At 60.2% G+C, this 57671-nt stretch carries 51 protein-coding genes, 1 pseudogene and 1 riboswitch (2 of these 53 only partly in view); of the genes and pseudogenes, 32 read left to right on the top strand and 20 right to left on the bottom strand.

Features of this window, described 5'->3' with window-relative positions:
• On the bottom strand, nucleotides 1-76 hold the start of the coding sequence (locus tag K6N12_RS00530; protein WP_222148561.1) for a spermidine synthase. 605 nt of this gene lie to the left of the window's left edge; the window shows 76 of its 681 coding nt (coding positions 1-76); it begins with the start codon at nucleotides 74-76; its stop codon lies beyond the left edge, outside the window.
• 243 nt (nucleotides 77-319) lie between these two features.
• On the opposite strand from K6N12_RS00530, the gene K6N12_RS00525 reads away from it, so the two are divergent.
• Nucleotides 320-757 carry a VOC family protein gene (locus tag K6N12_RS00525; RefSeq protein WP_012555158.1) on the top strand — a complete coding sequence of 146 codons (438 nt, stop codon included), beginning with the start codon at nucleotides 320-322 and terminating at the stop codon, nucleotides 755-757.
• 6 nt (nucleotides 758-763) lie between these two features.
• Here the strand turns inward: K6N12_RS00525 and K6N12_RS00520 are convergent, their stop codons facing one another.
• The 10 genes from K6N12_RS00520 to thiM form a co-directional block, all read right to left on the bottom strand.
• On the bottom strand, nucleotides 764-1663 hold the full coding sequence (locus K6N12_RS00520; protein WP_222148560.1) for an ABC transporter ATP-binding protein: 900 nt from the start codon (nucleotides 1661-1663) through the stop codon (nucleotides 764-766).
• Nucleotides 1660-2463, bottom strand: coding sequence for an ABC transporter ATP-binding protein (locus K6N12_RS00515; protein WP_222148559.1), 804 nt, complete (start codon nucleotides 2461-2463; stop codon nucleotides 1660-1662). The genes K6N12_RS00520 and K6N12_RS00515 overlap by 4 nt, the downstream gene beginning before the upstream one ends.
• A complete protein-coding gene (locus K6N12_RS00510) occupies nucleotides 2460-3338 on the bottom strand; it encodes an ABC transporter permease (protein WP_222148558.1) in 879 nt (292 codons plus the stop codon). Before K6N12_RS00510 ends, K6N12_RS00515 begins: the two co-directional genes overlap by 4 nt.
• A gap of 1 nt (nucleotide 3339) precedes the next feature.
• Nucleotides 3340-4317, bottom strand: coding sequence for an ABC transporter permease (locus K6N12_RS00505; RefSeq protein ID WP_222148557.1), 978 nt, complete (start codon nucleotides 4315-4317; stop codon nucleotides 3340-3342).
• 107 nt (nucleotides 4318-4424) lie between these two features.
• Nucleotides 4425-6068, bottom strand: coding sequence for an ABC transporter substrate-binding protein (locus K6N12_RS00500; RefSeq protein ID WP_183778112.1), 1644 nt, complete (start codon nucleotides 6066-6068; stop codon nucleotides 4425-4427).
• A gap of 42 nt (nucleotides 6069-6110) precedes the next feature.
• Nucleotides 6111-7133, bottom strand: a complete 1023-nt coding sequence (locus tag K6N12_RS00495) for a glycoside hydrolase family 3 N-terminal domain-containing protein (protein WP_222148556.1) — start codon at nucleotides 7131-7133, stop codon at nucleotides 6111-6113.
• Between the two features lie 24 nt (nucleotides 7134-7157).
• Nucleotides 7158-7637 carry a GNAT family N-acetyltransferase gene (locus tag K6N12_RS00490; protein WP_097628986.1) on the bottom strand — a complete coding sequence of 160 codons (480 nt, stop codon included), beginning with the start codon at nucleotides 7635-7637 and terminating at the stop codon, nucleotides 7158-7160.
• 216 nt (nucleotides 7638-7853) lie between these two features.
• Nucleotides 7854-8687, bottom strand: coding sequence for a bifunctional hydroxymethylpyrimidine kinase/phosphomethylpyrimidine kinase (gene thiD / locus K6N12_RS00485; protein WP_097628987.1), 834 nt, complete (start codon nucleotides 8685-8687; stop codon nucleotides 7854-7856).
• The gene (gene thiE, locus K6N12_RS00480; RefSeq protein ID WP_222148555.1) at nucleotides 8684-9319 is read right to left on the bottom strand and encodes a thiamine phosphate synthase; all 636 of its coding nucleotides are present in this window, start codon (nucleotides 9317-9319) and stop codon (nucleotides 8684-8686) included. Before thiE ends, thiD begins: the two co-directional genes overlap by 4 nt.
• Nucleotides 9316-10119: a hydroxyethylthiazole kinase gene (gene thiM / locus K6N12_RS00475; protein WP_222148554.1), complete on the bottom strand. Its 804-nt coding sequence runs from the start codon at nucleotides 10117-10119 to the stop codon at nucleotides 9316-9318. The genes thiE and thiM overlap by 4 nt, the downstream gene beginning before the upstream one ends.
• A gap of 50 nt (nucleotides 10120-10169) precedes the next feature.
• Nucleotides 10170-10266, bottom strand: a riboswitch (TPP riboswitch).
• A gap of 704 nt (nucleotides 10267-10970) precedes the next feature.
• Between thiM and K6N12_RS00470 the strand changes: the two genes are divergently transcribed.
• From K6N12_RS00470 to K6N12_RS00420, 11 genes are all read left to right on the top strand, one after another.
• Complete coding sequence (locus K6N12_RS00470) at nucleotides 10971-11585, top strand: invasion associated locus B family protein (protein ID WP_097628990.1); 615 nt, start codon at nucleotides 10971-10973, stop codon at nucleotides 11583-11585.
• Nucleotides 11586-11598: 13 nt separating this feature from the next.
• On the top strand, nucleotides 11599-13320 hold the full coding sequence (locus K6N12_RS00465) for a ShlB/FhaC/HecB family hemolysin secretion/activation protein (RefSeq protein WP_222148553.1): 1722 nt from the start codon (nucleotides 11599-11601) through the stop codon (nucleotides 13318-13320).
• 13 nt (nucleotides 13321-13333) lie between these two features.
• The gene (locus K6N12_RS00460) at nucleotides 13334-13801 is read left to right on the top strand and encodes a hypothetical protein (RefSeq protein ID WP_097628992.1); all 468 of its coding nucleotides are present in this window, start codon (nucleotides 13334-13336) and stop codon (nucleotides 13799-13801) included.
• Between the two features lie 44 nt (nucleotides 13802-13845).
• Nucleotides 13846-14400: a hypothetical protein gene (locus K6N12_RS00455; protein ID WP_097628993.1), complete on the top strand. Its 555-nt coding sequence runs from the start codon at nucleotides 13846-13848 to the stop codon at nucleotides 14398-14400.
• A 91-nt stretch (nucleotides 14401-14491) separates the two neighbouring features.
• Nucleotides 14492-22264: a hemagglutinin repeat-containing protein gene (locus K6N12_RS00450; RefSeq protein WP_222148552.1), complete on the top strand. Its 7773-nt coding sequence runs from the start codon at nucleotides 14492-14494 to the stop codon at nucleotides 22262-22264.
• A 171-nt stretch (nucleotides 22265-22435) separates the two neighbouring features.
• Nucleotides 22436-22939 carry a MafI2 family immunity protein gene (locus K6N12_RS00445; RefSeq protein ID WP_183778128.1) on the top strand — a complete coding sequence of 168 codons (504 nt, stop codon included), beginning with the start codon at nucleotides 22436-22438 and terminating at the stop codon, nucleotides 22937-22939.
• Between the two features lie 421 nt (nucleotides 22940-23360).
• Nucleotides 23361-23990 carry a hypothetical protein gene (locus tag K6N12_RS00440; RefSeq protein ID WP_097628996.1) on the top strand — a complete coding sequence of 210 codons (630 nt, stop codon included), beginning with the start codon at nucleotides 23361-23363 and terminating at the stop codon, nucleotides 23988-23990.
• 280 nt (nucleotides 23991-24270) lie between these two features.
• On the top strand, nucleotides 24271-24648 hold the full coding sequence (locus K6N12_RS00435; RefSeq protein WP_222148551.1) for a hypothetical protein: 378 nt from the start codon (nucleotides 24271-24273) through the stop codon (nucleotides 24646-24648).
• Between the two features lie 108 nt (nucleotides 24649-24756).
• The gene (locus K6N12_RS00430; RefSeq protein ID WP_246645352.1) at nucleotides 24757-25695 is read left to right on the top strand and encodes a hypothetical protein; all 939 of its coding nucleotides are present in this window, start codon (nucleotides 24757-24759) and stop codon (nucleotides 25693-25695) included.
• A 167-nt stretch (nucleotides 25696-25862) separates the two neighbouring features.
• Nucleotides 25863-26114 (top strand): MafI family immunity protein, encoded by a 252-nt coding sequence (locus K6N12_RS00425; protein ID WP_097628998.1) that lies wholly within the window; start codon nucleotides 25863-25865, stop codon nucleotides 26112-26114.
• Nucleotides 26115-26136: 22 nt separating this feature from the next.
• Entirely contained in the window at nucleotides 26137-26451 is a 315-nt protein-coding gene (locus K6N12_RS00420; RefSeq protein ID WP_097588476.1) for a MafI2 family immunity protein, read from the top strand.
• 68 nt (nucleotides 26452-26519) lie between these two features.
• Here the strand turns inward: K6N12_RS00420 and K6N12_RS00415 are convergent, their stop codons facing one another.
• Both K6N12_RS00415 and K6N12_RS00410 read right to left on the bottom strand, forming a co-directional pair.
• The gene (locus K6N12_RS00415; RefSeq protein WP_097629000.1) at nucleotides 26520-27104 is read right to left on the bottom strand and encodes a DUF1349 domain-containing protein; all 585 of its coding nucleotides are present in this window, start codon (nucleotides 27102-27104) and stop codon (nucleotides 26520-26522) included.
• On the bottom strand, nucleotides 27101-27265 hold the full coding sequence (locus tag K6N12_RS00410; RefSeq protein ID WP_165503882.1) for a hypothetical protein: 165 nt from the start codon (nucleotides 27263-27265) through the stop codon (nucleotides 27101-27103). Before K6N12_RS00410 ends, K6N12_RS00415 begins: the two co-directional genes overlap by 4 nt.
• 66 nt (nucleotides 27266-27331) lie before the next feature.
• Between K6N12_RS00410 and K6N12_RS00405 the strand changes: the two genes are divergently transcribed.
• The 7 genes from K6N12_RS00405 (at nucleotide 27332) to K6N12_RS00375 (ending at nucleotide 35335) form a co-directional block, all read left to right on the top strand.
• Complete coding sequence (locus tag K6N12_RS00405; protein ID WP_097629001.1) at nucleotides 27332-28858, top strand: ABC transporter substrate-binding protein; 1527 nt, start codon at nucleotides 27332-27334, stop codon at nucleotides 28856-28858.
• Between the two features lie 81 nt (nucleotides 28859-28939).
• The gene (locus K6N12_RS00400; RefSeq protein WP_165503881.1) at nucleotides 28940-29881 is read left to right on the top strand and encodes an ABC transporter permease; all 942 of its coding nucleotides are present in this window, start codon (nucleotides 28940-28942) and stop codon (nucleotides 29879-29881) included.
• Nucleotides 29881-30750 carry an ABC transporter permease gene (locus tag K6N12_RS00395; RefSeq protein ID WP_097629002.1) on the top strand — a complete coding sequence of 290 codons (870 nt, stop codon included), beginning with the start codon at nucleotides 29881-29883 and terminating at the stop codon, nucleotides 30748-30750. Before K6N12_RS00400 ends, K6N12_RS00395 begins: the two co-directional genes overlap by 1 nt.
• Before the next feature lie 48 nt (nucleotides 30751-30798).
• A complete protein-coding gene (locus K6N12_RS00390) occupies nucleotides 30799-31311 on the top strand; it encodes a RidA family protein (RefSeq protein WP_041672209.1) in 513 nt (170 codons plus the stop codon).
• A 69-nt stretch (nucleotides 31312-31380) separates the two neighbouring features.
• Nucleotides 31381-32577 carry an aminotransferase class V-fold PLP-dependent enzyme gene (locus K6N12_RS00385; protein ID WP_097629003.1) on the top strand — a complete coding sequence of 399 codons (1197 nt, stop codon included), beginning with the start codon at nucleotides 31381-31383 and terminating at the stop codon, nucleotides 32575-32577.
• A gap of 21 nt (nucleotides 32578-32598) precedes the next feature.
• Nucleotides 32599-34434: an ABC transporter ATP-binding protein gene (locus K6N12_RS00380; protein ID WP_183778140.1), complete on the top strand. Its 1836-nt coding sequence runs from the start codon at nucleotides 32599-32601 to the stop codon at nucleotides 34432-34434.
• Between the two features lie 79 nt (nucleotides 34435-34513).
• Entirely contained in the window at nucleotides 34514-35335 is an 822-nt protein-coding gene (locus K6N12_RS00375) for a bifunctional allantoicase/(S)-ureidoglycine aminohydrolase (RefSeq protein ID WP_097629005.1), read from the top strand.
• Between the two features lie 193 nt (nucleotides 35336-35528).
• Here the strand turns inward: K6N12_RS00375 and K6N12_RS00370 are convergent, their stop codons facing one another.
• From K6N12_RS00370 to K6N12_RS00360, 3 genes are all read right to left on the bottom strand, one after another.
• Complete coding sequence (locus tag K6N12_RS00370; protein WP_097629070.1) at nucleotides 35529-35819, bottom strand: ribbon-helix-helix protein, CopG family; 291 nt, start codon at nucleotides 35817-35819, stop codon at nucleotides 35529-35531.
• A 149-nt stretch (nucleotides 35820-35968) separates the two neighbouring features.
• Nucleotides 35969-36289, bottom strand: a complete 321-nt coding sequence (locus K6N12_RS00365) for a hypothetical protein (protein ID WP_097629006.1) — start codon at nucleotides 36287-36289, stop codon at nucleotides 35969-35971.
• A 1217-nt stretch (nucleotides 36290-37506) separates the two neighbouring features.
• Nucleotides 37507-37887 carry a hypothetical protein gene (locus K6N12_RS00360; RefSeq protein ID WP_246645351.1) on the bottom strand — a complete coding sequence of 127 codons (381 nt, stop codon included), beginning with the start codon at nucleotides 37885-37887 and terminating at the stop codon, nucleotides 37507-37509.
• A gap of 598 nt (nucleotides 37888-38485) precedes the next feature.
• On the opposite strand from K6N12_RS00360, the gene K6N12_RS00355 reads away from it, so the two are divergent.
• From K6N12_RS00355 to aspA, 5 genes and pseudogenes are all read left to right on the top strand, one after another.
• The gene (locus tag K6N12_RS00355; protein ID WP_183854529.1) at nucleotides 38486-39196 is read left to right on the top strand and encodes a FadR/GntR family transcriptional regulator; all 711 of its coding nucleotides are present in this window, start codon (nucleotides 38486-38488) and stop codon (nucleotides 39194-39196) included.
• A 60-nt stretch (nucleotides 39197-39256) separates the two neighbouring features.
• Nucleotides 39257-39964 (top strand): FadR/GntR family transcriptional regulator, encoded by a 708-nt coding sequence (locus K6N12_RS00350; protein ID WP_222134786.1) that lies wholly within the window; start codon nucleotides 39257-39259, stop codon nucleotides 39962-39964.
• 223 nt (nucleotides 39965-40187) lie between these two features.
• Nucleotides 40188-41657 carry an amino acid permease gene (locus K6N12_RS00345; RefSeq protein WP_222134787.1) on the top strand — a complete coding sequence of 490 codons (1470 nt, stop codon included), beginning with the start codon at nucleotides 40188-40190 and terminating at the stop codon, nucleotides 41655-41657.
• A gap of 59 nt (nucleotides 41658-41716) precedes the next feature.
• Nucleotides 41717-42830: pseudogene (locus K6N12_RS00340) on the top strand (asparaginase).
• A 99-nt stretch (nucleotides 42831-42929) separates the two neighbouring features.
• Nucleotides 42930-44357 carry an aspartate ammonia-lyase gene (gene aspA / locus K6N12_RS00335; protein WP_222148550.1) on the top strand — a complete coding sequence of 476 codons (1428 nt, stop codon included), beginning with the start codon at nucleotides 42930-42932 and terminating at the stop codon, nucleotides 44355-44357.
• 46 nt (nucleotides 44358-44403) lie between these two features.
• Here aspA and K6N12_RS00330 read toward each other — a convergent pair whose 3' ends face one another.
• Nucleotides 44404-45333, bottom strand: a complete 930-nt coding sequence (locus tag K6N12_RS00330; RefSeq protein WP_222148549.1) for a TauD/TfdA dioxygenase family protein — start codon at nucleotides 45331-45333, stop codon at nucleotides 44404-44406.
• Between the two features lie 299 nt (nucleotides 45334-45632).
• On the opposite strand from K6N12_RS00330, the gene K6N12_RS00325 reads away from it, so the two are divergent.
• Complete coding sequence (locus K6N12_RS00325) at nucleotides 45633-46040, top strand: carboxymuconolactone decarboxylase family protein (protein ID WP_222148548.1); 408 nt, start codon at nucleotides 45633-45635, stop codon at nucleotides 46038-46040.
• Nucleotides 46041-46190: 150 nt separating this feature from the next.
• On the opposite strand, the gene K6N12_RS00320 is transcribed toward K6N12_RS00325, so the two are convergent.
• The 3 genes from K6N12_RS00320 to K6N12_RS00310 form a co-directional block, all read right to left on the bottom strand.
• Nucleotides 46191-46490 (bottom strand): hypothetical protein, encoded by a 300-nt coding sequence (locus K6N12_RS00320; RefSeq protein ID WP_239620617.1) that lies wholly within the window; start codon nucleotides 46488-46490, stop codon nucleotides 46191-46193.
• 234 nt (nucleotides 46491-46724) lie between these two features.
• Nucleotides 46725-47117, bottom strand: coding sequence for an MFS transporter (locus K6N12_RS00315; protein ID WP_222148547.1), 393 nt, complete (start codon nucleotides 47115-47117; stop codon nucleotides 46725-46727).
• A 447-nt stretch (nucleotides 47118-47564) separates the two neighbouring features.
• Entirely contained in the window at nucleotides 47565-48608 is a 1044-nt protein-coding gene (locus K6N12_RS00310; RefSeq protein ID WP_210202856.1) for a LacI family DNA-binding transcriptional regulator, read from the bottom strand.
• Nucleotides 48609-48921: 313 nt separating this feature from the next.
• On the opposite strand from K6N12_RS00310, the gene K6N12_RS00305 reads away from it, so the two are divergent.
• From K6N12_RS00305 to K6N12_RS00275, 7 genes are all read left to right on the top strand, one after another.
• A complete protein-coding gene (locus K6N12_RS00305) occupies nucleotides 48922-49887 on the top strand; it encodes a substrate-binding domain-containing protein (protein ID WP_222148546.1) in 966 nt (321 codons plus the stop codon).
• A gap of 97 nt (nucleotides 49888-49984) precedes the next feature.
• A complete protein-coding gene (locus K6N12_RS00300; RefSeq protein ID WP_097629015.1) occupies nucleotides 49985-51037 on the top strand; it encodes an ABC transporter permease in 1053 nt (350 codons plus the stop codon).
• A 10-nt stretch (nucleotides 51038-51047) separates the two neighbouring features.
• Entirely contained in the window at nucleotides 51048-51872 is an 825-nt protein-coding gene (locus K6N12_RS00295; RefSeq protein WP_097629016.1) for an ATP-binding cassette domain-containing protein, read from the top strand.
• A gap of 93 nt (nucleotides 51873-51965) precedes the next feature.
• Nucleotides 51966-52967 (top strand): Gfo/Idh/MocA family oxidoreductase, encoded by a 1002-nt coding sequence (locus tag K6N12_RS00290; protein WP_222134792.1) that lies wholly within the window; start codon nucleotides 51966-51968, stop codon nucleotides 52965-52967.
• On the top strand, nucleotides 52964-53923 hold the full coding sequence (locus tag K6N12_RS00285; protein ID WP_131710827.1) for a sugar phosphate isomerase/epimerase family protein: 960 nt from the start codon (nucleotides 52964-52966) through the stop codon (nucleotides 53921-53923). The genes K6N12_RS00290 and K6N12_RS00285 overlap by 4 nt, the downstream gene beginning before the upstream one ends.
• A gap of 417 nt (nucleotides 53924-54340) precedes the next feature.
• Entirely contained in the window at nucleotides 54341-55162 is an 822-nt protein-coding gene (locus tag K6N12_RS00280) for a DUF1206 domain-containing protein (RefSeq protein WP_183778154.1), read from the top strand.
• Between the two features lie 199 nt (nucleotides 55163-55361).
• Nucleotides 55362-57671 carry the 5' portion of a bifunctional diguanylate cyclase/phosphodiesterase gene (locus K6N12_RS00275; RefSeq protein ID WP_222148545.1) on the top strand. 15 nt of this gene lie beyond the right edge of the window, so 2310 of the gene's 2325 nt are visible here — the first part of the coding sequence; it begins with the start codon at nucleotides 55362-55364; the stop codon falls past the right edge of the window.

Raw genomic sequence — 57671 nt, 5'->3', positions numbered from 1 at the left:
TGCCGCGCTGCTTCAGCCTGAGTTCGCCGCCTTCGCCGGGAATGGTCGCGGAATCGAGCTGGATCCAGGGCAGCATGACGGTTTCGCCTCATTTGAAAGAACCGTCCCCTAGCATAGGGTGATGAGCGGGGCCAGTCAGCAGGCCTCGGGACCGTTTGAAGGCGGGGCGGTGGCTAGAGGCGGTCCATGATTCAAGCTTCCGATGCCAAGAGCAGCGAATTATGCTCGGATGGTTGTCGGCGCTGGGAATCCTCACACGTCCTTTGTTGCACGAGGCGACGCCTCGGAGATTGCAACGACACTTTTGGAGATTGGAAACATGGCGCTCAAGCGGATGGACAATGTAGGCATCGTCGTCGAAGACCTCGCAGTGGCGATTGATTTCTTTGGCGAACTCGGCCTCGAGCTCGAAGGACGGGCCATGATCGAAGGAGAATGGGCGGGGCGGATCACTGGACTGGGCGATCAGCGTGTCGAGATCGCCATGATGCGCACACCTGATGGCCACAGCCGGCTCGAGCTCTCCCGCTTCCTGATGCCTGATGTCGTCGCAGATCACCGCAACGCTCCGGTCAACGCGCTTGGCTATCTCCGCGTCATGTTCACCGTTGAGGACATCGACGACACGCTTGAAAGGCTTCGCGCGCGTGGCGCGCAGCTCGTCGGCGAAGTCGTCCAGTATGGAGACACATATCGGCTCTGCTACATAAGAGGCCCCGAAGGGCTTCTCCTCGGACTCGCCCAGGAACTCAGCTGAGGCGCCTCAGATCATCCGTATGAAATGCTGCGGCTCCGCTTCGACGATCTCGTCCTGCGGCGCAGCGGAACGGCGGCGGATGTCCTCCACCTCCTCGGGCCTGAGGCGTGCCTTCGGGTCCTCGAAGCGGACGTCCGGATCGGGCACGGCGGAGAGCAGCAGCCTTGTATAGGGATGCAGCGGATTGTCGATCACTCTTGCGGTGCTGCCCCATTCGACGATCTGGCCGGCATACATTACGGCGATATCTTCTGCGACATAGCGGGCGGTGGCGATGTCATGGGTGATATAGAGCAGGCCGAGATTCATCTCCTGCTTCATCTCGTTCAGCAGATTCAATACGCCGAGGCGGACCGAGACGTCGAGCATGGAGGTCGGCTCGTCCGCGACGATCACCTCCGGCTGGACCGCAAGCGCGCGGGCGATGTTAACGCGCTGGCGCTGGCCGCCGGAGAGTTCATGCGGATATTTTGGCGCGACGAGATCGGGATCGAGCCTGACGCGCGTCAGCAGTTCGCGGACCGCGACGTCGATCTCGCTTCCTTTGATCTCCGGGCGATGCAGCTTCAGCGGCCGCCGGAGATGAAAGGCGATGGTATGGGCGGGGTTGAGCGAGGCGAAGGGGTCCTGGAAGATCATCTGCACCGAGCGGCGGTAGCGGCCGATTTCGGCGGAGTTCGCCGCCTCGACCGGCCGGCCCTTATAGAGGATGCGGCCCGATGTCGGCAGATATTCGCGCATCGCCATGCGGGCGCAGGTCGTCTTGCCGCTGCCGGATTCGCCGACGAGTGCCAGCGCCCGGCCGGCGTGCAGCGAAAAGGAAATGGCGCGCGCCGCATGCACGGCCGCCGAACCATGGCCGAACCTCTTGGCGACGGTGTCGAGCGCGAGGATGGCGTCGCTCATAGCAGCACTCCTCCGTGAAGCGAGGGGAAGGAGGCCCAGAGCCTTTTCGTATAGTCGTGCTGCGGCGTCCGGTAGATCGCCACGGCCGCGTTCTGCTCCACCAGCCTGCCTGACAGCATGATGCCGATGCGGTCGCAGAATTGCACCATCAGCCCGAGATCATGAGTGATGAACAACACCGAGAAACCGAAGCGGCGGCGCAGCTCGTTGATGCGCTGCAGGATTTCGCGCTGGACGACCACGTCGAGCGCCGTCGTCGGCTCGTCCATGACGACCAGCTTCGGATCGAGCGCCATGCAGATGGCGATGACGATGCGCTGGCGCATGCCGCCGGAAAACTGGTGCGGGTAGTCGCGCATGCGATCCGGCGCGATATCGACGAGCCTCAGCATTTCGGCGGTGCGCTCGCGGGCCGCAGCACGGCTCATGCCCTTGTGGGTGCGCAGCATGTCGTAGAATTGCGTCTCGATGCGCAGCACCGGGTTCAGCGAGTTCATGGCGCTCTGGAAGACCATGGCGACCTCGCGCCAGCGGAAGGCGGCAAGCGCCTGCTGGTCGAGATCGAGCACATCGCGGCCGTCGAGCAGGATGCGGCTTTCCTTGCGGATCAGCGCCGGCGGCTTGTGCAGGCGGCTGATGGCGAAGGCGATGGTGCTCTTGCCGCAGCCGGATTCGCCGGCGAGCCCGAAAACCTCGCCGGGTGCGACGTCGAAATTGACGTCGTCGACGGCGCGGAAATCTTTCTGCTCGCCGATATAATCGATGGTGAGATTTCTCACCGACAGCAGCGGCTGCGTCACAGGCGGCCCTCCCCGGAACGGACCAGCAGCGACCAGCGCTTCAGGTGATTGCCGGTGCGCAGCCGCGGATTGGCAATCTCGTCGACGGCGAAATTCAGCAGCGACATGCCGATGCCGAGGAAGGCGAGCGCGAAGCAGGGGGTGAGGATATCCCACCAGGCGCCGACCGAAAGGGCAGAGGCCTTCTGCGCATTGTAGAGCATGGTGCCCCAGGAGATCGCTCTGGGGTCGCCGAGGCCGAGAAACTCGAGCGTCGCCTCGGTGATGATCGCGAAGATGACGCTGCCGATGAAATTGATGCCGACGATCGATATCACGTTGGGAAAGATCTCGAATGTCATGATCCGCCATTGCGGCTCGCCCATCATCTCGGCGGATTTGACGAAATCCTTGTGTTTGACGGAGAGCGTTTCGGCGCGGGTGACGCGGGCGCCCCAGGCCCAGGACGTGGCCCCCAGGATCAGCGCAATGACCACGGGGCTTGCCTGGCCGATGAAGGCGGCGAGTACGAGCAGCAGCGGCAGATTGGGAACGACCAGAACCATATTGGTGAAAAAGCTGATGATCTCGTCGGTCTTGCCGCCGCGATAGCCGGAGATGATGCCGAGCGCGGTGCCGACGAGGGTGATCAGCAGCCCGGCGCCGAAGCCGACGGCGAGCGATGTGCGGGCGCCGTAGATCAGCCGGGCAAAGACATCCTGGCCGATGCGGGTGGTGCCGAGAATATGGTCGAGCGACGGCGGCCGGTGCGGCCGCCCGGTGCGGGCGGCGGGATCGTATTGCGTCAGCAGCGGTGCTGCGATCGCGACGATGACGATGACGGCGATGATGACGAGGCCGGTGAGCGCCTTGCGGTTTCGCAGCAGGCTCTTCATCTCACGCTCCCTTCAGCCGCGGGTCGAGCAGGATATAACTGACGTCGACGATGAAATTGGCGATCAGCATGGTCGCCGTCATGATGAGGAGCTGGCCCTGGATGACGGGGTAATCGCGGGCGAGGATCGCCTGGTAGAGAATATTGCCAAGGCCGGGATAGTTATAGACGACCTCGGTCACCAGCGAGCCACCGAGAATGGTGCCGATGGCGATGGCAAGGCTGGAGATGGTCGGCAGCAGGGCGTTGCGCGCCGCATACCAGAGCATCACATGCCGGTCGGAAAGGCCCTTGGCGCGGGCCATGACGATATAGTCCTCGCCGAGCAGGTTGATCATGTTGTTGCGCATGGTCACGGTGAAGCCGCCGATCAGCACGGTGCAGAGCGTGACCATCGGCAGGACGCCGTGATAGGCGACGCTGCCGAGATATTGCAGGCTGAAGGCCGGATCGAGCGATGGATCGGCGGCATAGCCGTTCGGGAACCAGCCGAGTGTGAAGCCGAAGATGAAGAGCACGATCAGCGAGGTGACGACGGCCGGCACCGATGTCGCGAAAATCGCGCCGACGGAGACGACAACATCGAACCTGCTGCCGCGGCGCCAGGCGGCGGCGATGCCGAGGAGGGTGCCGAGCGCAAAGCTGATGATCGTCGCTGTGCCCATCAGGCTGACGGTCCAGATAAGGGCATGACCGAGCACCGAGGTGACCGGTAGCGGGAAATATTTGATCGAGCGGCCGAGATCGCCGGTGAAGATGCTGCCGAGATAGGTGAGATATTGCTGCCAGAGCGGCCCGTCGACGAAGCCAAAGGTGAGCTTCAGCGCCTGCAGGCTTTCCGGCGGCAATTCGGTGCCGGCGCTCGAGAACATGATCTGCACGGGATCGCCCGGCATCAGGCGCGGCAGGAAGAAATTGATCGTCGCTGCGGCGATGAAGGCTGCCATGTAGAAGACGAGGCGGCGAAGCAGAAAAGCCATGAGAACTCCGTCGTGACGGGAGCGGCGCTTCTGGATGAGCGTGATGTCATCCGAAAACCGCTTACACTTTTCGGCATCATGCTCTGACGCCGCTCCCGGGAGGTGTCTTACTTGACCGGCTCGAGCGCGAGCAGGTTCAGGAGGCGTGCCGGATTGGTCCGTGAGATCGACGGATTGACGAAGGGATTTTCCTTGGTCGACCAGCCGGTGAAACGCTTGGTGTTGTACTGATACCAGTTCGGATTGTTGAACACCGGAATCATCGGCATGTTCTCGGCGACGATACGCTGCGCCTTGTTCATCGCGTCCTTCTGCTTGGCAAGATCCGCGGTCTGGGTGAACTCGGTGACGAGCTTTTCGACCTCGGGATTGAACCAGCGCTGCGCGGTGAAGCGGGTCTTGCCCTTGTCCGAAGCGCTGAAGGCGCGCTTATAGGGATAATAGGGCGAGGCCGAGGCCGGCAGGCTGTTGATCGCCGCATCGAAGGTGCCGTTGATAAGGTTGCCGGTCCAGACGGCTTCTTCAGGCGTTTCGATCCTGGCGTCGATGCCGACCGCCTGCATGCCTTCGACGGCGAGATTGACGGTGTCGATCCAGTCGGTCCAGGCGCTGGGCACGATGATCGAGAAAGAGATCTTGCTGCCGTCGGGATTGTCGCGGAAACCATCGCCGTCCTTGTCCTTATAGCCCGCTTCGTCGAGCAGGGCCTTGGCGGCGTCAGCATCATAGGTGGCGAATTTGCCGAAATCAGCCTTGACGGAGGGGTCCGCCCAGCTCTTGTAAAGTTCGCCCATCAGGCCGGGATCTTCGTTCAGCGTCGGATAGCCGTAGCCGGCGACGTCGATCATCGTCTTGCGGTCGAGCGCCATCGAGACGGCCCGGCGGAATTTCAGGTCGTTGAAGGCCTTCTTGTTGTTCTCGTTTGCCGTTTCCAGGTTGAACAGGAAGGCGACCATGCTGCTCGGCGAATACCAATAGTGGAAATGGGCCGGATCCTTGGAAACATAGACATTGTCGATATCGGGAATGAAGGAGACGCCCCAGTCGAGCGTGCCGTCGGCCGTTGCCGTCAGCATCTGGTTGTTGTCGGCAAGCTGCGGAAAGCGCAGGCAATCGACCTTCAGATGGGCGTTGTCCCAATAGTTCGGGTTGCGGCACTGGTCGTAGGTCTGGCCGGTGAAGCGCGGAACCTCGGTCAGTGGGCCGCTGCCGACCGGGTTCTCGTTGGCGAAAGTGACCGGGTCGGCAACATCCTTCCAGACATGTTCCGGAACGATCGGCAGCTGTGAAATCTGCTCGGCGGCAAGCGAGCTCGGATTGGCGAGCGTGAAGCGCACCGTCTGATCGTCGACGGCTTTGACATCGGTGATGAAGCTCCAGATGCTGACGAAGTCGAGCGCCGGGAATTTCTTCAGATAATCATAGGTGAACTTGACGTCGGCTGCGGTCAGCGGTTTCCCATCAGACCATTTCAGGTTCGGGCGCAGCTTGAAATCGATGCTTTTCAGATCGTCGGAGAGCTTGAAGCTTTCGGCCAGGCGATAGACCGGCTTGTTGCTGTCGAAGCGGTTGAAGATAACCAGCGGCTCATAGATGAAATCGAGCGTCGACTGGCGCGACGAGGTCTGGTTGAACGGGTTGAAGTTGCGCACCCAGGTCGTCGCCGGTTCGATATTCGCCGTCAGGACCGTTTGCGCCATGGCGGAGCCCGAAAGCAGCGTCAGGGCGGCGGCAAGAAGATATTTTTTCATGTCTTATTCCCCTTTTTTATGCGGTGAGAGATGGCGCGCCGGTCAGGAAACCAGCGCGCTTGCAAACATGTCTTCGACTTCAGCATGGGCTGCGCGGACATCGATCTTGAGATTGCCGAGGCGGGCCTTGCCGGCGGCAATCCGCTTGAGAGCTGCGTCCGTCAGCGGCCGGGCCGCCCTGGCGGCGGCTTCGCTTTCCCTGACGTCGCCATGGCTGTGGAGGGCGATGTCGAAGCCGGCGTCGAGCACCTGTTTGACGCGTTCCGGCAGGGTGCCGGAGAGCGATTCCATGAAGATGCAGTCGGAAATCAGCACGCCGTCATACCCCATGTCGTTGCGGATGAGGTCGTGCATGACCGGCGAGATGGAGGCCGGCAATTCCTTGTCGTAGGCCGAGTAGACGACGTGGGCAACCATGGCCCAGGGCGTATCCTTCAGCGCCACGAAGGGCTTGAAATCCGTCGCAGCGAGCGTCTCGCGGCTGGCATCGACCACCGGGCGTTCCTTGTGGGAATCAAGCGTTGCGCGGCCATGGCCGGGAATGTGCTTCATCACCGGCATGTTGCCGGTCTCGAGCAGGCCGTCGATCACCTCGCGGCCGAGGGCGGCGATGACATCAGGATCGGGGCCGAAAGAGCGGGCGCCGATGACAGCGCTCGTCGTCTCGAAGACGAGGTCGAGCACGGGCGAGCATCCGCTGGAAAGGCCAAGTTCCGTCATCATCGCCCCCATGGCCTGGGAGGAAAGGCGCAATGCTTTTTTGGCGAGCGCGAAATCGCGGCGCGCAAGTTCGGCGAACTGGCCGAAGCTGCGGAACAGCGGCCAGGGGCCGGCATCGAGATGCTGCACGCGGCCGCCTTCTTGGTCGGTGAAAACAGGCGCATCGTCGCGGCCGACGGCTTCGCGAAAGCGTTCGATCAGCCGCTTCGTCTGCTCCGGCTCGCGCTGATTTCGCCGGCCAACGAAGAGGCCCATCGGATTGGTCTCACGAAACAGGGCGAATTCATCATCCGAAAGGACTGGATTGGGAAGGCCGACGAAAAGGGCGAGCGGGGTCGAGGACAATTCTGTAACTCCGGGATCAGATGGTCAGGTCGGCGTGCGTCTCAGCATGCCTTCGTAAATGCCCTTGTCGGGGGCGGGGATGATGATGGCGCCTGCGGTCTTCGCGTAAAAATCGACGGGGCCGGCATCGCCGATGAAGGCATAGGCATGGCCAAGCGTCTTCATGGTCTGCAGGCAGGCGGAAAACAGGGCGAGGCCGATACCCTTGCCGCGGGCTTGCGGGTCGACGCCGGTCGGGCCGAAGAAGCCGCGCGCCGTCGTGTCGTAGCAGGCAAAGCCGAGCAGCTTGCCGCCGTCGACGGCGATCAGGCAGCCAACCGGCTGGCGGGAGAAGGCGACGGAGACTTCGCTCGCCCAGTTTTCGCTGAACTGCTGGCGAACCCAGTCGACGACGAGATGCAGTTCCGGGGGGAGGGCCGGTCGGATGGAGACACCGACAAGATCGGCTTTCCGATTCAGATCGGCAAGCTTTGTGGAGTATAGACTCACAAGCAGGTCTGGCACCGGTCATTCCTCCTCGTATTCCGTTATTGCGGAATATATCCCCTTTTAATGTCATAGACTTGGCTATCTGGCTGAGCTTGTCAACTGCGTTTTTCAAATGGCGCGATGCTGCTCGCCATGATGCTCTCGATCAAAAGCAAGCTGGCTGCCGAACGCAAAAACGGCCCGGGGAGCCCGAGCCGTTTCGATTGAAAGGGGTGCGTCGATGATGGATGCTTATCCCGTCACTTTCCAAAGCGCATGAAAATGCTGCACCGGCCCGTGGCCGGAGCCGACGGTGAGGCTTCCGGCGGCGGCGACCGCGCCGGCGAGGTAATCCTTGGCGATGGCGACCGCCTCCGGCACCGAGGCGCCCTTGGCAAGCTCGGCCGCCAACGCGCTCGACAGCGTGCAGCCAGTGCCGTGGGTGTTCTTGGTCGGCACCCGCCGGGCTTCGAACCAGTGCAGGCCGTCGGCTGTGGCAAGCACGTCGGGGCTGTCGTCGCTGTCGAGATGGCCGCCCTTGACCAGCACGGCGGCCGGACCGAGCGCCCGCAGGCCTTCGGCCTGCGCCGCCATCTCGGCCCGGTTCGTCGCGACCGGCTGGTGCAGCAGGGCGGCGGCTTCAGGCAGGTTCGGGGTCAGCAGTGTGGCGAGCGGCAGCAACCGGCGGTTCAGCACGTCGACGGCTTCGGGCGCAAGCAGGGCGGCCCCGCCCTTGGCGATCATCACGGGATCGATGACGATGGGAATGCCGCGGCGGTCGGCCGGTGCTGCGGCCACAGCTGCGTCGAGTGCGGCGGCGACGGCCTCGGCGATGCCGGCATTGGCGATCATGCCGATCTTGACGGCATCGACGCGCACATCGGCAAAGACGGCATTGATCTGATCGGCGACGAATGGAGGCGGCACCAGATGCACGCCGCTGACGCCTTGCGTGTTCTGCGCCGTCAGCGCCGTCAGCACCGCCATGCCGTAGACGCCCCGGGCGGAAAAGGCCTTGAGGTCGGCCTGGATGCCGGCGCCGCCGGAGGGATCGGAGCCGGCGATGGAGAGGACGTTGCGGATCATGCGCGGGCCTTTCGAATTTCTGCGGCGATGCGGTGTGTGGCGGCTTCCGGATCCGGCGCGCCGCAAATGGCGGAGACGACGGCAAGCCCGCTTGCGCCTGCGGCAAAGACTTCGGCCACATGCTCCGCCTTGAGCCCGCCGATGGCAACCGAGGGCACCGGCGAGACCGCCACCAGTTTGGCAAGACCGTCAAAACCGATCGGCTGCTTGTGGTCGGCCTTGGTCGGCGTCGCAAACACCGGCCCGACGCCGGTATAGTCGACGAGATCGGGATCGACGGCAGCAGCAAGCGCCGCGGTTTCGACCGACAGGCCGAGGATCATGTCGGGACCGATCATCGCCCGCGCTGTCGCCGCATCCATATCCTCCTGGCCGATATGCAACCCGTCGGCGCCGATGGCGATCGCCGCCTCGACATCGTCGTTGACGACGAGGCGGGCGCCGGTGCCATCAAGCGCCTGTTTCAAGGCGCGTCCGGTCTCGATCATTCCGGCCGTGCCGGCATGTTTGTCGCGCAGCTGCACCATCGTCGCGCCGCCGGCAACGGCACGGCGCGCGGTCTCGACCATGCCGATCCCCGCGCAGAGGTCGGGATCGAGAACGAGATAGAGCGAAAGATCGAAGGTCTTCATACAGCCGATATCCTTGCCCTGGCATCGAGCGTTTCGGCGTCGAGGGCGTGCAGCGCATCGAGAAAGCGCCAGGCGAAGGAACCGGGACCGGCCGCGCCGAGTGCTGCCTCCTCGCCGGCGATGGCGAAGGTTGAAAGGGCTGCGACCGTCGCCCCGAACATATCCTCGGGCACGGTGGCGGCAAAGGCGCCGACGAGGCAGGTGAGCGAGCAGCCAAGCGCGGTGACCTGCGGCATCAAGGCCGATCCGCCTGTGATGCGCACCGCCCGCTCGCCGTCGGTGACGAAATCGACAGCGCCGGTGACAGCGACGACCGCCTGCTGGCGCTCGGCCAGCCATCGCGCCGAACCTTCGGCCTGCTCGACCGGATCGCGGCTGTCGACACCCTGGCCGCGGCTCTCGCCGCCGGCAAGCGCGATGATCTCGGAAGCATTGCCGCGGATGATCGTCGGCTTGAGCGCCAGCAGAGCAGCGACCGCGTCGCGGCGAAAGGCAGTGGCATAATGGGCGACCGGATCAAGCACCCAGGGTTTGCCGGCCGAGGTCGCCGCCTTCGCCGCCGCCTGCATGCCGTCGATCCATTGCGTCGACAGCGTGCCGATATTGACGGTCAGCGCGCTGGCGAGGCCGGCGAACTCACCGGCTTCCTCAGCCGCATGCACCATGGCCGGCGAGGCGCCGGCGGCCAGGAGAACATTGGCGGCGACGTTCATCGCGACATAATTGGTGATGCACTGAACGAGCGGCGGCTTTTCGCGCATCGCCTTCAGCATGGCTCCTGGTGTGCTCCTGGTCTGCATGTGGCCCCTTTCAGGCGGGGGCGGGCACGGGGTAAATCGTGCGGGCTAAGCCGCGACCCCGAGCGACTCCCTCCGCCGGCATTATCCGGTTCAGGTTCGAAGGGTGCTTCTCAGCCCGTCTGTCGACGAACGCCCCTGTCTCTCATCGCGCTCTTTTTCGCAGAGAACGGGGCGGATGTCATCTCGAAAATGACAGTGCTGCGACGGCGCGGCGCGTGAAGTCCGCTGCGGGCACGCTATCATCCTCGACGGCGAGGCCCGGGCTTTACGGGGGCCGAGAGCTTGCCGCCGATTCGGGTCTTGATCAGGTTTTCCCGAATACGGCCCGCGGATTCCGTCCCAGGCTGCATTGGCCGCCGCCTTTTCACCATTCGGTTGTCCTTTCCCTTCCGAGAAGAACAGTCGCAGCAACCCGCGGGTGTGACGAATTTCTGAAATACATCTCAGTATTCGTGGGCGGCATCGGGGATAAAGCCGGCGCCTTGGAACGTCTTTTCTTCAAAATGAGTACGGCTCATCTTTCGCAGATTTTTCTGGATGTCCGCCGATGCGGAATTATTCATCCTATCCGATTATACGCCTGATTTTCAATAAAAACGAGCAGGTGACCAGCTTCGCGTAAGTTGCGCATCGTCTCATGTCCCTCGCCAAGCGGTTTTATTCGAATTTCGGAATCTGTTGGCGATTTCGTTGCGAATGGGGTCTCGGGCAAACTGAGCGTAATCTCCCAGAACGCGAAATAAATACCTAACGCAAACTTTACCGTGCTGACACGTTAAGGTTGACCAAATTGCGGATTGTAGCGATATGACTTCCAACCCAAATAAAATCTTCCTGAAGTTGCATTTTAAATGAAGAAATTTTTGAAAAGCGGCATGAAGAGGGTCCTTTGGACGATCGCCCCCATTCTGATATCGATCGCCTGCGCGAGCCCATCCTTTTCGCAATCTCCTGATGGTCAAGAACCGGAACAGGCGCCGGCGCAACCTGCGCCGGCGATAAAATCGCAAAAATTCGACGACTGGTATTATCGCTGCACGGGTTCGGCAGGCACCGAGGCCTGCGAAGTCGCACAGGTGGCGCAAGTCACCAAGGACGGCAAACCCGTCAATATCCTGACGCTGGCGATATCCGCGCCGCCGGCGCCTGCCGCGCCTTCCGACAAAGGCAAGGGCAAGGCGCGGCTGATGCTGACCGCCCTTCTGCCGCTCAATGTTTTCCTGCCCTCGGGCCTGTCGATCAAGGCCGACGGCAAGCCCGTCGCCAAGCTCGATTACCGCAATTGCAACCAGACCGGATGCTGGGCGCAGCTGGCGCTGGATACCAAGATGACTGCGGCGCTGAAGAAGGGCGCGGCGGCCGAGGGGCTGGTGCGGCTGATGAACGGCCAGGACGTCAATATCCGCTTCTCGCTGAAGGGGCTGAAGCCGGCCCTCGACGAGCTTCAGTCCGTCGCCGCGAAGTAGCCGAATTTCACCGATGACCATAGAAATTCGATACTTTCTGATTGCCGGCGCCGCCCTCGCAGTGGTGATCGCCCCCGCTTACGCGCAAACGCCTGCCGATGATTTCAACCGCCGCCAGGAAGAGCAGTCGCAGACCCAGCGGCTGGATGCCCTGCGGCGCGCCACACCAGGCGGCGGCACGGATGCGGAAAACGGCGCTTTGCCCGCCGCACCGGGCAACGGCGCCTGTTTCGACATCACGCGGGTCGAGATCGATGGGGCGAGCCTGCTGTCGGCCCAGGAGATCGGTAAGGTGACGGCGCCTTACGGCAATCGCTGCGTCGGCCTCGCCGAGATCAATGCGGTCCTGAGGGATGTCACGCATCTCTATATCGATCATGGCTATGTGACCTCGCGCGCCTATGTGCCGCAGCAGGATATCCGCACGACCAGGATCCTCCGTCTGCTGGTCGTCGAAGGCACGCTCTCCGACATCTATCTCAATGGCCGGAAAGTGGCCGGCAATGCTTCGCTGGCGACCGCCTTTCCCGGCCTGATCGGCCGCGTCGTCAATATCCGCGATATCGAGCAGGGGCTCGACCAGATGAACCGGCTGCAGGCCAACGACGCCAAATCGGCGATGCTACCCGGCCCGAAGGACGGAACCTCGATCCTCAACATCGAAAACCGTCCGGGCCGGCCCTGGCACGTCTCCTTCGGCAACAACAATATGGGGCAGGAGAGCACCGGCTTTTCCCGCAGCTCGGCATCGCTCGGCTACGATGACCTGCTCGGCATCAATGACCAGTGGAATTTCTCCTACGAGCACAGCGGCCCGAGCTATCCGTGGGAGAATGACGGAAATGGCTACGGCAACAGCTATTCCGGCAGCGTCAGCGTGCCCTACGGCTACTCCACCCTGTCGCTGAACGGCTCCTGGTACCAATATGAAAGTGCGGTCGAGGGAAACTTCAGCACGCTCGAAACCTCCGGCAATTCGGGGCAGGCCGGTCTCGGCATCGATCGCGTTATCTCTCGCGACAAGGATTCGATCACAACCGTCCGCAGCGGCCTGACCTACAAGCAGACCAACAACTTCCTGCTCGGCAATCTGATCGAGGTCGGCAGCCGCCGCTATACGGTCGGTGATATCGGCATTTCCCATTCCCGCCGCATGTTCGGCGGCATCTGGATGTTCGACGCCAGCCTCGACAAGGGGCTCCGTCTCTTCGATGCGGTGGACCCCGGCGATCCCGGCGCCGGCAACGCCGATCCGCGATTTTCGAAATTCAACGCCACCGTCAGCGTGACACAGCCGTTCCAGGCGGCCGGCCGGCAGTTCGAATTCACCTCGCTGCTCAGCGGTCAATATTCCCCGGACAATCTGCTCGGTGCCGAACAGATCTCTCTCGGCGGCTACGGCAATGTCCGCGGCACGCGCGAAGGCGTGCTCTTCGGCAACAACGGCATGTTCAGCCACAACGAGATCGTCTGGAGAACGAAGTCCAACGAAAGCGGCGGCGCGGCCGCCAAGGCATTCGGCGAACTGCGCCCCTATCTCGGCTTCGACTACGGCCATGTCTATGCGCAGAAACGCTTCGACATATCAGGCGGCAACCTCGCCGGCTGGACGGCCGGCATCCGCACCGTCGGCGGCAATATCAGCGCCGACCTCGGCTATTCCGACATTGTTGCAAGCAGCCTCGACGATGTCGACGGCGGGCTCTTTTATTTCAGCGCATCCGCTCATTGGTAACGAAAGCAGGACAATGACCACCCGCAGTATTTCGACGAACAAGCCCGCCAAAACCCTTTCAAGATCGACGGCGCTGATCCTTGCTCTTTCCATGTCGCTTGCCGGCTGCGCCGGGCGGGAGGCCCGTCCGGTCGCTTCGACCAACCCGTCCGACAGCGCCTTCGATTGCGCCGGCATCGCGCGTGAATTCGAGGCCAACGAGCGGCAGATCTCCTCGACGGTGAAGGAGCGCACCGATGCGCAGGGGAAGAACATCGTGCTTGGAGCGACCGGTGTGCTGCTGTTTCTGCCCGCGCTGTTTTTCATGGACCCGAAATCGCCTGAGAAGGTCGAGATCGATGCCTTGCGCAACAGGAACAATGTCCTGGCCAGCATCGCCAAATCGAAAGGCTGCCCGGCGCCGAAGTCTCAGCTGACCGAACTCTACAAGCATCTCGACAGCAAACCAAAGCCGGCCTCGTCGTCCAACAGCCGGAACTGAGCCCGCAGACGAACTGAACTCGTGAATGAACCCTGGAGTTGCTTATGCGTATCGTGCGTTTTCTAACCCTTCTCCTTTTGGCGGCGACCCTGGCGTCCTGCGTCACCACCAGGACAGATCCTCGGCTGATTGCCGCCCTGCAGCGGACGTCCGTGCGCGAGATCCGGATCGAGCTGGCTCCCGACGTCAAGACATTCGGTTTTGGCGACAAGCCCGACCAGCAGGTCTCCGACGCGGTTCGCACCCTCCAAGCCACGATGTCGAAGGAACTGATCGGCGTGCCGGGTGGCCCTAACAGGGGCAGGCTGGTCGTGACGCTGCATGTGTTCGACGTCACCACAAAGCAGGCCCGCATAATCGGTGGTCACGACAGCATGATCGACGGAACCGTTCGGCTGGAGGATGCCAAGACCGGGCAACTGATCGCCCAAGCGCAAAACATCCATGGCGAAGACCTCTCCATGCGCGGAAGCGGTTACGGCGTGATCATCGCAGTCGCGGTCAATGCTGCGACCACGTCCGGCGCGCCTGATGTCATGGCACAGCGCCTCTCCAAGTCCTTCACCCGCAATGTGAAGACCTGGCTCACCCAGAAATAACGAGACGAGGCGAGGCGCTGCCGGGGAAGGCAGCGCCGGCCGTGATTGATGTCGAGACAAAAACCAGTTGTGCGTTTGGAAAGACGAAACGATGCGTGAAAAAACCGGTCTTGGTTCGAATGGCAAGGGTCTTGGCTGCCGGCTCGGCAGGCTTGCCCATCGCTCGCTTGCGATGGTGCTCAGCGCGCTGCTGGTCCTCCAGCCGATGCTGGCCAACGCCCAGTCGGTCTCGGCCAGCACCACGGCGCCGACCGCCAACCAGCCGGGCGTCGGCACGGCGCCGAACGGCGTGCCGCTCATCGACATCGTCACGCCGAACAGCAAGGGCCTGTCGCATAACAAATACGACGATTTCAACGTCGGCACGCCGGGCCTCATCCTCAACAACTTCAAGGGCGAGGTCGGCAACTCCAATCTCGGCGGTGTCACGCCGGGCAACCCCAATCTCAACAGCTCCGGTCCGGCATCGGTCATCCTCAACGAGGTGATCAGCAGCAACCGCTCGGCATTGAACGGTGCGATCGAGGTGTTCGGCGGGAAAGCCGACGTCATCATCGCCAACCCGAACGGCATCACCTGCGACGGCTGCGGCTTCATCAACACGCCGCATGCGACGTTGACGACAGGCGCGCCTGATATCGGCGGCGACGGCAGGCTCAACGGCTTTACCGTCAAGGGCGGCGACGTCACCATCGGACCGAATGGTGGCAATTTCGCCGCCGGGCTTGGCGCGGTCGACCTCTTCGATATCGTCTCGCGCTCCGTGCACGTCAACGGCGCGGTCTACGGCAAAGACCTTCGCGTCACGGCTGGCCGTAATCAATTCGATTATGCTACCGGCGACGCCACGCCGCTTGCGGCGACATCAGGCACACCGGAATATGCGATCGACGGTTCGGCGCTCGGCGCCATGCAGGCCGACCGCATCAAGATCGTCGTCACCGAAAAGGGCGCCGGCGTGCGCATGCGCGGCGACATGGCCGCCAATGCCGGCGAGCTGTCTCTGTCTGCCGACGGCAAGATCTCGCTCGGCAACGTCTCTGGCCAGCAGGGCGTTTCGATCTCCTCGAAGGCGAAGGTGACGGCTTCCAAGGTCACGTCGAAGGCAAAGGTCGCCGTTCAAGCGGATCAGGGCATCACCCTCGATACGGTCGCCGCCGATGACGATATCCTGCTGTCGAGCGGCAGCGGGTTGTTGAGTGTCGGCGGCGAGGTCAACAGCGCCGCCAGCGTGCTGATGTCGTCTTCGGGCGGCATTGCTGCCGGCAGCGTCATGGCTGGGCAGATCCTTACCCTGTCCGCCACCTCGGGCGACATCCAGATTGCCGGTGCGGCAAAGAGCGGCGATGCACTGTCGATCACCGCGACATCAGGCTCGATCGCCGCGGCCTCGCTTGTCAGCGGCAACAATCTCACGCTTTCCGCCGGCGCCGACATCGCCGTATCGGGCGATGTCCTGGCTGAGGGCGACGTCACGGCTTCGGGTCGTTCGATCGCAGCCGCGACGATCGCCTCCGGCGTCGATCTCGCCGCCACCGCCCAATCCGCCAATGCCGCACTGGTGCTACAGCCGGCGGGCGACATAAGCCTTGCCGCCACGAATGGTTCGATCACCGTTTCCAACGCGCTGCTGAGCAGCGGCGATCTTTCGGCCAATGCCAGCCAGAATCTCGCCTATACCAAGCTGCAGAGCCTCGGCAGTGCCGATCTCTTCGCTGCCGGCCAGATCAGCTACGGCAATCCCACCAGCGCCAAGGGAAACCTGACGCTCACCACCACCACTATCGATCTCTCCAATGGCGGCGCAGGCAACATCGCTGCGGGCGGCACGCTGACGCTCAACGCCGATAGCGCCAATCTCAGCAATAACAGCATCACTCTCGGGGGGCTCACTCTCAATCTATCAGATGCTGCCGATCTCAGCGGCACCAGGATCAATGCCGTTACCAATGCCGGCGGTTCGGGCGACATCGACATCAACGCTTCCAGCCTCTCGACAACGGTCGGCACGGCGCTGCTCGCCGCCAACAACCTGACTCTGACGCTGCCGTCGCTGACCAATGCCGGGCAATTGGCTGCCGGCCACGATTTAACATTCAACATTTCCGACGATTTCACCAACAGCGCCACGGGCCTTGCCTATGCCGGTCACGACGCGGGCCTGTTCATCGGCGGGGTGCTCACGAACAATCAAGGCGCCATCCTCGCCGGCAATGATCTTGAGATTGCCGGGACGACATCGGGAGTAAGAAACACTGAAGTCACCAATATTTCCGGTCTGATCCAGGCTGGAAACGACATGTCCATCCTTACCAGCAATCTGACAAACGAGCGGGCTACTGCGCCGCAATGGACGACCGGGGTGCTGGTTTCGTCAGGCGTCGTCAGCGGCTTTACGCTCAATCCCGTCGCTGCCGGACTGCCTTTCGGCTACCTCGAGACCGCAGATCAGAACATGTACCAGCTCTATGCCGGCGTGGATCCGGGGCTGTGGCAGGATTATCAGCCTCTGCTCTGGTCGAAGGCGACGCTTGCCGACGGCACGACCTATCGTGCATGGACATGGATCTCGGCCGATGGACCCGAAAAGGTCGAGCCGATCATCGAATGGATCAGGGCCCGCGTGCCAAGGGACGCGAACGGTAATCCCGTTGTCGATCCCAACAATCCGTCGCGCTATTTCATCGTCGACGAGGTCAATTTCAGCGGCTCGGATGAAAGCACCACCTATAGCTGGGATTGGTCGTCCCACCTCAGCCAGTCGGTTTACGAAGACCGGTTGGTCGGCACGCTCAGCCCGGAAGCGACGATCCGCGCGAGCCGCAACCTTACTGTCGACGCCACGAATCTCACCAATGCCTACAGCTCGATCGAGGCCGGCGGCGACGCGACGCTGAAGGGCTCGACGCTGACCAATACCGGCGTCAGCCTTTTCCGCACGACGACGACGACCTGCCATGCCCAGGGTGCCTGCACCGCCTATAATGCCAACGGCACTGCCAATCCCTCGAAGAACATCGCCAACGGCTCGACCATCGTCAGCTCCGTCGAGGCGATCGGCGGCGTATCGGCCAACATCAAGGCCGGCGGTGCACTCTCCGTCGATTTCGGCAGCGTCAGCAACACATCGGCGGCCGGCTCGATGGCCGGCGGCGCCAGCGTCACGGCGGCAGGCAATCCCGGCGATCCGCTGTCGGCGCTCTCCGGCCTCACCGCCGGCGGTGCGCTGTTCAACGTCAATTCGGGACTCGGCGGTGCCGCCCTTGCGCCTCCCGCCAACCCGAAATCCGGCGGCTTCGGCGGCAAGATAGCCAACCAGACGTTCCTGTTCGAAACCCGCGCAGCCTACCTCGATGTCGGCACCTTCTATGGCTCCGGCTATTTCATGGACAAAATCGGCTATCAGCCGGAGACGACGGTTCCCTTCCTCGGAGATGCCTATTTCGAGAACCAACTGATCGACACGCAGTTGCGGCAGCTCGTCGGCGAAGGGCTCGGCAGAAGCACGTTCATCGCCGGCAACAGCGCCATCGAGCAGATGAAGACGCTGCTCGACAACGGTGCCACCTATGCCAAGGATCATGGCCTGGCCGTCGGCCAAGGCCTCACGCCTGAGCAGGCGGCGGCGCTGGCCGAGTCGATCGTCCTCTACCAATGGCAGACCGTCAACGGCGTCCAGGTGCTGGCTCCGGTCGTTTATGTTGCCGCCGCTGACCGACAGAAGCTTTCCGGCGGCGGCGCGGCCATGGCGGGCGGCTCGGTCAATATGAATGTCGGCAATCTCGACAATTCCGGCCTGATCGCGTCGGCTGGCGGCCTTACCGTCTCCGGCAGCTCCATCCAGGGCAGCGGCACGTTCCTGTCGCGCGGCGATACGGCGCTCAATGCCACCAACGGCATCACGCTCGCCGCCCAGACGATGACGATCGGCGGCCAGAACGTCGTCAATACCAATGCAGGCGTGACGGCAAGCGGCGCTCTGCAGCTTGCCGGCGGCAGCGGCGATCTGGCGCTGACGGGCGTCAAGGTCAATGCCACAGGCAACGCTTCGCTCACCGGTAAAAACGTAACGCTGGATGCGGCCAAGGTCGACAATAGTGGTCAACAAAATGCCACCGGCACTCAGATCGCCAGTGGTGGGGCCTTGACGATCAAGGCCACCGACAATGTCAACGTCATCGGCAGCTCCGCCAAGGCGGGCACGACGCTCGACGTGACTGCCGACAAGGGTTCGGTGGCCGTGGTGTCGACCGATGTCGCCCGCGACAATCAATCCGGCTACACCAAGACCCTCTCCACCGACCAGCAGCAATCGCAGCTATCCGCCGGCACCAATGCGACGATCAAGGCCGGCGACGACATCCTGCTCTCCGGTTCCTCCGTCAAGGCTGGCGGCAATGTCGCGCTCTCCGCAGGCGACGATATCAACATCACGGCCGCGCAGGAGCGCTCCGAGTCCTCCTTCGGTAAGAAGTCCGCCTCGTCGATCACCCATGTCGGCTCAGAGATATCGGCGGGCGGCGACCTCTCGGTGACGGCAGGCAGCGGCAGCGGCGATCACGACCTCAACATCGTCGGCAGCAAGCTCGCCGCCGACGGCAAGGTCGCTCTCAAGGCCGATGGTGACGTAACGATCGCCGAAGCCACCGACACCGCGACCCTCGACACCAAGCTCAGCATCAAGGGCGGTTTCCTCGGCAGCAGCGAGAAGACGACTACGCATCAGGAAACGACGACGGCCGTCGGTTCCGCCATCACAGGCGGTGGCGGCGTCGACATTGAATCCGGCAAGGACACGGTCATCTCGGCCTCGAAGATCGAAGCCGGCAATGAGGCCGGCGCCGCGAACCTGAACATCACCACCAAGGGCGACCTCATCATCGCCTCCGGCAAGGACACCAGCGCCAAGGATGACAAGGGCTCGCGCAGCGGCTTCCTGTCCAAAGGCTCATCCAGCTACAAGAGTTACGACGAAACGACGGTCGCTTCCGAACTCGGGGCATCCGGTAATATCAATCTGGATGCCGGCGGCGCTGCGGTGATCGCTGGCTCACAAGCGTATGCGGATGGTTCGATTTCCGTCAAGGGCGACAGCGTCTCGGTCATCGGTGCGGCCGAGCAGCATGAGCTTGAGATCACGCGCAAGAAGTCCGGCTTCGGGGTCGGCGGCGGTGGAGGCTTCATTTCGATCTACGGCAGCCAGCAGAACAGCGGCAAGCAGGCCTCCGAGCTCAACGTGGCATCGGTGCTTTCTGCCGGAACGGATGTCGCACTCAAGTCGCGCGATACCGACATCAACATCCTCGGCTCGCAGATCTATGCCGACCAGAACATCACCCTCGATGCTGCCCGCGACGTCAACATAACGCCGGGCGCCGAAAGCGCCTCGTCCGAGGAAAAGGAAAAACGCTCCGGCTTTGGCATTTCCTTCGGCTCGAGCAGCGGCGGCTTTTCCGTTGGTATCGGCCTGTCGTCGGTTTCTGACGCGACGAAGCAAGGCTCGCAGACCAACGCGATGGCCACGCTTTCCGCCGGCAACGACCTGACGATCACCGCCGGCCGCGACGCCAACCTGCAGGCCGCCAACGTCTCGGCCGAGGGCGATGTTGGGATCACTGCTGAACGCGACGTCAATCTGTTCTCGGCGCAAGATCAGACAAACTACGAACACCTGCATGAAGAGTTCTTCGCGGGTATCAGCCTGTCGGTCTCAACCTCCCTGGTGAGCGCGGCTGACAGCGTGAGCGTTGCGGCGCAGAAGCTTGCAAATATCTCTGATGGGTATTCCGCAGCTAACGCCGCCTTTGCCTCGCTCAAGGCCTATGATGCGCTCGACAAAATTGCAAAGGGTGGCAACGTCGGGTCGGCGTCGCTCACGGTAGGCTTCACTTATCAGAAGGAAAAGGAGGCGGCGCAAACCTCTGTTCCGGTCCTGACAGACATACGCGGAGGGCGGTCTGTAACGATCGAGGCAGTCTCCGGGGATCTCACGAGTCATGGAGCACAAATCGCTGCAGGTTACGATGCTGACGGCAATGTCGTCATCTCTGATAATGACAACGCGGGTGATATTACGCTGAAGGCCGGCAAGGATATCATCCTCGAAAGCGCACAGGCGACTGATAGCTCGTCGACGAGCAGCGCGTCAGGGGGCGCAAGCTTCGGCGTTTCCGCCGGCATCGGCATCAATGGTGTCAGCGGGGGACTGACGGGTGGCGCCGACGCATCGGTTGGCAAGTCCAACGCCAATGGAACCACTCAGGTCAATACTCACGTCAACGGCACTGGTGACATCATCCTTGAATCAGGAAACGATGCCCGTCTCGCGGGCGCGGTGGTTTCCGGTGACACGGTAACTGCCAATGTTGGCGGCGATCTAACCATCCTCTCCGTTCCCGACACCGGGGCAAGCTCCAACCACTCTGCCTCCGGTGGCTTCAGCTTGGGCGGAGGCCAACTCCTTTCCGGCGTGCAGATCGGCGGCGGCAGCGGCTCCGGCGAAACGAACTGGATCACCGAGCAGTCTGGCCTCGTTTCCACTGGCGCGATGGACGTCACGGTCGCCGGCAATACCCATCTGGGTGCCGGCAAGATCGTCTCCGAATCCGGCGACCTCATCCTCGATACCGGCACGCTGACCTATGACAACTTCGATGGCCGGATGAACTATGAAGGCTTCAGTGTCGACGTCGGCATCGATCTTTCCAGTGGCAAGGACGAGAACGGCAATTCCACCACCAACCACACGCTGGAGGGCTCCTACCAACTTGACGATACTCGCCAGACGGTTCGCGCCACGGTCGGCTCAGGTGACATTGTAATTCGCGATCAGGAACAGCAGGAAGCGCTCGAACATGACGGTACATCCTCGCGTCCTCTTGATGAACTCAACCGCGATCCCGACAAAGCTTACGAGATCACAAAAGATAAGCATGTGGATCTCGATTTTTATATGTCCAGCAACAGCTTGCAGGCCGTCGGGAACGGGATCAAGGAGGCGATCGAGCCAGGTGGCTTCATCGACAAGTACCTCCTGGACAAGGAACTGACTCCGGAAGAAGTTGCAAACATCAAGTCAGGCCTGGATGCGCTGGCGAATGGAGGATCTCTCGGAGGCTGCACCCAGCAACAGGGATTCAATCTGTTCGACCTGATTGTGACCCCGGCATATGCGGGCGATTTTTCCACAGATTGCACTATTCGTCAGCGGGACGGTCAACTCATTCATCTTGGCATCAAGTCTTATCAGGACTGCCAGGATGCCATCTACGCTTATCTGAATACGATGGACGCTGAAAAGCGTTCGGATATTCTCAGAAATGCCGGCTTTGCCTTCGTCGTCGACCACCCCCTCGACGTGGAAACCTGGGTGAAGGGCGACTGGCTCCTTGATGCGATCAAAAAACTCGATGGTGACGACCCGGATGGCGCGAATGCCGAGGCTTATGCCGAGGGCCAGAATGCGGCCGCACTGGTCGGCGAACAGCTAATCGGCGAGCGCTCGAAGATCTGGCAGGACACCTCGATTTCCTGGAGCGTCAGGATCGATCGGTTGGAGGCCACAGGGCTTGACATCAATGCGATCATTGCAACCGCGATGCTGGGTGGCGCTGCAGGAAAAGGACCCGTTTACAAGACCAACAGTGAGGCAAAAATTGCGGCTACTGCACTCGGATTTGTAAAGATTAACGACACAACACATGGCGGGCAGCCCGTGTTTAAAAAAGGGAACCTATATATTACACGAGACTTGGATGGCCATAACGGGGGCGCTTGGAAGATGGCAACGTCTATCAAGAATCTCGGCAGCAAAGCCACCCGACTTGGGACTTACGACACGAATCTAAACCGCATAGGTGATTGAAATGATCTCAAACGGCGTCGACGCTCAAAACTGGACGGAGAGAGGAAAAACTATTCGCGATTTAATAAAAGAGCTGCAGTCTTTCGAGGATCCAGAACTACTCGCGGAAATATCTATTGACGGAGGCAAAACCACCCGCCCCATCAGTTTCGTTGGGAAGGAAAATGGGAAATGTCTAATTGTCTATACGAAATGATCGAGCAGCCTACCCTTCTTGTCGCGACGTCGTGCGACTTCGTCCGGATGAACCCTTTTGGCAAGGTCATCGGCAGTTATTTTGATCCGGTTGCCGGTGAGAGAAACCGACGACAAAAGGAATCATTTCTATGGCTGCAAGAGAGTGCAAATTGTACCGTCGAGGCCACGACCCTGTCAGAAAAAACTGAATTACGCGTCCGGGTTTTGCTGGCTGTACAGCAGTCACTTCTAGGAAGCGTTAGCCCTAATTTACGAGCGGTAACGTGCTCTTGGAGCAGTTCAGATATTCAAGTACGCGCGATATTTGACTTGGCTGTAAGTGAAATCGACAAGGAAAACATGGGCGAGGTTGAGACAGAGATCATGTCTCATTTTCCTGACCAGGAGGTGGCTGTAAGCTGCACAAGGGTGGATGCCCCTGCAATAATTGGTGCCGATCAAAACGAGGTATTTGTCTTTAAGCGGCGCGAAGGTTAGGGGCACCACGCCCGAACAGGCGGCCGCGCTTGCGAGCCGATCGGAACTTAAAGATGAGGCCAAAACCGTTTTGCCGCGTGCGTTGTCTTACATCGCCACCGTGCTCCGTTTCCTCGGGGTCCAGAAACGTCCGTCTCATCAGCGTCGACAGCTTGGCGTTCGGAGAACAGGCCGCGAAAGACTCGATCGGGGCCGTCCGCGCTGGCGATCGGAGCGCATGCGAGCGGCTGGCGCCCCGAACGGCAGGGTCTGGTAGCCGCTCTTCATCTCGATTGCTTAGGACCAATCGTTGATGGTTCAGTTCACATCGTGACTTTTGTAATGGAGCAAAGCTTACCGAAACATGGGCGCAGCGACTTATGTGATGCGCCCACGCAGGAGAGGTCGTCTGTTTAAGGAATCGAAGCTGTGCATGAGAAGAATGAGCGATACCCTTCGGTTGCTACTGATGTCAGTCAATCTCGCGGGATATGGAGCATCAGATCGCTTCCTCGGTTTTTTTGAAAGAGACACCCGATATGAGCCGGGCATGGAAGAATCTGCGGTCGATTTCTTCATGCGATATTTCAGAAACGATCTGGAATATTTTTTGATTGCATCCTCGGTACACGCAAACTCCGACGAAGTTGGGCATTACGGCGATGCTGCGGATGACCAGCGAGACGCCAATTTAATAGAGGGCCTTGTGGGGGCTGGGCTTATCAAAGAATTTGGTTTTAAAGAACGATTTGGGTGTGATCCTAGTTCGCAGGAATATACTGAATCGGTCGAAAGGGAATGGGCGAATATTGCCCTGATGAAAGCGCATGATTTCCCTATCGAAAGTGTGAGATCTTTACTTGTCGCAAAGATGATTGCGTATGGACTGTACGGTCATTGCTTCATGATCTCACGCGATTGGAATCTGGCTTTTTATCCACACGATGATTTTGGTTTTGGCGTGATAGGCTTAACCGACAACGTAAATGTACAACTCGCGCACGATTTTTTGGCGCAGGCGGATCAATTGCCGGGCATGCATTCAATCATCAGGACGCCGCCCAGCAATTGAGCCGAGCTCTGAAAGTAAAAGAAGGCGGTCTCCAATGTGGCAGCACCAATGGTTGGTTCCTCTGCAAGGGCGAGAAGACGACCTGGACGGTGGTGAACAGGACGTTTTCTACGTTTATTGAGAGGTGTATCTCGAGATACTGCTGGCGCCCTCTCCGACCCAACCGAAAAGTATATTCAAATCCTCCGGATAAGCGCTGAGTTTCGCAGTGCCGGGGGCCGCCGATAAGCTTCCATCGGACAAGAAGCAAACTATGGATCGAGAATATGCAAGGACAATCGTGGACTACCTCTATGATGAAGGAGATAGGGATATAATATTCTTCGGGTTCATCATCGGTGTCGTTAGCTTCGACAGCGAGGATGCCCCATACGAAAAATCTGAAGCCGACAGATTTAACCACGCACTCCGGCTGGCAAATTTCCTGATTTCTGATGGAGATTTTAATCCTGGAAAATCCATCCGCCAGGAAAACGGTAACTTTAGAAAAACCTTATACGAAGGTGGATTTGAGGAGTTTCGTCAAGATTTAGAGATTTTATTTGATGGAGGTGGCATCGACAATATCGATCTCGTTGCCGGTCCTTGGTTGGTCAAAAACAACATTGGTAAGTCGGCGTCATCCGTCCCGGACCGCATTTCTCAATTATTTGGGTGACGCAACCATGGATAAGCCTTTGACCTTGCCCCGTTTAATTGAAGTAAGCTCTGGCCCGTTGTGAGGTGTGGATCGGGAAAAACACCTCAAGCTTGGGAAGCAGTCTAGTTGACCATCAAAGAATGCAACCCCGCCTCAGACGAAGGTGTTCAGAGGAACAAACCGGCCGCAACGCGGCTATATGCGATCCTTGCGCGGGGAGCGAGAACGGGTGTTATATTCCGTCGCGGCCCGAGCAAACATGTGCAGCTAATTCGTTGGGACCTGCGCAACGATATTTTTGAACATGGGCAATGGTTCAAGGGACGCATCTACGAACGACGCTGCGATCTTTCCCCGTCCGGCCGACTGCTGGTGTATTTCGCAGCGACAAATCGCGCGCCCTACGGAAGCTGGACAGCAATATCAAAGCCGCCATTCTTTACGGCGTTGGCCCTTTGGCCGAAAGGGGATGCCTGGGGCGGCGGCGGCATTTTCGAGGATGAGGAAACACTGCTTTTGAATCATTCCCCCGAGTGGGAGGCCAGCTTCAAACTCGCCGATGGATTTCGGCTAAAGCCGGGAATGCATGTCAAGCCGTGCGGGAACCGGCCAGGCCGCGGTGAGGACGAACCCATCAATGGCCTCCTGCGCGAGCGCGATGGTTGGCGAGTGGTAGAGATCGGTGAAGAGCCGTACTGCGGTTTGAATGCGCCTGCGATTTTTCGCTTTAGCCAGCCGCACGTTGAGGAAAAGGTCGGTTCTAACGGTCGGCGCCTCCAAATGATACTCCACGCGATCGGTCGCAGGCAAAAGGCGTGGTACGGCCTCGATTATCGTGTGATTGATCGCGACGGAACCCTGCTCATCGATCTGCCTGAGAGCGATTGGGCCGATTGGGACGGCGGCGACCTTGTGTTCGCCCGGGGTGGTTGCATCTACCGATTGTCGAAAAGCCAATTCCGATATTATGCCGACAAGCGCGAAGATGCCTTTCAGCGCCTGTATGATTTCAGCGACGCACGCTTTACCGCTGTAGCTCCCACGCGCGCTGCACTCCAATATTGATGGAGCAGGCGGTTCAAAAAAAGCCGAGATACTCGTTACCGGATGAAAGTTGAGTGGGTGGACAGCCGGTAAACGGTTTGTGTTTCGTGCAATGCCGAATTCCTCATGGATAGGTGAGTTGCTCGGATTATTTCATAGATTTAGCGCTCAAGCCCCGTGAGGTGCGTATGGAAGTTGAGAAACAGCTGATCAAGCTCATAGGTGATTTCACCGGACGCCTGCCCGAGGAATATATCGGCGAATACATATCCCTTGCGAAGCACAATGAGTGCGCAGTCGCATTGGAAAATCTATGCACGCAATTGTACGAGCATGACGTGGTGCCGGCTCCAGGGGAACTGATCACCATTCGGGAGCTAGCCGAGGAAATGAACCTGGAGGAGGATACATGGCACTTCCTCAGGCATTCGAATTCGTGAGCTCAGTGCAAGGGCGACAACAGTGAACAAACTTCCAAACTGGCTTGTCCTCAATATCTGGCGAAATCTACTGGGAGAGATTTACCCAGCGATTAGGGCCATCGCCGTCGAATTCGATGAAAAGGCTCTTCTCATAAGATATTACCTTGAGCGTGAGCCGACCGAGTTTGATATCGAAAGCGCGGAAGTATTATCCACAAACGTTTTCGCCTCTGCCGGACCGGAACTGATCGAACGTATCGATACGGAATGTTCCTACGCAACGCGGCTTTTCAAAGATTTGGACGCATTGTCTGGGTTTGTATATTGCCGTCGAGAATACGACATGCCCGAGTGAGGATGGCTGTGTCTCCTGTTCCAGGTGGTGCAGTCGGCATGAGGCGCTTGAATGCGTCACAGCGTTCCTCAACTCAAATCATGCAGATCCGTCGTAATCGCCGGCCCGATCGAAAATTCCGAAAACCGCACCGTCAATCCACTCCGCTCCGGCGTACAGGCGGTGGGCCCGACCTGGTATCTGTCGGCGATTGGGAAGGGCGCTAGCCGCAAGAGCGGCCAGAAGCTCCCGTCGTGCGAAGCCTGGATGCGCAGGGCGCCGGCCGCCAGGGTGACGCGGATGTGGAAGTCCTCGAGTTCCTTGAAGGGTTGCGACACCGACCAGTCGGACCTGCCGTCGGTTACGACGGTGCTGAGGAAGGCTTCGCCGTCGGTGAATTCGACGCCGGTCTTGACCCAGCGGTTCTCGTCGAGGCGCACCATCAGGCCGGCCTGGTCGTAGAGGGTGCGGAATTCGCCTTGTATGCGGATCTGGGCGGTAAAGCTCTCGGCCGTAGGGAAGGCGAGGAAGTGGCCGCTGTCGCGGGTGAAGCCGTAATAGGTCTCCCGCCAGAAATCGGTCTTCTCGCCTGTTGTCAGCGTCAGGCCGGTTGCGTCGGCCTGCCAGCTTTCCGGTTCGTTCAGCCATTTTCCGTCGTTGAAATCGATGCTCATTCCATCCTCGCTTTATTGAAGCCGTGGCGCTGCCGATTCTTCACGCCCGCATCATGCGCGAGCTTCGCGCAGGCGGCCAGCCGCACATGCGGTTCGGCGCTGTTTGCCGCTGCGACGCTCGTCTCACGACATAATCCACGGCTTCCGCTTGACACGATCATTTCATCTCTTATTCTGTTACAAAAACATGAATTACATAATTGTGGAACTTAACTGGGAGCTCTCATATGAAACCGCTTGTCGCATTCCTGCTCGGCACTGCGCTCGTCGCCCTGCCTTCGACCCTGCTTGCTGAGGAGAAGGGCGGCGTCATCAATGTCGCGACGATCGGCGAGCCGCCGACGCTCGATCCGATGTCGTCGACGGCCGATCTCGTCGGCATCGTTACGCAGCATATTTTCGAAACGCTCTATACGTTCGACAAGAGCTGGAACGTCACGCCGCTGCTGGCGGAAAGTCTGCCCGAGATCAGCGCCGACGGCAAAACCTATACGATCAAGCTCAGGACCGGCATCAAGTTCCACGACAATAGCGACATGACCTCGGACGATGTCGTCGCCTCGCTGAACCGCTGGATGAAGATTGCTTCGCGCGGCAAACAGGTGGCCGGCTTCATCGACAAGATCACCGCGACCGATCCTGCGACCGTGACGATTACGCTGAAGCAGCCCTATGCGCCACTGACCTCGCTGCTCGCCTTCAACAACTCGGCGGCGATCATCATCCCTGCCGAAAAGCAGGATGAGCCGATGAAGGAGTTCATCGGCACCGGCCCCTATATGCTGAAGGAGCGCAAGGCCGACCAGTATATCCAGCTCGTCCGCTTCGACGGCTACAAGTCCCGCGAAGGCGACAGCAATGGTTATGGCGGCGCCCGCCATCAATATCTCGATGAAATCCGCTTCGTGCCGGTGCCGGACCCGAACACCCGCGTCGAGGCCGCCATCTCCGGCCAGTATGATTATGTCGATTCGATCCCGGTCGAATCCTACGACAAGCTGAAGGCCTCTACCGCCTCGCAGCCGGTCATGTTGAAGCCCTTCGGCTACCCGGTCTTCGTCTTCAACACGAAGGAGGGTGTTGCCGGGAATGTCGAGGTTCGCAAGGCGATCCGCCAGGCGCTCAGCATGGAAGACATGCTGGCCGCGGCTTTCGGCAGCAAGGACTTTTATGCGCTCGACGGCGCCATCTATCCGAAGACCTTTTCCTGGTCGACGGATGCCGGCGTCGAAGGCGCCTATAACGTCGCCGATCCGGAAGGGGCTGCCGCTGCCGCCAAGAAGGCCGGCTACAATGGCGAGCCGATCCGCATCCTGACCAGCCGCCAGTACGAATTTCACTACAAGATGGCGCAGGTCGCCGCCGAATATCTGAAGCTTGCCGGCTTCACCGTCGATATGCAGGTGGTGGACTGGGCGACGCTGACGCAGCGCCGCACCGATCCGAAGCTCTGGGATATCTACATCACCCACAGCCCCTTCCTGCCGGAGCCGGCGCTGATCGGCTCGCTCTCGACCAGTTCGCCCGGCTGGTGGGATACGCCGGCCCGCAAGGCCGCCGTCGATGCCTTCACCTCCGAGGTCGACCCGACGAAACGCGTGGCGCTCTGGGCCGATGTCCAGAAGGCTATCTATACAGACGCGCCCTTCATGAAGATCGGCGATTTCAACGCCGTCGCGGCAAAGTCGGTCAAGCTTGAAGGTGTCGATCCGGCCCCGTGGCCGTATTTCTGGAACGCTTCGATCAAGAAGTAAGCATCGCCGCCGGTGCCGGCCCTGCGGGGCTCGGCGCCGGTTTTTTCTGCTGCATCTGCAAGGGCTTGAAGGCCAGCATTCATGATCCGCTACATCCTCCAGCGCTTCTTTGGCATGATCGTCGTGATGTTTCTCGTCGTCACGATCGTCTTCGTCATCGTGCGCGTGACGCCGGGCGACCCGGCCGCCGTCATGCTCGGGCCGGATGCGACGCCGCAGGATGTTGCCGATCTCCGCGCCCGGCTCGGCCTCGATCAATCCCTCAGTCTGCAATATCTCTATTATATCGGCCAGCTGCTGAAGGGTGATCTCGGCCAGTCGATCTTCCTCAACATGCCCGTCACCTCCGCTCTGCTCGACCGCGCCGAGCCGACCTTCTTCCTGACGCTGTTTTCGCTCGCCATCGCCAGCATCATCGCCTTGCCGATCGGCATCTACGCCGCCTATCGGCGCGGCTCCTTCGTCGACCAGGCGGCAACGACGCTGGCGATGTTTGCCGCCAGCATCCCGAGCTTCTGGCTCGGCCTCATCCTGATGCAGTTCTTCGCCGTCCGGCTCAACCTCTTCCCGGTCTCGGGCTATGGCGGCCCCGGCTCGACCTTCGCGGACCGAATGTATCACCTGACACTGCCGGCCTTTGCGCTCGGCATCGTCTCCTCGGCGCTGATCCTGCGCTTCACTCGCGCCTCGATGCTCGATGTGCTAGGCGACGACTATATCCGCACGGCGCGCGCCAAGGGGCTGGTCGAGCGCAAGGTCATCCTCAAGCACGCGCTGAAGAATGCGCTGATCCCGATCCTGACGGTGCTCGGCCTGACGGCGGCGGTGCTGATCTCAGGCGCCGTCGTCACCGAAACCGTTTTCGGCCTGCCGGGTGTCGGCAATCTCGTCGTCTCGGCGGTGCTGCGGCGCGATTACCCCGTCATCCAGGGGGCGCTGCTCGTCATCGCCGCCCTCTATGTGCTGATCAATTTTGCGATCGACATGCTCTATCTGTTGGTCGATCCGAGGGTGCGCTACTGATGGCCGATATCGCAATCAAATCAGCCGAGAGCGACGGCAGCAAATTCGTCCGCCGTCTGCTCAAGCGCAAGACGGTGGCCTTCGGCCTGTTGATCCTGGCGATCTTCGTGCTGCTGGCGGTCTTCGCGCCTGTCGTCTCGCCCTATTCGCCCTCCAAGCTTTCCATCGTCAACCGGCTGAAGCCGCCGAGCGGCACCTTCTTCTTCGGCACGGACGAGTTCGGCCGCGACGTCTTCTCGCGGACGATCTTTGCCGGCCGCCTGTCGCTGCTCGTCGGCGTTGCGGTCGTCAGCCTGTCGGCGGTGATCGGCGTGACGCTCGGCCTGCTTGCCGGCTTTTTCCAGAAGCTCGATACGCCGATCGCCCGGCTGATCGATGCGATGATGGCATTCCCGGATATTCTGCTGGCGATCGCCCTCGTCGCCGCGCTCGGCCCGTCCTTGACCACTGTGATCATCGCCCTGTCGATCGTCTATGCGCCGCGTCTGGCCCGCATCGTCCGCGCCTCGACCCTCGTCATCCGCGAGCTGCCTTATGTCGAGGCGGCGAGGGCGCTCGGCATTTCCACTTTCCACATCATGACCCGGCACGTGCTGCGCAACCTGCTGTCGCCGATCCTGGTGCAGGCGACGTTCCTCTTCGCCAGCGCGATGCTTGCCGAAGCCGGTCTGTCTTTCCTCGGCCTCGGTGTCAGCCCGGAAATTCCGACCTGGGGAACGATGATTGCAGCCGGCCGCCAATATATCGGCCAGGCCGACTGGATGACGCTGTTTCCCGGTGTCGCCATCATCCTCTCGGTGCTGTCGCTGCAGATGGTCGGCGACGGCCTCAGGGACATGCTCGATCCAAGACTTCGCAAGGACCTTTAATCCGCTGGCCAGACGTCGGCCAATCGAAATTCGCCTAATCCAATTCGCATGACAGGAGTTTGCGTGAATCAGTTTCCCAACGCCGCCGGCAAGGTTGAGAATTCGCCTTACCAACGGTTAGCCGCCCTCGGCATCAAGCTGCCGCCGCCGCCGCCGCCGATCGCCAATTTCGTGACGCATGTGGTGGAGGGCAATATGCTCTACCTCTCCGGCCAGGGGCCGCGCGAGGCAGACGGCTTCCTGCACGCCGGCAAAGTCGGCGCTAATGTCGGTGTCGATGAGGCTTACCGGCATGCACGGCTGACCGGCATCAATCTGCTCGCCGTCATGCATGATGCGCTCGGCGATCTCTCCCGCGTCAAGCGGGTGGTCAAGCTTCTCGGCATGGTCAATGCCGTGCCTGAGTTCGAGGATCATCCGAGTGTCATCAACGGCTGCTCGGATCTGCTGATTGCCGTCTTCGGCGCGGCCGGCGAACATGCCCGCTCGGCCGTCGGCTTCGGCTCGCTGCCCGGCAACATCACCGTTGAAATCGAGGCGATCGTCGCCTTGAATGGCTGACGAGAGCTTTCATATTCGGAGCAGCGTCCACCATGGCCCGTTGCTCGACTGAGACTTCTGGAGACCTTCATGCCCAATGACATCAGACCTTCGCTCGGCCTTCGCCCCGTCATCAACGTATCCGGCACGATGACCAGCCTCGGCGCGTCGATCGTCGTGCCGGAGGCGATCGAAGCGATGGCATCGATCCTGCCGCATTTCGTCGAGATCAACGACCTGCAGCGCAAGGCAAGCGCCGTCATCGCCCGGCTGACCGGCGGCGAGGCCGGCTTCATCACCGCCTCCTGCTCGGCCGGAATTTCGCTGGCCGTCGCCGGCGCCATCACCGGCGACAATCTGCTGGCGATCGAGAAACTGCCGGATGTCGTGCCCGAGAAAAACGAAGTGCTGGTGCAGATGGGCCATGTCGTCAGTTATGGCGCCCCCGTCGACCAGGCGATCCGGCTGGCCGGCGGCAAGGTCGTGCTGGTGGGCCAGGCAACATCGACCCATCGTTTCCACATGGAAAAGGCGATCACCGAAAAGACCGCCGCTGCTGTCTATGTCGTCTCCCACCATGTCGTCGATTACGGCCTGCTGAACCTCAAGGAATTCGTCGAGATCGCCCATGCCAGGGGCGTGCCGGTGATTGTCGATGCGGCCTCGGAATATGACCTGAAGATCTTCCTGGAGCAGGGGGCCGATATCGCCCTTTACTCCGGCCACAAGTTCCTCGGCGGCCCGACCTCGGGCATCGTTGCCGGCCGGAAGGAGCTGGTGCGTCATGCCTTTCTGCAGAACATGGGCATCGGCCGCGGCATGAAGGTCGGCAAGGAGAGCATCTTCGGCGTCATGGCGGCCCTCGAAGCCTGGGAAAAGCGCGATCATGCCGGCATCCGCGAGCGCGAGACCGGCTCGCTCACCCTGTGGAAGCGCACACTCGACGGCCGTCCCGGCGTCACCGCGCTGATCGAGCCCGATCCGACCAACAATCCGCTCGACCGGCTGCGTCTTATCGTCGATGCCGAGCAGGCCCATATCACCGCCTGGGATCTGGCCGATGCGCTGGCGAGGGGCAACCCGCCGATCATCGTACGCGACCATGAGGTGGAGCACCGCTATTTCTATCTCGACCCGTGCAACCTGCATCCGGGCCAGGATGTCATCGTTGCAAACCGCCTGGCTGAGGAACTCGACAAGGCGCGCGCCTCCAACGAGATCATCGCAACCCCGATCGAAAACCGCAGCCGGCACCGCTTCGACGGCGTGCTGCGCTGGCCGGATTGAGCCGCAAAGGAACCGACTGACATGGGCAGCGTCCAAGCACAATCGATCGCTTCAGCCAGCACCGTTCTTTCCGTCGAGGGGCTGACGACGTCCTTTCTGGTCGACGGCGCCTGGAAACCGGTGGTGCGCGATGTCTCCTTCACCGTCGCACCCGGTGAAACCGTGGCGATCGTCGGTGAATCCGGCTCGGGCAAGAGCGTCACCTCGCTCTCGATCATGCGGCTGCTGCAGCCGGACATGAGCCGCATCGAAGGCCGCGTCATGCTCGGTGGGCGCGACTTGCTGGCCTTGCCGGAACAGGCCATGCGGCAGGTGCGCGGCAACGAGGTGGCGATGATCTTCCAGGAGCCGATGACCTCGCTCAATCCGCTCTTCACCATTGGCGATCAGATTTCCGAAGCGCTGCTCTGCCATTCCGATATGAGCCGGACCGATGCCAGGGCCGAGACGATCAGGCTGCTGGAAAAAGTCCGCATCCCCTCTGCCGCCTCGCGCTTCGACGAATATCCGCATCGTTTCTCCGGCGGCATGCGCCAGCGGGTGATGATCGCCATGGCGCTCGCCAGCCGGCCGAAACTCTTGATCGCCGACGAGCCGACGACGGCCCTCGACGTGACGATCCAGGGCCAGATCCTCGATCTCATCAAGATGCTGCAGGAAGAGGAGGGGACCTCCGTCCTCTTCATTACCCATGACATGGGTGTCGTCGCCGAGATCGCCGATCGGACGGTGGTGATGTATCGCGGGGAACAGGTGGAAAGCGGTGCCACCGCCGATATTTTCCACCGCGGCAAACACCCTTATACCAGGGCGCTGCTGTCGGCCGTGCCGGTGCTCGGCTCGATGCAGGGCCGCCGGCGGCCGCTGCGTTTTCCCGTGGTCAATACGGCGACAGGCGAATCGGACATACCGGCTGAGGCCGCCGATACCGTCGCCGCGACGCCGGTCTTGCAGGTGAAGAACCTCACCAAGCGTTTCGATATCCATTCCGGCCTGTTCGGCCGGCTGACCAGCCGCGTGCATGCGGTCGAAAACGTCTCCTTCGATCTTCATGCCGGCGAGACGCTGTCGCTCGTCGGTGAGTCCGGCTGCGGTAAATCGACGACGGGCCGCGCCATCATGCGTCTCATCGAGCCGCAGGCGGGTTCCGTTCTCGTCGAGGGCAGGGAGGTGCTCGGCCTCGACAGGAAGGATCTGCGCGAGATGCGCAAATCCGTGCAGATGATCTTCCAGGATCCGTTCGCCAGCCTCAATCCGCGCATGACGGTGGGTGCAGCGATCGCAGAGCCCTATCTCGAGCACCGGATGGGCAGCGCAAGAGAGGCGAGGGAGGTCGTCGCCGATCTGCTGGTCAAGGTCGGGCTCTCCCCGGACATGGCGGCGCGTTATCCGCATGAATTTTCCGGCGGCCAGCGCCAGCGCATCTGCATCGCCCGGGCGCTTGCCCTGCAGCCGAAGGTCATCGTCGCCGATGAAAGCGTGTCGGCGCTCGACGTGTCGATCAAGGCGCAGGTCATCAACCTGATGCTCGACCTGCAGCAGAGCCTCAACCTCGCCTTCCTGTTCATCTCGCACGACATGGCGGTGGTCGAGCGCGTCAGCCACCGGGTGGCGGTGATGTATCTCGGCGAGATCGTCGAGATCGGCCCGCGCGCCGCCGTCTTCGAAAATCCGCAGCATGCCTATACCAAGAAGCTCATCGCCGCCGTGCCCGTGCCGGATCCCGATCGGCGCCACGAAAAACGCATGGTGGCGAATGACGAAATCAAGAGCCCGATGCGTGCCGTGGACTACCAGCCTCCGGCCACCTTGTATCGTGAAGTCGGGCCGGGCCATCTGGTGATGGCCGACCGGTAACGAAAGGCGTTGGGAGTTGCTTAACCGGCCGGCGGCGCATAAAGCAGATGCAGAGACATCTGCCCGGAAAGCCGCATCAATGGACAAGACAGAGTATTTTTCGAAGCTCGGCGGTTTGCCGCCGCAGACCCAGTTGCTTTCCGGCAGGGCCGTTTTCACCACGGCTTACGCGGTCATCCCCCGCGGCGTCATGAGCGATATCGTCACCAGCCTCCTGCCGCATTGGACGGGAACGCGGGCATGGGTTCTCTCCCGTCCGCTTTCCGGCTTCTCCGAGACCTTCTCGCAATATGTGATGGAGGTTCAGCCGGGTGGCGGAAGCGACCGGCCGGAGCCGGACAAGCGGGCCGAAGCGGTGCTCTTCGTCGTCGAAGGCGGCATGACGGTGGAACTCGAAGGTGTCAGCCATACGCTGCGCGCCGGCTCCTTCGTCTATATCCCCGCCGGTTCGGCCTGGCGTCTGAAGAATGACGGCTCGGCTGCTGTAATCTTCCACTGGGTCCGCAAGGCCTTTCAGGAGGTCGACGGGCTGGAGCCGCCGCCGGCGATCGTCACCCATGAGGACGACCATCCGATCCGGGCCATGCCCGACACCGACGGCCGCTGGGGCACGACCCGCTTCATCGATCCGGCCGATGTGCGCTACGACATGCACGTCAATATCGTCACGCTGGAGCCGGGCGCGGTGATCCCCTTCATGGAAACCCATGTCATGGAGCACGGGCTCTATGTGCTCGAGGGCAAGGCGGTCTATCGCCTCAACCAGGACTGGGTCGAGGTCGAGGCCGGCGATTTCATGTGGCTGCGCGCCTTCTGCCCGCAGGCCTGCTACGCCGGCGGCCCCGGCCGGTTCCGCTACCTGCTCTACAAGGACGTCAACCGGCACGTGAAGCTCTGGTAGCGTCGGTCGCCGGAACTTAGTTCCGCAAGCAACGACGATAAAGCCTTGTGTTCGGGGCCAAGCGGACGCCGGTTCAAATACGAAGTTACAGGGATTATCGTTTCATGCCGCCGACGCGACACATCTGATAAGTTAGTGTAAAGGGCGTCTGAAACTCTGTCGCGATTCCATGTCGAGCTCAGACGTGGCAAGGTTATGCCGATCCGCCCAACTCGCCATCCTCGTCCAGCACATGCCCGGACAGGAAGCTGTTCTTTACCATCCACTCCCTGATGATGTATCTCATCACGTCTTCCCGTGTTTGCCCGAGTTCGCCGGCGAGGTCCCGCAAGACTTCATCAACATCGTCTTCCATAGAAACAGTCGTCGCATTGCGCAGCCGGAGTGCCGCTCGCCGAAGCATAATCTGCAGATCAGAACGCGGGATGTCCGCGATCCGGTCCGCTGCATCCTGGAGAAGCGTGGCGGCGTCGGACGATGTCATCATTGTGCGCTTCCCTACGTTCCTCACCAACCGCATGCGCTAAAGGTGCCGCCTGTCTCTTTGGAGAGCGGAATCTGTCGGAAATCGCGCGCTTGATAAAGCGACTGTCGAAAGATGACCGAGACTGGATGAGGTTTGCGAGAAGTAACTTAACGAGTCTGCTCAGGCGCCGGTAGGCGACTGACCACAACGACTGGTCCGATTCCTTGTATCAGTTTGCGATTCTTTTCGAACTCCGCGGAGGATTTCGAGGACAGTGGTGCTTTTCCAAAGTGCCGGCTGAGTTCGATAGTAAGGGCGGCGGGCGAGGTCATTCCATCATTGTAAAGCTTGAACAGCAATTTGACGGCGATGTTGTAACATTTGGGATCTTCGAGGCTACTTGTGCAATCGTATCCTGCGTTGTCGAGTACGCCCTGCAATATAGCCATGTCAGAGGTCCGAACAGACATGTGGAGATTGGAAGACATGCTGCCCTCCTTAATTTTGGGGCGAAGGGAACCGTCAGCCTCCACGCAGTAGCGCCCGGGTAAAAAGCTACTGAAGATCTATCCTGCGCCTAATCAATGCGGCTGGCAAATTAAATATTTGGGATGAACGGAAAGCGATCAAGATTGTGCTTTGCAATGCGCCGCGGACATTTAAAAATACTTATAAATCTCCTGATTCTACGTGACTAGCGGTCGGTTTCCGCTCTGTTTGCCGTCCTTCTTCAGGCCTGCAGGACGCAACGCGCTCTCGATCACGTCCTGAATTGCGTTCGAAGCCATCTCATCTCTCGCGCATATCTGGATCTTTTCTGCCGCGTCATCCGGTCTGACGCGTATTTCGAAGGATGGGCGGCGAGATCTCTTTCATTTAATCATGTTGGTCCGCGCAATAGGGCCACTTACCACATGTGTGCCGCCCGGCCTCCGAATGAACTCGGTGCAAGGAAGATTCCGTCAGCCTTTACTCAAGCCGGAGCAATGGTGCTATCACCCGACAGCATGCCGGCAATCGCGCCTGTAATTGGCATGGTCGCTGCAGGATAACCATGGCGCGGCATCTCCATATCAGCGAACACGACGATGGTTCGGCATTCCTCGCTCAATCGCCTCACGGGGTCATCAAGTTCTTTCCGCAGGGGCGTCCGGCTCAGGTTGCGCTCCCTTCGTTTTCCCATGATGCCAAAGCCTCAGGATCGGCGCCCATCTTCCGCCGCCTCTAAGAGGGGTAGGCGGGCACCCAGATCGTCGCTGCCCTGATGCGCCGGACTACCATCACCCCTTCGCGACGGTCGCCATTTTCCGAAGCAACGAGATCTGTCGTCGCGTAGTCCGCTCGCTTGAGGATGGACAGCAGTCGCCAATTCTCGTCGCGTTTCGCAGCAGTTTCAGTTGTGATGATTACTACCATAACCATCCCTTAAAAATTATAATGATGACGGTGAAGCTCGCCGGGATGGAAGCCCTGAATACGAAGTCGCTGTCTTACGACCAATTCCCCGAAGGACCTGGAACTCGCGCTGGCAGTGATTGTCGACCGGCAGATGATCTGCATTCAGCAGGGCCCGATCGATAGAATGCTGGCGCGAGGCGAGCCTGCCGGTCTGGTCTTGCTCAAGTTGATAGAGCACTTGCGCAACCACTGCTTCCACCAAGATCTGATCCAGACTTCGATCCGATTAGAGCGCTGAGCCACCCGCCTAGGCACGCCTCTCAGCTTCCCGAGTGGCGATCTTCATGCTGTGATCGCTCCGCGCCTGCTTGAGTTCACCCATTGTGGGAAGTTCCCGGACAGCCAGACTCATATCTTCGGTCTCAGCGTTTCGACGTTTTGTGAAATGATGCCGCGGCTTCTTTGCTTGACGGAGTTCGTCAGATGCGCGCGCTTCCTCAGGTTGCGCGGCGAGGTCGGTGCGTGCGGCGACGGCATGGGCGATCAATTCCTTTGCGGAGGGATTGCCGTGCGGGCGCCTGCCGTTGGCGCCAAAGTCGCGGCGGTCACTGGCGATAAAGGGTTTGGCGTTGTTATGCCTCGACATTTGCTGCCTCCTTTTTTTATTGTGAATTCGCGAGGCCACCATGCTGGCCTCCTGCTTGTCTAGCATGGCCGGTGAAGTCGGTGTGTATTTCGTTGTAAAAACCGATCTATGGAACTTCCAAGAGGTCATGCTTTTAGAATAACACAATAAAATGTCGAAATGGTTTTATTGATCAAGTATTTTACCTGAATGTCTTTTCGGTCACCATTATAAAATTATAAAAATATTTACGCCCGGAAATTGGTCCCGATAAAGTATTTGTAGAATTCCCGATCTGTCGGTGAAATGCACCCGCAGGCGATTACACGAGCGCGCAGGATGAGGAGCCGATCGAGGGCCTGTCGTGGCTTGCCTACCGTGGCGTCGCGACCTATAGCTTCTGCCCTCGATTGCTGAGGGGAACCGCTTGCGCAGCGTGTCCGAATCGAGTTGACGGCTCGCTGATCTCTTGGCGGCGACGAATGCGACGCAGAAGCCTTTCCGATAAATGCATGGTCTGCCACGCCAGAGCGCTTCCGCTATCTGCTCTAAAAGGCCATCAACCGCAACTTCGCGTACCGCGCCGAGATGCTGACAGCGCCTTTTCCGCGCACTTGTCCGGTTGCTTGACAGCTCTTTCGAATGCCCGCATCGTCCTTCGATGCAGGATATGGATTCATGGTTGTCGGCGAAGAAAGAGATAAGCCGAAGAAACGCTGCCGAGGCGGTCTTCGAAGATCTCCGCACGGCGATTGTTAGTCGGAAACTGGCGCTCGGAACCCGTCTTCCCGCGGAGGTGCAACTCGCCGAACGTTACGGCATCAGCCGGGCGATCGTACGTGAAGCGCTCCGCTCGCTGCAGACGCTGGGCTTCACACAGACCAGAACCGGGCGGGGCACCTTCGTCGTTTCGGAAAGCCCGGCGCGGCAGCTCGGCGGCGGCGCTTATTCCGCCCGCGATCTCATGGAGGCGCGCCCCTGTATCGAGATCCCGGCTGCGGGCTGGGCCGCATTGCGGCGCTCGAACGAGCAGCTCGCATCGCTCACATCCTTGTGCGACCGGATGGACGTGGAGGAGGACGTCCAGATATGGGTGCGGATGGACGCTGAGTTTCACGGAGGGATCGCCGAAGCCTCCGGCAATGCGATCTTCGGGAAGGTCGTTGCCGATGTCCGCGGGGCGCTTTCGACGCAATCGGAACTGGTGGAGCATGTTCGCGGCCGGCGTAAAGCCTCCAACGCCGAGCACCGCCGCATTCTCCAGGCCGTAACCGCAGGCAGCGAGGGGGATGCGCGGGCAGCCATGGCCGAGCACCTGCTGGAGGTCAAGCGGTCCATCATCGGCATTGCCGGTGAAGAGAATCGCCGCTGACGACATGATTTTCAATTTCGCGCCCGGACGTCCGGGGCTCTGCCGATCGAAGACAAAGCGATGAACGATCTAGAAGACTGGCTATCCGACTCCGCGATCCTCAGTCGAAAAAGCGCCTCGGAACTGGTGTTCGAGGAACTGCGCAATCTCATTCTATCCGGCCGTTTTGCCGCCGGTTCCAAGCTGCCGTCGGAAGCCAAGCTTGCGACGAAATACGGTGTCAGCCGTCCGATCGTGCGGGAAGCGCTGCGCTCGCTACAGATTTTGGGGCTGACGGAGACGCGAACGGGAAGCGGAACCTATGTGCTCGCGGCTGGCGGTGGCCGAGATATCCGTTACGGCGATTATTCGGCGCGTGATCTGGTGGAGGCGCGGCCCTTCGTCGAAGTATCCGCTGCCGGCTGGGCAGCGCTGCGCCGAAGCGATGACGAGCTGTCCCGGCTGCTTCTCCTTTGCGGCCGGATGGAGCGGGAAGAAGATACCGAGGCCTGGGTGCGGCTGGATTCGGATTTTCACGGGCTGATCGCCGAGGCGTCAAAGAATGCCGTCTTTCGCGACATCGTCGATGACGTCCGCGAGGCGATGGCGCAGCAATCCGGGCTGCTGACCGCCTTGGGGCCACGCCGTCAGGAATCGAATGAAGAGCATCGCGCCATCGTCGAAGCCATTCGGATAGGGTCGGAGGCCGAGGCCCAGACGGCAATGGAAATTCATCTCAGGAAGGTCGAGGCGGCTGTCAGCCGCATCATCGGCGCCGCGCCGCGCTAAGTTTGTCGCCCAGCGCAAGGAAGCGACGTTGTTCAGTCGCCAGACGCTGGCTTTCCACAGGCCGGCGGTGACGCATCCACAAATAGCAGAGTGAAAATCCTTGACTGCAGGGTGGTTTTTCCTTAAATCGCCAAACCTGTCAGACCGCATAGCAGATTAACATCTTTCTAGGTCTGCACGGAGGGGCGGCCGGGAGGTTGCCGAACCCATGGAGGGAGGAGAAATGACAGTCATGCAAAATAGAAGTGAGGCGGATCGCCAGGTCTTTGCCGAGGAGGATCTCGGCTACCACAAGGCGCTGAAGCCGCGACAGATCCAGATGATCGCCATCGGTGGCGCCATTGGCACGGGGTTGTTTCTCGGCGCCGGCGGCCGGCTTGCCGCTGCCGGTCCGGCACTTGTGCTGGTCTATGCCTTGTGCGGCCTTTTCGCCTTTCTCGTTCTGAGGGCTCTCGGCGAACTGATCGTCCATCGCCCGACCTCGGGCTCGTTCGTCTCTTATGCCCGCGAATTTTACGGTGAAAAGCTCGCCTTCGCGGTTGGCTGGATGTATTGGCTGACCTGGGCGATGACGGCGGTCGCCGACGTCACTGCGGTCGCCCTCTACATGAATTTCTTCAAGGCCTATGTCCCCTGGATCGCGATGATCGATCAGTGGGTGTTTGCGTTGGTGGCGCTGGTCCTCGTCCTCTCGATGAACCTTCTGTCGGTGAAGGTCTTCGGTGAACTGGAATTCTGGTTCAGCCTCGTCAAGGTCCTCGCCCTGGTCGTCTTCCTGATCGTCGGCGTCTACTTCGTCGTCACCGGCACGCCGATCGACGGCCATGTTCCGGGTCTCAGCACGATCACCGATTTCGGCGGCATGTTCCCGAACAGCGTCCTGCCGGCACTGGTGGTGATCCAGGGCGTGGTGTTCGCCTATGCCTCGATCGAGCTGATCGGCACCGCCGCCGGTGAAACCGAAAATGCCCGCAAGGTCATGCCGCGGGCGATCCGCACGGTCGTGCTGCGCCTGGTGGTCTTCTATGTCGGCTCGGTTCTGCTGCTGTCGCTGTTGCTGCCTTATACCGCCTATAAGGGCGGCGAGAGCCCGTTCGTGACCTTCTTCGGCAAGATCGGCATCCAGGGCGCCGACGTCGTCATGAACCTGGTCGTGCTGACGGCCGTCCTGTCGTCGCTCAATGCCGGCCTCTATTCCACAGGCCGCATCCTGCATTCCATGGCGATTTCCGGCTCGGCGCCGGCGGCGCTGGCGAAGATGAACCGATCCGGCGTGCCCTATGTCGGCATTGCGGTGACGGCTGTCGTGACCGCCTTCGGCGTCGTGCTGAACGCCGTCGTTCCGGCAGAGGCCTTCGAGATCGGCCTGAATGTCGCCGCCCTCGGCATCATCGCCGCATGGGGCGTGATCGTGCTGTGCCAGCTCAAGCTGTGGCAACTGTCGCGGCAAGGCAAGTTGGCGCGGCCCGAATTCCGGATGTTCGGCGCGCCCTATACTGGCCTGCTGACCCTGGGCTTCCTTGCGGTCGTCGTGATCCTCATGGCGCTCGACTATCCGGTCGGAACCTACACGGTCGCTTCTCTGGCGCTGATCATTCCGGCGCTGGTCGTCGGCTGGCTGCTGATGCGTGAGCGCATTTACATGCTCGCCGCCGAACAGGGCGAGGACCGCGGCGGTTTTGATCTCGCCTGACACCGATCGACAATCCAAGCTTGCCCGGCGGTGCATATTACCGCCGGGGTGCGGCATGAATGGAGAGAGACATGACCCCGAGTGAGGATTTCGTCGTCGCCGATCGTGGCGGCATCGTCGAGAACAGCCATCGCGTCCACGCGGCTGTCGTCGATGCAACGGGCAGGCTGCTTTACGCGCTGGGAAATCCGGCGCGCATAACGCTTGCCCGCTCCGCCGCTAAGCCGGTCCAGGCGCTTGCCATCCTGGAGACGGAGGGGGTCGAGCGTTTCGGCTTCGATGATGCGGATATTGCGCTGATGTGCGCGTCCCACAGCAGCGAAGGGCGGCATATCGCGCGCGCGAGCCATGCTGTCGAAGATCAAGGCCGAGGAGGCCGACCTTCGCTGCGGCGGTCATCCTTCACTGTCGGAAACGGTCAACCGCTCATGGATCAAGGAGGACTTTGTCCCGACGGGCGTCTGCAGCAATTGCTCGGGCAAGCATGTGGGCATGCTTGCCGGCGCCCGGGCGATCGGCGCGGGCATGGAAGGCTACCACTTGCCGGATCATCCGATGCAGGGAAGGGTCAAGCGCACCGTCGCCGAACTCTGCGATCTAGACGTCCGGGATGTCGAATGGGGGATCGACGGATGCAATCTTCCGACTCCCGCTTTTCCTCTGGACCGCCTGGCCCGCATTTATGCCAAGCTTGCTTCGGCGGCGGACGGGGACGGGTCGGGTGAGGGGCTGTCGGCGCGGGGTGCGGCGCTGGCCCGCATCTTCCATGCGATGGTGCGCTATCCTGACATGGTCGCGGGCGAGGGACGCTACTGCACGCTGCTGATGCGCGCATTCAACGGCGCCCTCATCGGCAAGCTCGGGGCCGATGCCAGCTATGCGATCGGCGTGCGGGCTTCGGATGCAACCCGGCGATTGGGAACGGACGGTGCGCTCGGCATCTCGGTCAAGATCGAGGACGGCAATCTCGAAATCCTTTACGCCGTCGTGACGGAGCTCCTCGAGCGGCTCGGCATCGGTTCGGCTGATATCCGCAGCCAACTCGCGCCGTTCCATCATCCCCAGCGTGTGAACACGATGGGTGTCACGACAGGCGGCGTCTCTTTTCCGTTCAAGATGCGCGGATCGGAGGCGGAGGGGGAGGATCCTCGTCTTGCCGCCCCGACCCGATGACGCCTGCGGACGCGGCTATTCTGCCGCGTCACCAGCCATTCTCGTCTTCAGCCGCCGCCGCAATGCGTGCCGGCGGCGCCCCACTCGAAAGTTCCTGCCATGACCACATCCGATATGACTGCTATCCGTGTTGAGCACGACCTGATCGGCGATCGCGACGTGCCTGCCGCGGCCTATTACGGCGTGCATACGTTGCGTGCGGTTGAGAATTTTCCGATTACCGGTCAGACGCTGAAGGAATCGGCGGATCTGATCGCATCGCTGGCGGCGATCAAGCAGGCGGCGGCTGAGGCCAATGTTAGCCTCAGCCTTCTGGATCAGGAGCGGGCCGACGCCATCATTGCAGCCTGCATCGAAATCCGCGACGGGGCGCTGCACGACCATTTCGTCGTCGATCTGATCCAGGGCGGGGCGGGAACCTCGACCAACATGAACGCCAACGAGGTGATTGCCAACCGGGCGCTGGAAATCCTCGGGCATCGCCGCGGCGAGTACCAGCACCTGCATCCGAACGAACACGTCAATCTCTCGCAATCCACCAACGACGTCTATCCGACGGCGCTGAAGCTTGCCGCATGGATCGGCGTTCATCGTCTGGTCGACGCCATGGCGATCCTGCGCCGGGCCTTCGAAGCCAAGGCGGTCGAGTTCGCCGACGTCCTCAAGATGGGGCGCACGCAATTGCAGGACGCTGTGCCGATGACGCTCGGTCAGGAATTCGGAACTTACGCGCTGATGCTGGCGGAAGACGAGGCCCGGCTTTCCGAGGCGGTCTCGCTGATCCGTGAAATCAATCTCGGCGCCACCGCGATCGGCACCGGCATCACCGCGCATCCTCACTATGCGGCGTTGGTGCGCGAGCGCCTGTCCGAAATCGTCGGCGTCGATCTGGTTACGTCACCTGACCTGGTGGAGGCGACACAGGATTGCGGATCCTTCGTGCAGCTTTCGGGTGTTCTGAAGCGCGTGGCGGTCAAGCTGTCCAAGACCTGCAACGATCTGCGGCTTCTATCCTCGGGGCCGCGCGCCGGCTTCAACGAGATCAACCTGCCTGCACGCCAGGCCGGCTCCTCGATCATGCCCGGCAAGGTGAACCCTGTCATCCCGGAGGTGGTCAACCAGGTCGCTTTCGAAGTGATCGGCAATGACGTGACGATCACCATGGCCGCCGAGGCCGGCCAACTGCAACTGAACGCGTTCGAGCCGGTGATCTTCTACAGCCTCTATCGCAGCCTGAGCCACCTGACCAATGCCTGCCTGACGCTCGAAGCAAATTGCATTTGCGGCATCACCGCCAACCGCGACCGGTTGCGGCAGACGGTCGAGCAATCGATCGGCATCGTGACCGCGCTCAACCCCTATATCGGCTACCGCAACGCCACGGAGGTTGCGCTCGAAGCGCATCATTCCGGACGGGGGGTCTACGAAATCCTTCTCGAACGCGGCCTGATGCAGAAGGAGCACCTCGATGCGGTGCTGCGCCCGGAAACGCTGACCCGGCCAAGCGAGAAGCTGTCCTTCTCGTAAGGCATGTGGCGCATTTTGCTTCCGGGCGACACTCAGATGTGTGCGATCACGCCGCTTTTGCTTGCGGCTTGGCAGCCTTGACGTGGGTTATGCTGCGACGGCCGTCGATACTGACGGGAACATCGCCATCGACGGTGGCCCGGCGCACGACGCGGTGCTGGTCGCCATAATCGTTGACGGCATAGTGCTGTGTCGCACGATTATCCCAGATCGCGACATCTCCGGCTCTCCAGCGCCAGCGCACGGTATTTTCCGGGGCGGTGACGTAGGACTGGAACACTTCGTAGAGTTTCGCGGAGTCGCTCTTCGAAAGGCCGACAAGTCGCTGAACGAAGTTGCCGAGAAGCAGCGATCTTTCACTGGTTTCCGGATGGACGCGCACGACCGGATGCTCGGTCTCGTAGATGGTCGAGGTGAAAACTTCCTCGAAATGTTTCTTCTCTTCAGCGGTGGCGCGAGGGCGCACGGCGGCATAGTCATAGGCATTGCTATGAATGGCCCACAGATTATCCGCCAGCAATTTGAGCGGCGCCGGCAAGCTTTCATATGCGGCGTGGGTGTTGGACCAGATCGTGTCGCCGCCAGCCGCCGGAATGACGACGCCGCGCAGGACGGAAAATTTGGGATAGGCGTCGACGAAGGTGACGTCGGTGTGCCACTGGTCCGCCCGGCCGCCGCCGCGGCTGGAATCGAGATTGAGGATGGAGGCCGTACCGGCGACCGATCCCTGGGTTGGATGCGGCACGAGGTCGCCGAGGCGGCGCGCGAAGGCTTCCTGTTCGGAATCCTCAAGATGTCCCTGATCGCGGAAGAAGATGACCTTGTGCTTCAGGAGAAGCTGGTTGATGGCTGCCACCGTTGCATCCGAAAGCTCTCCGCCGAGGCGGATACCTTTGATTTCGGCTCCGACACGGCCGGTCAGCGGGACGACGTCGGACTCGGGAATGATCTGATTGACGAGAACCGGATTGCTCATGGAAATCTCCTGTTGATATTGCAAGAAGTCGGCAGGTCACATGCACCCAGGCATGCATCCATTGGGAGTTCGAAAACTCAGCGCTGAATTCGACGGGGCTATGGAACCGTATAATCTGCAAAATCTGTAGACAATAATTTCTAATTTAAGCTGTTTTCGTGAAACAGCCGCCTCGATTTCCTCGCCGGCAGGGAGGCTGGCGGCCGTTGGCGTTTCTTCGTATCTTCCGCCGGCGGCGTGGGATCGCCGAGCAAAATCATGTTTGAGGCCGAAGATCGGCGCCCGGAAAGGAACTTTCGATGGCAACAGTCAAACTTCTGTCGGATCAAGAGGCCGCGGCCATTCCGGCCGTGCAAGCGGTGTTCGATGACATCAGGGCGACACGCAAGACCGATTTCATCAATAATTTCTGGCGTGCTCTTGCGAACGATCCGGCAAATCTCAAACGGGTGTGGGAAACGCTCAAATCAGTGATGACGGTGGAAGGCGCCATCGATCCGTTGACGCGCGAGATGATCTACATCTCGGTGTCGACGGCCAATGCCTGCCAGTATTGCGTTCAATCCCACACCGCCGCCGCTCGTGCGCGCGGGATGACCGATGCCCAACATGGCGAACTCCTGACGATCATCGGGCTTGCCGCGCAGACAAATCATCTCGCTCTCGCCATGCAGGTTCCGCCCGATCCGGAATTCGAGGTGCGATAGGAACCGACGTCTCAGATCAAGCACCAGTCCCGTCAGCAATCTCCCGCATCATCAAATGCGGGGAGTGTGATATTCCAACTTTGCCTAATTTTGCCGCTACGGCATCGATGTACAGAAGCTACCTCTTAGAGCGACTACAGCGCGATGCGATTACTCCCCGCTGAAAATGCTCATATGTGCTTTTGATAGAATAACAAGCTTGTCCGGTCTGACGTTGAGATAGTTGCGTCGCCTGCCGCAGACGGCTCCTCCGTCAGCAAAAATCTCCAAGATGCCCTTGTCGTGGATGACTCTCAGATCCGCCGCATCGGCAACGGCCGCGGCGTAACGGATCGATCCGTCGTCTTGCGGCAGCTGCACGGAGACACTTTGATCTTCCACCACGATGGAAAATGACAATTGCCCGGCTTCGGTCGCGGTGATCCTTGTTCCATCGAGCATCCCGTTCAACCGGATATCGATCGACGCTCCGTCCAGAACATATCTGCCGGGCTCTGCGCAAGACAGAGGTGCATGAGTGAGGGCCTCGCGCACAGCCCGGCGACGCCCCAGGCGCCCATCATGCTCGCCGAGCCGGCGAATGCCAGTCCCATCGCCGCCGGGATGATGACCCAGGAGGCCGACATGAAAGCCCGGACTGTGGCGTTGATCGCGGCAGCCTCCCGACCCGGAAGGGTGGCCGTTTCAGCCCGCACACCCACGAAGATCAGCGAACTGACCGACTGGAAGAACGGGATGACGAATGCCGTGGCGGCTATGAACACCGGAACTGAAGAAAGAAAAAGATCGCGCCATAGCCGCCACTCCCATCAGCGCCATGGCGATCATGATCCTGCGCCGGTCGCCGATCAGGTCGGAGAGAATGCCGAGCGAAACGCTGATCGTGACCGCCGATGCCGATGTCACGAAGACCAGGACCGAATAGGCCTGATCGCTCATACCCAGTTCGCGGATCGCCGTGATCGAGAGATAGGGCAGGGTCGAGCCATAGGCGGAGCCCTGGACGAAGATCATGAAGGCGAGGAGAAAAAGTTGAGGATGGGCACGAATGTGGCGCACGGAATGGAACACGGGCATGCAATCTCAAAAAAACGCGCATCAGCCGTATAGCTCTGGGAAGGGAACAGCTTGATCCAGGCGGCGGAATGAAATGCAGGGAGTTAGCCGCATTGCACCTCGGGTCACAAGCAAATTGAATTGATACGTGCCATTCCGAAACCTACTTATTTGATGGCATGATCGGCGCATTTTCTCGGACTCGAATTCGACGATCGTCACCCGCTCGCCACCTCGGCAGCAAAACTCTTATGGGAGACGTCCGACACCGCATCACTGATGGCGGTGCCGAGCGCGGAGGCATTCCCCAGTCATCTTCAAAATAACGAAATAAGAAGTGCCCTCTGTCGAAAGAGGCAGTTCACAAGCGGAGAACGGCGATCACGTTGGCGCAAGGGTTTTGAGCAGGATGATTAATCCTCGTCGGTGACCTGCTCCATCCACTCGTCGCCGCGCCGTTTTGAAGGATCAGATGCATTCTGGACCGTACATGTCAAAGCCAAAAGTCACCCTGAATACGCCGGCATCAGGGCCAGCGGTCTTGACCTTCATCAATGTGGCGATCGTTTCGGAACCGAAGCGTTCAATCGGATGGGAGATCAGCAATGAGAATGTCCCATCGATCAGCGCGGCACGAGTGTCTTCGAAGAGTTCGTAGCCAACGACGACAAAGTCATCACGTTTTGGCGTCGCTCGAAGTGCCGCGATTGCTCCCGTGACACCTCCGCCCGAGATGTATAGCCCGCACATGTCAGGGTGTTCAGTTAGAAGCTTTTCGACATGTTCCCTGGCTACAACGGCAGATTCATAAGTTGGCAGTGGCTCAAGCAACGTGAAGCCGGAATTATGTTCACGAAAGTAGGACCGAAATCCACTTTCGTTCATTTCCTGATTGCGCAGGCGATGGCTTCCCACGAGAATGCCAATCTTACCTGGAACACGGACCATCCTGTCAAAGGCCCATGCGGCAGTCCGGCCTACCTTCCAGTTATCAAGACCAACGAAACTGATGTTTCCTTTTGCCGTCAGTGGACCGATCAGGGAGACAACCGGGACTCCCTGTTCAAGCACGCTGTCAATGGCATCGGCTACAATCGGATGCTGCGGAGCCACAATAGCGATTGCCTCGCATCTGCTCCCCAAGGAGAGGATGTGCGTTGCCACCTTCTCCGGTGTCAAATCTTCGAGAAACTCCAGTGTCAGCTCGATACCGCCACCGGGATATGTCTGTGCGGCTTGAGTGATCGCTTCGCCCAGCAGCCGATAGAAAGTGCGTTCCTTGCGCTGCAGGAGCACACCGAGCCGGTGTGCCATCTGCGGAGCCTTGATGGCATGCTTGATGGTCCCTAGCCCGTAAAATCCGATCTCTTCAGCGGCGGCCAGTACCCGTGTTCGGGTATGCTCGCGAACAGACTCGGGTTCGTAGAGAACGCGGTTGACTGTTGACACAGACACTCCAGCAGCCTTTGCAAGGTCTGCAATCGTTGGCCTTTTCATATCAAGAAATTCCATTCTCTCTTGGGGCGAATCTCAAAAAGTCTCAAGATGTCGTCATTTCGGTATGATATGAGACGAATTCGTGAGTGGATATTAATCCGCGTTGACATGAAAGATGTCAACAATGCATTCAATAAGCGCTGATTGGGCTTGGCCGTTTTCGAGCGTCAGCACTTTGGGGGAGGCCCATCGCACAATTTGAATGAGGAGGCTTAACGCAACTGCGTTGGGATCGCGGATCTGTGCGCGCCTGCCGGGATCGGCCGAACGGCCAAAAAACAAATGTCGAGCTGCAGAAATGCGGCTTTAACCTGAGGAGGAATTCGACATGTCGTTCACCAAGAAAATCGCTACCGCCGCTATGGCATTCATGCTGGCTTCCAGCGCGCATGCCGGAGACACCGATATTGCCGTCATCGTAGGCTCTGCTCAGGACGGCTTCTGGAACATGGTCAAGAAGGGCGTTGACGATGCGTCGCTGATGGTCAAGGCCAATGGCGGAACCGTCAACTTCATGCAGACCCAGAATTACGACAACTTCGGTCCGGACCTCGCATCGCTGATCGAACAGGCCGTTGCACAGGGTGCCAAGGGTATTGCTATTCCGAATTGGCTGCCGGAATCCGAAACTCCGGCGCTTAAGGCCGCGCGTGACAAGGGCGTCGTCATTATTTCCTTCAACGCTGGCCAGAGCGAAATGGATAACTATGGTGCTCTGAACTACTTCGGTTCGGACGAATATCTGGCAGGCGTAGAGGGCGGCAAGTATCTCGCTTCTCATGGTGCCAAGAAAATCCTCTGCCACATCCAGAACCCGGGTGCGGTAAACCTTGAAACCCGATGCAAGGGCGTTCAGGACGGCGCCAAGAAGGCTGGTGCGGAGACCTTCATCCTTCGCGTCCCCGCGAACCTGGACCAGGACATGAACGGTACTTCTGAGGCCATCAAGTCGGAATTGATTGCCGATCCGTCCATCGACGCTGTGATCACGCTTGCGGCATGGGCCTCCGATGCTGCTGCCAGTTCCATCGAACAGCAGGACAAGACGGGCAAGATTCAGCTCGGCACCTTCGACATGTCGGCATCGGTCCTCGACCGTATCTCGAAAGGCACTCAGACCTTCGCAATCGACCAGCAACCCTATCTCCAGGGTTTCCTAGCAACCTCGATGCTGTTCGCGAACCTGAAGTTCGGCACGGCTATCGCAACGAAGCCGGTCCTGACCGGCCCGGCGATCGTCGACAAGTCTAACGTGGTCTCGGCGATCGAAGGCGTGAAGCTCGGCGCACGCTGATCGGCTCCAAGGATGGGGACCCGGTACCAGTTGCCGGGCCCTTTCAACTCTGACTCTTCACCGAGTTCGCGCTGTTTATATGAGGATCGAGACGCAAATGACCGAAACCATCTCCAACAAGCTCCATGTCCAGAACCAAAGCACTGCAGGATCGCGTACTTCTTCGTTCAAGGCCTTCTTCCGCAGCCCGGCGGCGGGTGCTTTCATGGGTTTTGTGGCCGTCTTCATTCTTTTTTCGGTGTTCGGATACAGCCGCAATTTTCTCTCCATCCCTGGCGTGACGACCTGGGTTAACTTCGCGTCGCTCGTAGGGATGATAGCGATTCCCGTGGGGTTCCTTATGATTGCAGGCGAACTGGACATTTCGACTGGTGCAGTCCTGCCTGCAGCAACCATGACGGTGGCCATCATTTGCGAACACTACAAAATGCCGGTCATTGTGGGCATTGCAGCTGCCTTGGCCATCGGAGCCCTTATTGGCTTTATCAATGGCTATATCGTCACGCGAACGCGGGTACCTTCGTTCATTGTGACATTGGCGACACTTTTCGCCGTCGCGGGTCTAACCCTTTATCTGTCGATTTTCTTCATCAACAACACGAACTCATTCTACCATGCGCCGGATTGGGCAAAATCGCTCTTCGGCGGAAAGGTCTATGGATTCAATTCCTCCGCATTCTGGTGGGCCGGACTGATCGCGGCCTTTGCCTTCTTTCTCCACTATTCGCCGAAGGGCAGCTGGGTTTTTGCACTCGGCGGTGACCAGGAAAGCGCCAGGAACGCTGGTATCCCCGTTGCCTGGATGAAGATCGCGCTCTTCATGCTGTGTTCTACCTCCGCAGCATTCGCGGGTGTGCTCCAAGTGATGACCTTCAGTTCCGCCACGTCTCAGGCGAACTTCGGACTTATTTTCAATACGATCATCTCGGTCGTCGTGGGCGGGGTTCTGCTCACGGGAGGATTTGGAACCGTGATGGGCATCGTTTTCGGCGTGCTCACGCTTTCCATCGTCACTCAGGCCATCGGCTTTACCGATATCGACCGTAACCTGTCCTTCCTCATTATCGGTGTCATGCTCCTGATCGCCGTTCTACTCAACGACACCTTCCGTCATCTGGCTACAAGCTGGTCGGCGTCCAAGAAAAAGTAAGGGGGCGAGCATGTCCGACAAGAAAACCGTTCTCGAACTGCGAAATGTCGACAGGTCATTCGGACATATCGACGTCCTCAATGACATCAGCCTGAAAGTTGGCAAGGGCGAGGTACTTTGCCTATTGGGTGACAATGGGGCGGGCAAAAGCACACTCATCAAGACCCTTTCCGGGGTCTATCAGCCCACCCGAGGCGAAATCCTGATGGACGGTCAACCTACCGTCTTTTCCAGCCCCCGCGACGCACAAGAGCGTGGTATCGCGACCGTTCACCAATTCGGTGGCACCTACCCGCTGATGTCCATCGGCCGCAACTTCTTCATGGGATCGGAACCGACGAAGGGATGGGGGCCGTTCAAGATTTTCGACCGCCAGAAAGCCAATCGGGTGGCGGTCGAAGAAGTGCGGAAAATGGGAATAACACGCATTACCGACGGGGACCGACTGGTAGGTGGTCTCTCCGGCGGTGAGCGCCAGTCCCTGGCTATTGCCCGCGCCGTCTATTTCGGCGCCCGCGTGCTGATCCTCGATGAGCCGACGGCGGCATTGGGCGTCAAGCAGGCCGCGCATGTGCTTCGCATCGTCAACGAAGCCAAGCGCCGGGGACTCGCCGTGATCTTCATTACCCACCAAGTGATGCATGCCATGGCCGTCGGCGATCATTTTGCCGTTCTGATCCGTGGCGCAATTGCCGCCGACTTCCGCAAGGGTGAGAAGACCAGAGAGCAGATTGCAGACCTCATGGCGGGTGGGGAGTCCATGGCCAATCTCGAAGCCTCCATTGAAGGCTATATGGAAACTCATGATGGGCATCCCCCACTGCCTGCCCATTGAGGAGATGGATGCCATAGGCCACGACATGCATTTGAAATCTAATGACATGCAGCAGTTGGCAACAGCGCTGACTGAGAGGAAGGAGTTTGTCCAATGTTGCGAATAGCAGTCATTGGTGCGGGGCTCATGGGAGCCGACCACGCAAAGATCGTAACCGAGGAAATGCCGGGGGCTACGCTTCAGGTGGTTTGCGACATGGATGTGGGCCGAGCCCGCAAGATGGCCGAAGCCCATGGAGCTGTGGATGCCGCGAGTGACCCGGTGGCTGTGATTGCGCGGGCCGACGTCGATGCGGTCATCGTCGCCAGCCCGGATTTTACCCATGCGCCCCTGTCGCTGGCCTGCATCCGGGCTGGGAAGAAGGTGCTCTGCGAAAAGCCGCTTTCGCAGTCTTCGAAGGAGTGCCTCGAGGTCATGCAGGCCGAACAGGCTGCAGGCCAGAAGTTCGTCCAGCTTGGTTTTATGCGCCGCTTCGATCAGTCCTACGTGGAGATGAAGGCTGCCCTTGCGGATGGCACGCTCGGCCGGGCGCTGATAATGCACAACTTCCACCGCAATGTCGAAACTCCTGCCTCCGATTTCACCGGTGCGATGGCGATCACCAATTCCGCCCCGCATGAATTCGATATCGTGCGCCATGTGCTCGGCACGGCATACGCCTCGATCTCGGCCTTTCAGCCGAAGCGCACGGATGCGCTGGTCGCGCCGGTCATGATGGTGCTCGAAACCACCGACGGCCAGCTGGTCAACATCGAGGTCAACAACAACGCCGCCTATGGCTATGACGTTCGCGCTGAACTTGTCGGTGAGAAGGCAAGCATAGCCATGAACCAAGTGGCCTATACCCGCCTTGATCGGGCGCGCGGCCAGCATGTCGGCTATGACGCCGACTGGCGCGGCCGCTATTTCGATGCCTATCGCCGCCAGAACCGTGCCTTCCTGCGCTTTGTAGAGACCGGCAATTTCCCGGACATCGCCTCCTCCGCATGGGATGGCTATGCGGCCGCGATTGTCGCCGAAGCAGGGGTGATTGCCCTCAGCGAGGGCTGCAAGCAGCCCGTATCCATGATCCAAAAGCCGGAGTTCTATGCATGAAGCTGGGTTTCGTATCCGACAGCCTCGGTGGGCTGTCATTCACTGAAGTGCTGGACAATGCGGCCCGCATGGGCGTGTCGGGCGTCGAGGTAAACACCTGCGGTTGGTCGACAGCCCCGCATTTCATCCTCAAGAACACCCTGGGCAACAGGGCGGCACAGCAGGAATTCTTACAGGCCTTCGCTGATCGTGGACTGGAAGTGATCAGTCTCAATGCGAACGGCAATCCGCTGCATCCGACCGATCCGGCGCAAGGCGAGGGGCTGAAGAACACCATCCGCGCCGCTGGCGAAATGGGCATCAGGACGGTCTGCACCATGTCGGGCCTGCCTGCAGGCAATCCGACCGATACCATGCCGAACTGGGTGGTCTCCTCCTGGCCCCCGGAAACGCAGGCGATCCTGAAATACCAATGGGAGGAAAAGCTCTTCCCGTTCTGGACCGAAATCGTTGCCTTGGCGAAGGAATGCGGGGTCGAGAAGATCGCGCTCGAACTCCACGGCAACCAATGCGTCTACAACGTGCCCTCGCTGCTCAAGCTACGAAACGAGGTGGGCCCCATCGTTGGCGCGAACCTCGATCCCTCGCATCTCTTCTGGATGGGAGCCGATCCGCTGCTCGCGGCAGAAGCACTCGGCGAGGCCATCTATCATGTCCATGCCAAGGATACCTTCCTGAACGCACCGAAGCAGGCCGTTACCAGCCTGCTCGAAAACGGTAGCCTGACCGACATTCCATCGCGCTCCTGGTCCTATATCACGCTCGGCTTCGGCCATGGGGAGGAATGGTGGCGGCAGTTCTGCTATAGGCTGAAGATGGGCGGTTATGATGGCTGGCTCTCCATCGAGCATGAAGATGTGCTCCTGAACTCGCTCGAAGGGTTGGAAAAATCCGTGGCCCTGCTCAAGGGCGTCATGCCGATCGCACCGGCCGACTTCAAACTTCAGGACATCTGAAATGAGCTTTCAACTCGCAGCCCGTGCGGGAATGCTATGGCAGGACAAGCCTATCCACTGACGTGTGCAACGCGTCTGAGCGACATGGGCTATTCCTGACCTGACTGCTTGGAAACCTTCGCCAAGGGCGATCCGGAATGCGTGCTCGCGGCCTTTCGCAAGGCATTCACCTCCATCGATTTCGAGCCACAGGCAATCTAACGCCGGCCAAGTTCGGAACGCGAGCACGAAACTTTGCGGAAACAGGACATTCCAACTTTGCGGCTCCACACAAATGTGGCGTAATCTGTCTTATGGAACCAGCTTTATGGAACTGGTCCCTGGTAGCCACCACGCCCCCCGTTGCGAACCCTTTCAGCAAACTTTCGGAAGGCTGGCGCGTTAATCTCGCGCGGTGGCGACGGAGAGGAAATGCTGATGAGCAAAGGCTTTCGATTTGATGTGCTCGCCAAGGGCGGCTATACGGCGCGGGGTGTCGTTTTCCTGCTGATAGCCGGGCTCGCGCTCTTCTCCGGCGTCGCCGGCGGCCGGCCGGAAACGAAGTCGGCGCTCTCGACGCTGCTGGCGCAGCCGTTCGGTCGGATCTGGGTCGGAATGATCGGTCTTGGACTTCTGGGATTTGTCGCCTGGAGGCTGGCCCAGTCCTTGGCGGATAGCGACGGCCACGGCCGGGACGGAAAGGCTTTGGCGATCCGGGCGGCACTGCTTGGCAGCGCCATCACCTATCTCGGGCTTGCCGGATATGCACTTGGTCGTGCCATCTTCCTCGGTGGAGGGAGCGAAGGCTCGGGTGAAAAGGGGTTGGCTGGATGGATCATGTCGCAGCCGTTCGGATCCTACCTTGCGATCGCGGTTGGGGCTGGCTTTGTCATCGGCGGCATCGTGACGGTCGCAAAGGGCATCACCCGGAAGTTCGAGCGGTACGTGAAGATACCGGACAGCAAGGGTATCGTGACCTTGATATGCGTTTACGGTCTCGTCGCCCGTGGCATAGTGTTTGCGATCACCGGGATACTGTTCGCCTATGCCGGCTTCCGGGTGGATCCGCAACAGGCCGGCAGCATGGGCGACGCCCTGGAATGGGTCCGCCAGCTTCCGTTCGGATCCTTCCTCTACATCGCCGTCGCCGCCGGATTGGCAGCCTTCGGAATATACAACCTTGTCGAGGCACGGTACCGCGTCATTTCCAACCCGTCATTGGCAGGCGCCAGGCGTTCGATCCCGCTGGCGGGCTCCTGATACGCTTTGCCAGAAGCCGGCTTTCTTCGGTTGAAGCAGCAGAACTGCGGTCGCGGCCGCCTCCATCCGCGGTTTGTCGAGCGATATTTTATTTCGTCTTTTCGTTGTGGTTTTTCCCTGGATAACTGGCATTTTAACGAAGCCCGTATGATTTCGTTAGGCCCGCTTTGGCACCCTCCCCGCACCTTCGGGAGATGCCATGTTCACTGTGCTTTCATGTATCGCCGACCAGCATGACTGGACGTTGCTTTTCGTCGCCCTGTCGATCTGCTGCTTCGGCAGCCTGACGGCGGTTTTCATGCTGACACGTGCGCAGGAATGCGTGCGGCAGCATCACCACTCCTGGCTCATCGCCGCTGCCGTCGTTCTCGGCGCCAGCACCTGGGCAACCCATTTTATCGCGATGCTGGCCTATGCCGGTCCGGTGCCGATCGGCTACGACGGTCCCCTGATCATTCTGTCGATCATCGCCGCCGTCGTACTGTTTGCAGTGGCGGTTGAAATCGCTTTGATGGAAGGCGGCCAGCTTGTCCAGGCATCCGGCGGGGTCCTGTTCGGCGTTGCGATTGCGGCAATGCATTTCGTGGGGTTGCTCGCCATCACGCCGTTCAGCATGGTTTCGCTTGTCCCGGACAAATCGATCGTCGCCTGTGCGTTGGCAATCGGCTTCGGCATCGTTGCGGTTGCGGCCCTGCGGCACAGCGCCAGCAGGCGTTTTCATATTTTCGCCGGCGCGGCCTGCATCGTCCTGGCGATCTGCAGCCTCCACACCGTGTCGATGAGCGGGGTCCAGATTACCCCTTCCGCCGAGCCCGTGCATGCCGATCTCTCCTCCGTCGATCGGATCGCCATCGCCATCGCCGTCTCGGTCATCTCCACCTTGATCCTGCTCGGAGCGGCCGCAGCGCTGTTCCTCGATCGTCATTTGACCGATCTGCGCGGGCTGGCGAATGCCTCGTTCGAGGGGCTTGTCATCGCCCAGGAGAATGTCGTCATCGATCTTAACGAGAAATTCGCTGCGATGGCCGGTAAGGCAGCCGCGTTTCTGAAAGGGCAACCGGTCGAGGCGGTGCTTGCGATCGAAAGGCGCCTCGGCATCGACACTTGCCAGGGAGCGGTGTTGCGCGACGGCCAGGACATGATTCCGGTCGAGATCCTGGCTCGAACGATCGAATATCGCGGGCGCGAGTGCCAGGTGATTGCCGTACGCGATCTGACGGAGCGCCATGAGGCGAGCCGCAGGATCGAGCATATGGCGCGCCACGACCCACTGACCGGTCTGGCGAACCGCCGCGAGTTCGACCGGCGTTTCGAAATGGCGATCGCCGGCGCTGCCGAAACCCCAAGCGGCCTGGCGCTGTTTGCCCTCGATCTCGACCGTTTCAAACTCGTCAACGACACATTCGGCCACGCCGCGGGGGACGCGGTTCTGCAGCGTGTCGCCCAGGTCTTGGTCCGGACTTTGCCGGCCGATGTTACGATCGCCCGCATGGGAGGAGACGAATTCAGCATCATCCTGGAAAACGCGTCCCGCCAACAGACGGAAGCGTTGTCGGCCGATCTGCAGCACGCCTTCGCGCAGGAGTTCGCAGATCTCGCCACCTCTTCGGGATTCGGTGCCAGCATCGGCATTGCGTTGTACCCGGAGCATGGCGTCACCGATCGGCGCCTGCGAAACAACGCCGATATGGCTCTCTACCGGGCCAAGAGCGGCGGCCGCGGCAGAGCCTGCACATTCGAGGCGGCGATGGACATTGAACTGCACGCCAAGCGGCAGCTCGAGCACGATCTGCGGCACGCAGTCGCCAAAGGAGAGCTGTTCCTGGTCTATCAGAGGATCGTCGACACCTCCTCGCAAGAACCGTGCGGCTACGAGGCGCTGTTGCGCTGGCGCCATGCAAGCCGAGGCGTCCTTGCACCGGCGGATTTCATCGCTGCCGCCGAAGAAACCGGCTGCATCATTCCCATCGGGATCTGGGTTCTGGAAGAAGCCTGCAGCGAGGCAGCGTCGTGGAAGGCCCCGCTGACGATCGCGGTCAACATCTCGCCGGTTCAGTTCCTGATGCCGAACCTGGTGGAGCAGTTCTCGCAAATTCTTGCGAAAACCGGGCTGCAGCCGGACCGCCTGGAGCTCGAGATCACCGAGACGGCGCTGTTCCGCGATCGGGCCGCCGTGCTTTCCACGCTTGGTCAACTGCGGGCGATGGGAATCCGGGTAGTGCTGGACGACTTCGGGACCGGTTATTCCTCGCTCGCCCATCTGCGGGATTTTCCGTTCGACAAGCTGAAGATCGACAGACGTTTCCTTGCCGGCATCGGCGTCGATCCCACCATCAGGGCACTGTTCGAGAATGTCATCGAGATGGCGTCGACGCTCAACCTGCCGGTGATTGCCGAAGGGGTCGAGACGCAGGAACAGCTTTCGATACTTCATGCAAGCCAGCCGGCGCAGATGCAGGGCTTCCTGTTCGGCAAGCCTGAGGCCGCGCCAAGCAGCCGGGCGCCGTTG

The sequence above is a fragment of the Rhizobium redzepovicii genome, from assembly GCF_019793435.1.
Taxonomy (GTDB): Bacteria; Pseudomonadota; Alphaproteobacteria; order Rhizobiales; family Rhizobiaceae; genus Rhizobium; species Rhizobium redzepovicii.
Note: the sequence above shows the minus strand (reverse complement) of the source record. Positions and strands in the feature narration are given on the sequence as shown.

Coding starts and splice junctions, on each gene's coding strand:
- K6N12_RS00525 (WP_012555158.1), top strand. CDS start 320: ATGGCGCTCAAGCGGATGGACAATGTAGGCATCGTCGTCGAAGACCTC.
- K6N12_RS00520 (WP_222148560.1), bottom strand. CDS start 1,663: ATGAGCGACGCCATCCTCGCGCTCGACACCGTCGCCAAGAGGTTCGGC.
- K6N12_RS00510 (WP_222148558.1), bottom strand. CDS start 3,338: ATGAAGAGCCTGCTGCGAAACCGCAAGGCGCTCACCGGCCTCGTCATC.
- K6N12_RS00505 (WP_222148557.1), bottom strand. CDS start 4,317: ATGGCTTTTCTGCTTCGCCGCCTCGTCTTCTACATGGCAGCCTTCATC.
- K6N12_RS00500 (WP_183778112.1), bottom strand. CDS start 6,068: ATGAAAAAATATCTTCTTGCCGCCGCCCTGACGCTGCTTTCGGGCTCC.
- thiD (WP_097628987.1), bottom strand. CDS start 8,687: ATGATCCGCAACGTCCTCTCCATCGCCGGCTCCGATCCCTCCGGCGGC.
- thiE (WP_222148555.1), bottom strand. CDS start 9,319: ATGAAGACCTTCGATCTTTCGCTCTATCTCGTTCTCGATCCCGACCTC.
- thiM (WP_222148554.1), bottom strand. CDS start 10,119: ATGCAGACCAGGAGCACACCAGGAGCCATGCTGAAGGCGATGCGCGAA.
- K6N12_RS00470 (WP_097628990.1), top strand. CDS start 10,971: ATGAAGAAATTTTTGAAAAGCGGCATGAAGAGGGTCCTTTGGACGATC.
- K6N12_RS00465 (WP_222148553.1), top strand. CDS start 11,599: ATGACCATAGAAATTCGATACTTTCTGATTGCCGGCGCCGCCCTCGCA.
- K6N12_RS00460 (WP_097628992.1), top strand. CDS start 13,334: ATGACCACCCGCAGTATTTCGACGAACAAGCCCGCCAAAACCCTTTCA.
- K6N12_RS00455 (WP_097628993.1), top strand. CDS start 13,846: ATGCGTATCGTGCGTTTTCTAACCCTTCTCCTTTTGGCGGCGACCCTG.
- K6N12_RS00450 (WP_222148552.1), top strand. CDS start 14,492: ATGCGTGAAAAAACCGGTCTTGGTTCGAATGGCAAGGGTCTTGGCTGC.
- K6N12_RS00445 (WP_183778128.1), top strand. CDS start 22,436: ATGTCTAATTGTCTATACGAAATGATCGAGCAGCCTACCCTTCTTGTC.
- K6N12_RS00440 (WP_097628996.1), top strand. CDS start 23,361: ATGAGCGATACCCTTCGGTTGCTACTGATGTCAGTCAATCTCGCGGGA.
- K6N12_RS00425 (WP_097628998.1), top strand. CDS start 25,863: ATGGAAGTTGAGAAACAGCTGATCAAGCTCATAGGTGATTTCACCGGA.
- K6N12_RS00415 (WP_097629000.1), bottom strand. CDS start 27,104: ATGAGCATCGATTTCAACGACGGAAAATGGCTGAACGAACCGGAAAGC.
- K6N12_RS00410 (WP_165503882.1), bottom strand. CDS start 27,265: ATGATCGTGTCAAGCGGAAGCCGTGGATTATGTCGTGAGACGAGCGTC.
- K6N12_RS00405 (WP_097629001.1), top strand. CDS start 27,332: ATGAAACCGCTTGTCGCATTCCTGCTCGGCACTGCGCTCGTCGCCCTG.
- K6N12_RS00400 (WP_165503881.1), top strand. CDS start 28,940: ATGATCCGCTACATCCTCCAGCGCTTCTTTGGCATGATCGTCGTGATG.
- K6N12_RS00395 (WP_097629002.1), top strand. CDS start 29,881: ATGGCCGATATCGCAATCAAATCAGCCGAGAGCGACGGCAGCAAATTC.
- K6N12_RS00390 (WP_041672209.1), top strand. CDS start 30,799: ATGACAGGAGTTTGCGTGAATCAGTTTCCCAACGCCGCCGGCAAGGTT.
- K6N12_RS00385 (WP_097629003.1), top strand. CDS start 31,381: ATGCCCAATGACATCAGACCTTCGCTCGGCCTTCGCCCCGTCATCAAC.
- K6N12_RS00380 (WP_183778140.1), top strand. CDS start 32,599: ATGGGCAGCGTCCAAGCACAATCGATCGCTTCAGCCAGCACCGTTCTT.
- K6N12_RS00375 (WP_097629005.1), top strand. CDS start 34,514: ATGGACAAGACAGAGTATTTTTCGAAGCTCGGCGGTTTGCCGCCGCAG.
- K6N12_RS00370 (WP_097629070.1), bottom strand. CDS start 35,819: ATGACATCGTCCGACGCCGCCACGCTTCTCCAGGATGCAGCGGACCGG.
- K6N12_RS00365 (WP_097629006.1), bottom strand. CDS start 36,289: ATGTCTTCCAATCTCCACATGTCTGTTCGGACCTCTGACATGGCTATA.
- K6N12_RS00360 (WP_246645351.1), bottom strand. CDS start 37,887: ATGGTGGCCTCGCGAATTCACAATAAAAAAAGGAGGCAGCAAATGTCG.
- K6N12_RS00355 (WP_183854529.1), top strand. CDS start 38,486: ATGCAGGATATGGATTCATGGTTGTCGGCGAAGAAAGAGATAAGCCGA.
- K6N12_RS00350 (WP_222134786.1), top strand. CDS start 39,257: ATGAACGATCTAGAAGACTGGCTATCCGACTCCGCGATCCTCAGTCGA.
- K6N12_RS00345 (WP_222134787.1), top strand. CDS start 40,188: ATGACAGTCATGCAAAATAGAAGTGAGGCGGATCGCCAGGTCTTTGCC.
- aspA (WP_222148550.1), top strand. CDS start 42,930: ATGACCACATCCGATATGACTGCTATCCGTGTTGAGCACGACCTGATC.
- K6N12_RS00330 (WP_222148549.1), bottom strand. CDS start 45,333: ATGAGCAATCCGGTTCTCGTCAATCAGATCATTCCCGAGTCCGACGTC.
- K6N12_RS00325 (WP_222148548.1), top strand. CDS start 45,633: ATGGCAACAGTCAAACTTCTGTCGGATCAAGAGGCCGCGGCCATTCCG.
- K6N12_RS00315 (WP_222148547.1), bottom strand. CDS start 47,117: ATGCCCGTGTTCCATTCCGTGCGCCACATTCGTGCCCATCCTCAACTT.
- K6N12_RS00310 (WP_210202856.1), bottom strand. CDS start 48,608: ATGGAATTTCTTGATATGAAAAGGCCAACGATTGCAGACCTTGCAAAG.
- K6N12_RS00305 (WP_222148546.1), top strand. CDS start 48,922: ATGTCGTTCACCAAGAAAATCGCTACCGCCGCTATGGCATTCATGCTG.
- K6N12_RS00300 (WP_097629015.1), top strand. CDS start 49,985: ATGACCGAAACCATCTCCAACAAGCTCCATGTCCAGAACCAAAGCACT.
- K6N12_RS00295 (WP_097629016.1), top strand. CDS start 51,048: ATGTCCGACAAGAAAACCGTTCTCGAACTGCGAAATGTCGACAGGTCA.
- K6N12_RS00290 (WP_222134792.1), top strand. CDS start 51,966: ATGTTGCGAATAGCAGTCATTGGTGCGGGGCTCATGGGAGCCGACCAC.
- K6N12_RS00285 (WP_131710827.1), top strand. CDS start 52,964: ATGAAGCTGGGTTTCGTATCCGACAGCCTCGGTGGGCTGTCATTCACT.
- K6N12_RS00280 (WP_183778154.1), top strand. CDS start 54,341: ATGAGCAAAGGCTTTCGATTTGATGTGCTCGCCAAGGGCGGCTATACG.